This window comes from Echinicola rosea, assembly GCF_005281475.1.
GTDB lineage: Bacteria > Bacteroidota > Bacteroidia > Cytophagales > Cyclobacteriaceae > Echinicola > Echinicola rosea.
On the sequence record NZ_CP040106.1, the window covers coordinates 3,164,539 to 3,222,209 of the forward strand.

Consider the following 57,671-nt stretch of genomic DNA (forward strand, 5'->3'; position numbering starts at 1 on the left):
TGTTATTTGGGGGTTATACAGTATCTAAAGGCATTTTTTTAACCAAAAAGAAGGATTCCTTTTACTTTTTTGAAGGATAAGTGATAGCTCATAAGCTTATTTGCTTTTTACCTTTGACACAAGGATGCCAAACTTCCAAAGGAATCGTGGCTCCAAAAGTGGCAAATAAGCCCAATACTATCTAACCTCAATAATGTAAACAAAATGCTTAAAAAAAGACTTTTAGGAGTGGTTGCTATGTTTTGGCTGGTAATAACAGCCAGTGCTCAACAATGGACTCCCAAGCAAGCTCCTCTAATGACCAAATTTGCAAAGGATGTGGATCCAGACAACGTACTTCCTGAGTATCCCCGTCCACAAATGGTAAGAAAAGATTGGAAAAACCTCAACGGTCTCTGGCAGTTTCAGCCCGGTACTTGGGAAAATGAACCCTATCCAAAGGGAAAGCTTTCCAGGAATATTTTGGTGCCTTTTGCTGTGGAGTCTGCTTTGTCAGGTGTTCAGGAAGTGCACGAACGGATTTGGTACAGACGAGAATTTACAGTGCCCGCTGACTGGAAAGACCAGCAGGTCCTGCTTCATTTTGGTGCGGTGGACTATGAAGCGGTCGTATTTATCAATGACCAGCCCGTGGGAAAACATGAAGGAGGTTACGATCCTTTTACGTTTGATATCACTGATCACTTGACCACTGGCAGGCAGACGATTACCGTCAAAGTGTGGGATCCCACTGCTCGGGAGGGATTTCCCCGCGGAAAGCAAGCCCTCAACCGTATAGACATTATGTACACATCCGTTACAGGTATTTGGCAGACCGTTTGGCTGGAGCCAGTGCCCAAAAAACGGATAGTGGATTTTGAGATGGTGCCGGATATCGACCGGGGGGAACTTAACCTGTCCGTAGAATCTACCGGAGGAAGGTTTTTAAACTATACTGCCGAAATCAAGGATGGAGAAAAGGTAGTGGCCACTGTGGACAGCAAGCCGATGTATCCAACAGCTATTCCTATCAAAGACCCAAAATTATGGTCACCGGATTCCCCGTTTCTTTACGACATGACCATTACCCTGAAGGATGGGGATGAAGTGGTGGATGTGGTAGAGACGTATTTTGGCATGCGAAAAATATCTGTAGAAAAAGAAGGGGAATTTCAACGCCTTTACCTGAATAATGAATTTGTGTTTCAGATGGGGCCCTTGGACCAAGGGTATTGGCCGGATGGCTTGTACACTGCACCTACTGATGAAGCTTTGCGATATGACCTGGAAAAGACCAAAGAATTGGGCTTTAACATGACGCGTAAGCATATTAAAGTGGAGCCACAGCGTTGGTATTATTGGGCGGACAAGCTGGGACTCATGGTTTGGCAGGACATGCCCTCTCCAAATAGTTATACCGCTGCCACCCCTAAGCCAAACAAAGAAGCCTTTACACGGGAACTGATGCGCATGGTAGAAACGCACAAAAATTCTCCAAGTATCGTAATGTGGGTCATTTTTAACGAATCGCAAGGCCAACACGATACGGAGCATTATGCTGCCTTGGTGAAAGGGCTTGATCCCTCCAGGGTAGTCAATGAAGCAAGTGGAGGTACTAATCACGGTGCTGCCGATGTGGCGGATGTGCACAGCTACCCGCCTCCTGCCTATGCCCACAGCCCATATCAGGCCACCGTTTGCGGAGAGTATGGAGGAATCGGATATCAGTTGGATGACCACATCTGGAATCCTGATGACTTAAAAGAATATATCTCCATCAATAATGAGGAAGAATACATGGACATGTATGGAGATTTTGCAGATATGCTGGTGCAGTTCAAGACCAATCAAGGATTGAGTGCAGCAGTCTATACGGAGATCACGGATGTGGAAATCGAACTGAACGGGATCATGACCTATGATCGTGTCATGAAGGTGGACCCCCAAAAGATCGCCCGTATCAACCAAAAAATCATCGAAGATAAAAGCCACGTTTATACCCTTGTGCCCACAGCCAAAGAGCAAAATACCGATTGGCAATATACCTTGGCCAAGCCAATGGACGGTTGGGAAGAGATGGATTTTGAGGCTACTGGCTGGAAGACAGGCAAAGGTGGTTTTGGTACCAAAGGTACGCCTGGTGCTATCAATGGAACCACTTGGCAAAGTGATGACATTTGGCTGAGAAGGAGCTTTGAATTAGGCAACATCAGAAAAATCAACATGGATGACATTCAACTGCGAATTCACCATGATGATGAATGTGTCGTATATATCAATGGTGTCAAAGCAGCGGAATTGGAAAATTGGACTTCCAGTTACACCACGACCACCATATCTGATGAGGCTAAAAGAGCCCTGGTGGCCAACGGAACCAATGTGATTGCCATTCACTGTAAGCAGAATACCGGCGGACAGTACATCGATGCCGGCCTATCCATAGTGACGGGAAATGAGGCACTTTCATCCAAAATATTGGAAAGCATAATGAAATAGAGACACTAGGAATTTAACCCGCATTATGCACTAGCCTATCTATTGCGACCTGATCCGCCGCGGCGGACAAAATCAGTCGCTTCGCTGCTGTTTTCAATTTCACCTGGCGGTAGACAGGTTCACCATCCGCCGCGGCGGATGATTCAATCTCCAAACAGCCTGATTTTCTTGTAGTTTCAGCTCTCATTACGATTCCTAATGCATAAAGCGGGCAATTTCGTTTAGTTAGTGTGAATTTGGAAATATTGATTCTATTATTTTCTGCTAAATTCCAAGATGGTCTTCACCCCTTTACCTTTGTTACTTTTTTGACCTGAAGCAAAAAAATAACCAAAAAACCCCGCCGCTACGCCACGGCGCACAGGTGTGCAGCTATTGGGAAATCTTCTTAACTAAACGACATTGATAAAGCGTGTTTAAGCTGAATAGTAAAAGGCTATCGTTTGCCTCGTTGCTGCATGATAATTACAGAAATGGGACTTGGGATAGCCTTTTTTGTCCATTATTCAGTAGAGAACGTGTAACTGCCTGAGCCAAGTGTGACAACCATACCTTTTTCATTTGTCTTTAATACTTTGATGTCATTTGATTTTTCAAGGGGATGGCCACTTTCTTTAACTTTTTCAGTAGGAAGATGGATTTCTGCGGAAGTGTTGACAGGAATGGTGATGGTGTAGGTATAGTGACCCTCGGGATCTTTTTGCCAATGGGAAACGATCGTTCCATAGTAGGTTTTTAAACTGGCCTTTACTTCGGAAATAAGTTGCCCCTTATTTTGTTTGCTGACTTTTTCAGATTGATATTCAAGGTCCCAATGCGGCTCAAGTATTATCTTTTTGTAGCCAACCTGTCCTGGTTTTTCAGAAGAGTTGATGCCGGCCAATTCTCGGTACATCCAATCTCCAATAGCCCCGTAAGCATAATGGTTAAAGGAATTCATGCCAGGGTTTTGGAAGGATCCATCGGGTTTCTGGCCATCCCAACGTTCCCAGATCGTGGTGGCCCCTTGTGTCACAGGATACAGCCAAGAAGGATAGGTTTGTTGCATGAGCAGGGTGAAAGCCAAGTCTTTATGGCCATAGCGTGAAAGAACATGGCACAGGTACGGCGTACCCAGAAAGCCGGTGGTCAGGTGATCATCGTAATTGCGAACATTGTCTGCCAAGCGATCAGCAGCTTGCTGCCTCAGCGATTCAGGTAACATGTCAAAGTGCAAGGCCAGTACGTAAGCCGTTTGGGATCCAGAAACCAAACGGCCATTGGGTGTCATGTATTCCTTGATAAATGCTGCTTTGATATCGCTAAGCAGTTTGCTGTACAACTGTTGGTCAGCGGGTTTTTCCAGAACTTCCGCGGCATTGACCAACAACTGCGTAGAGTGGGCGTAAAAGCACTGGGCAATAAGGTACTTGTCCGTGATGGCTGACCTGCCATCAGTGTCATCATCAGGTCGGTAAAAGAGCCAGTCTCCAAAGTGAAAACCGGTATTCCAAAGGTCGTTTTTGCTTTTGGCCTTTATGAAATCCACCCAGGCTCTCATGCTTTCATATTGTTGGTCCAGGATTTTGGTGTCGCCATATAGCAGGTACATATCCCAAGGGATGATGGTCGCTGCATCAGCCCATCCTGCTGATCCGGCGGCATTTTCTCCCAGGACATTTGGAATTACATGCGGTACAGCACCATTGTCCAACTGGTCTGCGGCGAGGTCTTTCATCCATTTTGTGAAGAAGCTATTGACGTTCATATTAAATGCGGCTGTACGGAAAAATACCTGTGCATCGCCAGTCCACCCCAATCGCTCATCGCGCTGGGGACAGTCGGTTGGGATATCCAGAAAGTTGCCTTTTTGTCCCCATTGGATATTGTGCTGCAGCTGGTTTATCAGCGTGTCCGAAGTGTAGAAATCCCCCGTTTGGCCCATGTCAGAATAGAGTGCGATGGCTTTAAAGTTGTCCAATGAATACCCAGTGACGTTGCCACGAATGCGTACATACCGAAAACCTTGCCAGGTGAAATGCGGTTCAAAATGGTCTTGGTTTCCCGAAAGAATGTATTGGTTTCGTTGCTTGGCCGCTCGTAGGTTGGTGGTGTAAAAATTACCATCCCTGTCCAATACTTCCGAATGCTCCAAAATTAGGCTGTCCCCGCTGTTCCCTGAGATGTCAACAGTGACAAAACCCACCATATTTTGACCAAAGTCCAGTACTTTATCACCCTCGGGCGTAGTAATGATGTTATCAGGCCGAATCACTTCCTGTTTTCTTACAGGTTCGTTATCGGTAGCCACCAGATGATCATAGCCGTAGTCACGGGTTTCTACGCCATCCCAGTTGCTGTCATCAAAATTAGGTGTTAACCAATCTGGGTTTTGCTTCCTAGCATCCACGGTTTCTCCATGGTAGATTTCCGAACTCAGGATAGCACTTTTCGTTGATTTCCATGTTTCATCTGTTCCTATGATGTCGGTGGTGCCATCTTCAAACTCCACCACCACTTGTAGCAACAAGGCCAATTCATTACCAAAAAAGTTATTTCGCCCTTGCCATACCAAATTACCACGAAACCAGCCATTGCCCAAAGTAGCGGCTAAGGTGTTTGGGCCTTTATGTAACTGCCCGGTAACGTCGTACACTTGGTATTGCAAGCGTTTTTGATAGCTGGTCCATCCTGGTGTAAGGTAATCATTGCCAATCTTGGCACCATTTAAAAAGGCATGGTAAAGCCCTTGGGAAGTGATGATGGCAGTAGCTTTTTTGACGGGCTTTGAAAGGGAAAAGGTATGGCGCATATTGGCCGCAGGACGAGATGATGGCTCTTCATAGCCAATGGTAATCCATTGGGCTTTCCAGGCATCATCTTCCAGCATTCCATTTTGCCAGAAAGCTGGTTGGCTCCACGGGGATACGGTGCCATTTTCATCCCAAACACGAACTTTCCAGTGATATCTTTCCAGTGTTTGTAAGGCTGGGCCTTGATAGGGGATATGGACGGATTGTTGGGAGACGATTTTCCCACTTTCCCACAAAAGGTGGTCACCAGAAAAATCCTTCGATTTACTCACTTGGATTTCATAAGCGGATTGGGATTGGTTTCTGCCTTCCCCAGCCAGGATCCATGTGAACCTGGGATGAAGGTTTTCGATCCCTACGGGGTTGGACCTGTTTTCACAGAGTAAATTGGCTACTGTGAGCTGGGCAAATGATGAAGCGGGCATTACGCAAACAAGAAAAATCAAAAGGTAACTAAAAAACGGGACTTTTAGCATTTTGGCTTATTTTAGGGTTAATCAATAGAACGATAGGAAAAGTATTAATTTTACTTATGAAATTCAATTTGGATTCCAAATAAAAAGCCGCCTTCCTTCAACGTGACCATCGAAGGAAGGCGGCTCAATAAGGATCTAGCCGTTTGATTTTTATGGTTACGGCAGCGCTTCTTCTTCTTTGGAGGCTTTGTCTTTCTGGAAAAGTTCTCCATTTCTCAGTTTTTTGAGGTAATTGTTCATGTCATTGCGGACTTCACCGCTCATGATATAAAGACCGATGATGTTAGGAAACGACATGGACAAGATCATCATATCCGAAAAGTCCAGCACGGCACCAAGGCTGATAGAAGCCCCGATCACCACGAAAACCACAAATACCAATTTATAAGCCAGTTCGGATCTTTTGCTTTTTCCAAACAAATAGGTCCAAGAACGCAGTCCGTAATAAGACCAAGATACCATGGATGAGAAAGCAAAGAGCAAGACCGCAATGGCCAATAGGTATGGGAACCAAGAGATCACGCTGGCAAAAGCCTCGGAAGTCAGTTCTACACCTCCCATGCCTTGTGCTTCATGTTTTCCGGTAAATATAATGACCAATGCCGTCAAGGTACATACGACGATGGTGTCCACAAAAGGCTCGAGAAGGCCGACAAATCCTTCGGAAGGGGGATGGTTGGTCTTCACGGCACTGTGGGCAATGGCTGCCGATCCGGTACCTGCCTCATTGGAAAATACCCCTCGCTGAAATCCTACCACCAGTACACCAATGAATCCGCCTTTCATGGCCGTGGCATTGAAAGCACCGTCCCAAATGGCCGTGAAGGCTTGGCCGATATTACCGATGTTTACAAAAATCACGACCAATGCTCCGAAAATATAAAGCCCCGCCATGAACGGAACGATTTTTTCGGTCACTTTGGCGATACTTTCAATACCTCCGATGATCACTACACCGACCAATATGGCAAGAATGACACCTACCCAAAAACCAAATCCTTCCAATACCGGGAATTGTGTGGCAAGGATCTTATAGGATTGGTTGGCTTGGAACATATTGCCACCTCCAAAAGAGAAGGCTACACAGAAAATGGCAAATACGGCAGCGAGTACCTTGCCCAAATTCTTCATATTCCTTCTTTCCAGTCCATACTTCAGGTAGTTCATGGGACCGCCAAAAATCTTCCCGTTTTTTGCGATATGTCTGTATTTCAGTCCTAGGGTACATTCTGTAAACTTAGAGGACATGCCCAAAAATCCAGCAATGATAATCCAGAAGGTAGCACCCGGTCCGCCAAGCGAAATGGCGATGGCTACCCCGGCGATATTTCCCAAGCCCACCGTGGCAGAGGTAGCAGTGGCAAAGGCCTGGAAATGGGAGATTTTACCTGGAGCATCGTCTTCATCAAATTTCCCCCTGGCCAATCCCAGGGCATGCTTGAAGCCTCGGATATTGATAAAGCCCATCTTAAAGGTAAAGAATGCAGCGCCTACCACTAGCCAAATGACGATAAATGGAATCGGATGTGTTTGGGGAGCTCCATTGGGATGGGTGAGGATGACGGGTTCGTCGTATTTTATTTGTCCAAAAACATGGGCATTTGTCTCTATGAGATCTTCCGGGTTTTGTGCATCGAAAATAACCGCCCCTTCTTTTAGGGAATGCTTGATGGTGCCGTTTTCAGGTGCGACCACAGCAATAGCGCCCCTGTTTTGTGACTGGACAGTGGCGAGCGTGTCCCCTTTGTTGACATGTTGCCTGTCTCCGGTTTTCCATTCCTGAAGGGTGAATTTGTCTTTCACGTCTGCTTTCCATCCAGGAATTTCGACATTTTTGCTTTTATTATAGACGACAGGATCATAGATGCCTATGGCAGCAAAGGGATCCCAGAAGAGGAAGTCAGTCAGCCCTTCCACGAGCGGAGTAAAAGCCCCGTTAAAAGTCTCTGTGACCGATTGGGATTTTACTTTGGCCTTTGTGGTGGCAGTTTTTCCATTACTGTCTTCCACGGTAAGTGTGTAGTTAATTCCTTCTACCAGCCCTTCTGCTTTGTTGGCATCCAAAGGGGTGGAAGGGTTGCTCCAACGATAAGTATATGGAGGAGTGCCGCCTTTTACCTCAGCTTCGATATAACCGTCATTGATTAACGTTGAGGGATTTCCCGGTTTGGTTATGATTTCCAAATCTTGGGCTTGGAGATTGACTAAATGTAAGGTGAGGATGATGGTAAATAAATATTTACACATGGATATAAACATGTTTAATGGTTTAAAATCGCAATAATGTTTACTTATTGCTTATTAACATTCCTAAACTGCTATTGTTTTTATAATGGGTTTATCTCAAATGCGGTAAAGAAAAATTGGTTCGGCTCCAAGATTGATTCCCTGGACAATTTTTCGATCGGATTGAGGTAAACCTGCTTTGGCTGAAAGTAAGTGGAAGAATGACCTCTACTTGAATGAATCTCACAATAGAGGACTAAAGGCTTAGAAAATAGTAGTATTGTGAATTCCCGAATGGAAATTTAGAATGTAATTCATGGATACTGCTTTCTTTTTTATTTCCGATGAGCCTTTAAGCAAACAGGCAAACCAGTCAATGATAAGTAACATTACGCACACTTTCGTGACAAATGTAGTCAATAATAATGAAAATATGGCGATAACTCGTCTTAAATAACACCTTATATAACTGGTTTTTAGGTTAAATAATTTCTTAAAGCCAAATTTTATACCGTTTTAGGACTTTTTGATATGGTGATTCCGATTAATTCGTTGTTCTATGTTGCGGTGGCCAAGTGCCACTTGATCCGCTTATAAGACCCATGTCATACGGATTTGGGATGGGATGCTGTGTTATTTTATCGCAAAGGCTGTGAAAATGGTATCACATCAGGCTAATTATGTGAAATAGTGATGGCGGTAAATTATGTAATTTTGATATACCATATTTAAACAATGCTGATCTATGTCCAAGAACGTATCCATTCATTTCGCTGTAGCACTGTCCATATTTTTGAGTTTTTCACTAGATGCCCAGACCATTTGGGAGCAGATGGAAAAACAGCCCCAAACCTTAGGGGTTGCCAATGGCTTGGAATACTATGAGACAGCTGCGTTTAAGCTTGGGCTTGTCAAGGACTCGCAGACATTGGCCAGCCTTAAAGCGAAACAAGATTCCACCTTTGATTTTACTCCTTTTGAACATTTAGAGAAAAGGGGAGGGGACCATTTCTATCAGCTGGGCGACCTTAATATCAGGCTTAGAAAGTCAGGACAGGAACCTTGGCTAAGTTATGCCAGTGCTGCTGAGAGGAAGCCCGTAGAAGCACTGGAAGAGTCCGGAGAGGTATTGGCAGCGGCGGATATGTCCACTACTTTTCCCGAGGATATGCCTTTGGAGGTTCATAGATTTTGGGACAGTAAGGACGGGGCTTTGGTATTGCGGTTTACACTTGAAAACACCTCCCCTGACGAAGTGGAAGTAGGGGGATTGGGCATACCGATGATCTTCGATAATATCTTGCACCAAAAAAGCTTGGAAGAAGCTCACCATCAGAAAGTGTTTTTTGACCCCTATATTGGGATGGATGCAGGTTATTTGCAAGTGAACCGGCTGGATGGAAAAGGTCCGGTACTTTTGGTGATGCCATTTGGTGAGACACCATTCGAGGCATACAGTCCGCTCTTGGATGATCCCACGCCGAAGGGGGTGACCTTTGAGGGGTTTCATGAGTGGCAGGTCTTTACGAAGGCATTGGCGGAAGAGGACTGGCAAGGAGCAGATCAGTGGAACCAGCCCCGTTCCAAAATGCTGAGGCCAGGTGAATCGATGGATATAGGATTGAAATTTGTATTGACCGATGAGGTCAGGACGATTGAGGAAAAGCTCATCGAAGAACAGCGTCCAGTGGCGGTGGGCATCCCGGGCTATGTTTTGCCTATGGATGTTGAAGGGAAGCTCTTTCTGAAGTATCCCAATGAAATAGCTTCTATTGACGTTTTTCCAGAAGGTGCAATGAGTCTGGAAAAGCACTTGGCCAAAGATGGTAGCTGGGATGCTTTTAAGGTAAAGGGCAAAAAATGGGGCAGGGCACGACTCACCGTAGCTTATAAGGATGGCACCATCCAGACCATCCATTATAAAGTGATCAAACCGGAATCAGAAGTATTGGATGATATGGGGAGTTTTTTGACCCATCAGCAATGGTACGATAAAGAAGACTTATTTGACAGGAGCCCATCGGTTATTTCTTATGATTACGAAGATCAGAAAAAAGTCCTGCAGGATAGCAGGGCGTGGATAGCGGGCTTGAGTGATGAAGGTGGTGCAGGTTCGTGGCTGGCAGCCATCATGAAACAGCTTGTTGCACCCAATCCCCAAGAAATTGCCCAATTGGAGGAATTCGTTCATCAGACCCTGTGGGGTGGGATCCAATATGCTTCCGGAGACCGAAAATATGGTGTAAAGAAAAGTTTGTTTTATTATGAGCCGGATAGTATGCCCGCAGGAACTTACCGGGATGACATCAATTATAATACGTGGGCAGCTTGGAGTAAAAAGGATGCCTATACGACAGGACGATCCTACAATTACCCTCATGTGACAGCCGCATATTGGGTGATGTTTCGTTTGGCCAAGGAATACGAAGGCTTGGTGGATGAAGCCAAATGGGATTGGTACCTGGACCAAGCTTTCGAGACTGCATTGGCCATGGTGGAGCAGGCGCCCCATTATGCCCAATTTGGCCAAATGGAAGGTAGTGTGTTTGTTTACCTGCTCAGAGATCTTCAAGAGGAAGGTTGGAGCGCAAAGGCATCGACTTTGGAAGAGACCATGAGAAAACGTGCCGATATCTGGGAATCCTTGGCTTACCCATTTGGAAGTGAGATGCCCTGGGATTCTACAGGACAGGAAGAGGTGTACATGTGGTCAGATTACTTTGGCTTTGATCGTAAGGCCAAGGTAACACTAAATGCAATTTTAGCATATTTGCCAACCGTGCCACATTGGGGTTACAATGGCTCGGCGAGAAGGTATTGGGACTTTCTATATGGTGGAAAAATCAGCCGTATCGAACGGCAGCTCCACCACTATGGGTCAGCCCTAAATGCGATACCAGTACTCAAGGCCTACCGTGACAGCCCCGATGACCTTTACCTGCTTCGAGTAGGACATGCCGGCATGATGGGGGCGCTGTCCAATATCACCGAAGATGGATTTGGTCCGGCAGCCTTCCATTCTTTTCCCAGTACCTTGAAAATTGATCCATTGTCGGGTGATTATGGAAGCGGGTTTTATGGCTATGCGGTAAATACCAGCGCTTACCTGTACCATGACAAGCGATTTGGCTGGTTAGGATTTGGGGGGAATGTGGAGGAAGACCGTAAATTGATAACGCTTAACCTTACCACAGGGGCAAGAAATGCGGTGTTCATCGCTCCTGTGAAGGCTTGGGTTACCACCAAATCAGGGGAAATTACCAAGGTCAGTTATGATCAGGAAACGAAGTCGATCACTGTCAGTGTTATCGGAAACCAATTTACCCCAGCAGCCAACATCCACATAGAAGCGGCTGGATACCAATTGGCGGACGGGCAGGTGCCGACAGATGGGGTGATCACACTGCCCTTGGAAGGGAAATCTACTAAGCAATTCAGGCTAGTAGTTGAATAAGAATTGATTATTAATTAGGGGTTTATTATACTTAAAAGGGAGAGAAGCTGTTTCTTTCCTTTTTTTTGTATATCCGCCATGATACCAGAATTCACATCGGTGTAAAATAGGTCCTCACTGAAACCACTGGAGTCTCAGAAAAGCCGGATTTCATTCTGGGGATGCAGTGAGGATTAGCATTTAATGACAAGAAAGCGGATAATCAGACTTTTTTTTCATTCCGTGTGAGTATTTGTCTTTGCTCAGCGGTATATCCTTTTGTAACACCGAACAAATGGATAGAGAAAAACAACTTAAAGCATTTTATAAAGGGACATTGCCTCAAGAGGAAGTTGAGGAGTTTTTGCAATGGTATTGCTCCAAGGAAGGGGAGGTTTTTATAGCAGCGAGGTTGGAAACACACTGGAAAGAAGGCATTTCTGAAAAGGATAAGGAAGAAACCTTTGACAAAGAAGCGATCTTCAGTAAGATATTGAAGAAGCGGGAAAAGCATGCCTTGCCCGCCAGGAGTGAGGCTGAAAAGCCCTCAGGCCATAGAGGATTGATTTTTAAAATTGCCGCAGGACTGGTGATGTTTTTGTCATTAAGCCTTTTTGGGTATGAGTATTTCTGGCATAACGCCGGAGCAAAGCTGAACCAGGAGGCCTTGGCCATGGACATCAAATCCAATCCCGCTGGACAAAAATCCAAGATAAAACTCCCGGATGGTACTATCGTGTACCTCAATTCAGCGAGTTCACTGGAATTTCCTGTGGATTTTGCTACCAACCGTCAGGTGAAATTACAGGGCGAGGCATTTTTTGAGGTCTTTCCTGATAAGGAGCATCCCTTTTCAGTGGAGAGCAGGGGGATTAAGACCACAGCCTTGGGGACTGCCTTTAACATCAAGGCCTATGGAGATATGGCCGAGACCGAAGTGGCACTGGCCCATGGAAAGGTACGGGTAGAAGCAGGCAATGATGACCAACTGGAGCTGATCCCCGGCGAAGCGGCGGTAAGCAATGTGCAAAATAACGCATTCGATAAGAAAAATGTAAACATCGAAAAGATCCTTTTCTGGAAAGAGGGGATTCTTCATTTCGATGGGGCTTCATTCGATGAAGTAGTCAACACCTTGGAACGGTGGTACAATGTTTCCATTCAGATAGATGGGAAGTACGACAGTAAATTCCAATGTTCTGGAACTTTTGATAAGAACGAATACCTCGATAATGTCCTCGATATCTTGGGGCACTCGATCGGGTTTGACTTCCAGATAAACAAGAAAAAAGTAACCCTGATCTTTCACCAAAACTGAGCTTGCCTATGGGAAAATAAAGTTGACAAAAAATGTCCGGAAATGTACGGCAATACACTCCCGGACAAACATCAATCTCATCATGATTCTGGCAGCCAATGGACTGGAACTCCCGCTGCCAAAAAACTTATGTTCAATTGATATACCCAAAATATGAAACAAAATTTAACCCAGAAAATAATTATGGTCTCAAAATATGCAGGCTATTGTTTTATGATCCTGACCTTGACCATGAACTCCTTACTGGCAAGCAATTCATCCGCCCAGGTAAAGGGTATCGATGAAGTCTATATACAGCTGTCCAGTGGCCAAAAGGCACTGGGGCAGGCATTGGATGATATCGAGAAGAATACTGCTTTCCATTTCTTTTATACGGACAGGAATCTCGACAAATCACAGCTGGTGAACATTTCCAATAAAAAGGCGACAGTAGCATCCCACTTAGAGGAAATGGCGCTGAGCCTGGGACTGGAATTCAGACAGGTCAACAATAGCATTAGTGTCAAGAAAGTGAAGGACAAGGGGGGAGTACTGCCCAGTCCACCTATTGAGCTATTTAAAGAAGTTACCGGTGTCGTTACCGACGAAGAAGGTGAGCCCCTTCCGGGTGCATCCGTACTGATAGAAGGAGAACCAAACAGGGGAACCGTAACCGATATCGATGGAACCTATTCCATTGATGTATCAGAAGGAACGACCTTGATATTCAGCTATATCGGTTTTGAATCTTATAAGGTGAAAGTTGGTTCGCAGTCAAAAATCGATGTAGTGCTGATGGTCAATGCGGAATCACTCGATGAGGTTGTCGTTGTCGGTTTTGGTGAGCAGAAGAAGATTTCCCTTACCGGTGCAGTGTCCACTGTGAATGTGGACGATATGAAATCAAATCCTACTTCTAGTCTGTCAAACGCCCTGGCGGGAAATGTCCCCGGAGTAATGGGAATGATGCAGTCTGGACAGCCAGGAAAGAATATATCTGAATTCTGGATCCGTGGGATATCCACATTTGGTGGAGGTACCAACCCCCTTGTGCTGGTAGATAATATCGAACGGGATTTGAATGAACTTAACATAGAGGATATCCAGTCGATTACGGTGCTGAAGGATGCAGCCGAAACAGCCATGTATGGTTCTAGAGGGGCCAATGGTGTGATCCTGATCACCACCAAAAGAGGAAGCGCCGGTAAAATAGATGTGAACTTCAAAGACGAATTTATCTATAATACCCGCACCATTACGCCTGAGTTTGAAGATGGTGTAACCTATGCGAGGCTTTTGAATGAATCGCGGATCACCCGAAACGAAGGGCCGATTTACCAACCTGAGGAGCTAGAGATTTTAAGGCTGGGATTGGATCCAGATCTGTATCCGAATGTAGATTGGAAAAACCTGCTGCTGAGAGATGGAGCAATGACCTACCGTGCCAATATCAACATGAGTGGTGGGGGGCCTACTTCCCGGTATTATGCTTCGGGAAGCTATATCAATGAAGGAGGTATGTATGAAATCGATCAATCTCTGAAGGACGATTATAATACCAATGCAGATTATAAGCGCTGGAATTACCGTCTAAATGCTGACTTTAACCTTACTGAAACCACGGAAGTGAAAATTGGCGTTGCCGGTTCGCTCAGCAAAAGAAACAGCCCGGGACTGGGAGATGTGGATTTTTGGGGGTCGCTATTTGGCTATTCTCCCATCCGCACGCCAGTACTCTATTCCAATGGCTATGTGCCCTCTATTGGAACAGGCAATCAAACCAATCCATGGGTAATGGCCACCCAAACGGGCTTCAACGAAAATTGGGTCAACAAGGTACAGACCAATATTACGGTCGAGCAGGATTTGGGTTTCCTCACGGAAGGCCTTCGCGTCAGGGGGATCGTAGGCTATGATATCCTAAATACCAACAACATCCAACGCCGAAAATGGCCAGAGCAATGGCGGGCTGCCCGTGCACGTGATGTAAACGGAGATTTGGTGTTTACGCATATTTCCGATCCCAGTGAGATGTTTCAGTCCAGTACTTCTACTGGAAATAGGCTTGAATTCTACGACTTGATGATCAATTACAACCGAGATATAGGTGATCACCACGTTGGAGGAGCAGCCCGATTTACACGCGATTCATACGTGCAGACGGTTAACCTCGGGGGGGATATCAAAAATGGCATTGCCAGGCGAAATCAAGCCTTGGCCGGCCGCTTGATTTATAACTGGAAATACCGCTATTTTGTCAACTTTAATTTTGGCTATACAGGGTCGGAAAACTTTGCCCCGGGAGAGCAATACGGTTTTTTCCCTGCCGTCTCATTCGCTTGGAATCTTGCAGAAGAGGACTTCGTGAAAGATAATATTGGCTGGCTGAATTTGTTCAAAATTCGCTATTCCTACGGAAAAGCGGGTAATGATCAGTTAATGGGTGGAGAGCGGTTCCCTTATCTCTATACGATTTCACCCATTACCAATGATGATGGCGATCCGACCGGAGGTTATCAATGGGCAGATTATGGTTCTGACAGGTATTTTGGAGGGATGATGTATTCGCAGGTAGCCTCTCCCTATGTGACTTGGGAAGTGGCCACGAAGCAAAACTTGGGTTTTGATATAGAGACCAATCACATTACCGCTAATATCGATTTCTTTGACGAAGAGCGTACAGGGATTTACATGGCACGGGAGTTTTTGCCTGACATGGTGGGCTTGGAAAGTACGCCACGGGCCAATGTGGGCATCGTAAAGTCCCGTGGACTGGATGGCCGTCTGAAATACATACAGCAAATCGGTCAAGTGACACTGACGGCTAGAAGTAATATCACTTATAGTAAAAACGAGATCGTCGAAAAAGACGAAGAGAACAACGTTTACCCTTACCAGAATGAGGAAGGTTTCCGTGTCGGCCAGTCCAAAGGCTTAATAGCCCTCGGCTTGTTTGAGGACTACGATGACATTAGGAATAGTCCTACCCAGACGTTTGGGGAATACCAACCTGGCGATATCAAATATAAAGATGTCAATGGTGACGGGGTCATAAACGATGGTGATCGCGTGGCTATCGGTGCCACCAGAAGGCCAAACTTGATTTATGGATTAGGGGCTTCTGCCAATTGGCGCGGATTCAGTCTTGGCGTGCACTTCCAAGGTGCCGGAAAGTCAACTTTTTCTACCTACGGCAAAACCGTTCATGCCTTTAGTGAAGGAGAGTGGGGACAGGTCATGAAAGGAGTGATGGGGGACAACCGCTGGATCTCTGCAGATATATCCGAGGATCCTTCTACCGAAAACCCCAATGCGTCCTATCCACGCTTAAGCTATGGTGAAAATCCCAATAATTTCAGGGAATCTACCTTTTGGCTACGGGACGGACGCTACCTAAGGCTTAAGACGGTAAATATAAGCTATAATTTACCAAAGAGCATTACTCGATTGATACGGGCAGACAATATCCGGCTTTACGTGATCGGGACGAATATGTTCACGTGGTCCAAGTTTAAACTTTGGGATCCAGAGTTGGCTACGCCAAGAGGGGAAGATTATCCTCCTGCCAAATCCATTACACTTGGAATTAATATAAACCTGTAAACTGAAAAGCGATGCAAAAGAAAATATTATATACTGTTCTATTGCTTGTGTGCGGCACAGGCCTGATTTCTTCTTGTAACGACGATTACTTGGATTCCAGCCAATACTTCAAGGATCGCCTCACAGAAGAAAAGGTATTTCAGAGCAAGGTCTATTCAGAAGAATGGTTGGCCAATGTGTTTGAGGAACTGGGTGGAATCAATGCGGATGTGGCCAGTAAGGGAATTACGCCCCATAATTTTGCCGACGGGATGTACTATGGGGACAGGGACAGTGATTATGACCCATCCAAAGATGAACTATCCTACAACATGTTCAAGATGGGAGAATATACCGAAAATGACAAGCAGGGCACTTGGACGAGGTGTTATCGCGGTATCCGGAATGCATCGACTTTCATTCATAATATTTACATGAATACCGAGATGTCGGCCAAAGAGAAAGAAGACTACAGAGGGCAAGCGCGGTTTGCAAGGGCATACCTGTATTGGTTATTGCTGCGCAAATATGGTCCCATTCCCTTATTGCCAGATGAGGGGTTGGATTATACCAAAAGCTACGATGAACTGGCCATTCCGCGAAGTACTTATGAGGAGTGCGCTGAGTTTATTAGCAATGAAATGCTGCTCGCAGCCCAAGAGATGGCCACCCTTGGAATGGTAAGGGGGCAAGAGAGTTCTGCTCGTCCTGCACCCGGTGCGGCACTGGCGGCACGTGCCAAAGTGCTAATCTATGCTGCCAGTCCATTAGCCAATGGAAATACGTCAAGCTATGCAGCACGATTGGTAGATGACGAAGGAAACCGACTCCTTTCTTCGGACTATCAAGAAGAAAAATGGGCAAAGGCTGCTGCTGCTGCCAGGGACGTGATCGAACTTGGGGTCTACGAATTGTACACGGTGCCTCTTCAGGAAACAGGGGACAATGCGACAGTAATACCCCCGGATGATCACAATTTTTCTGATAAAACATGGCCAGATGGCTGGGCGAATATCGATCCGGCCAAATCATACGCTCAGGTGTTTGACGGTACCTTGCCACCTTCAGGAAATCCAGAATTGATTTTTACCCGCGGCAACAACCAGGGTGGAGAAAGTATCAGGGCGATGGTTGCCCATCAATTGCCCCGATCTGCCACTGGTTGGAACACCCATGGGCTTACCCAAAAAGTGGTGGATGCCTACTATATGAACGATGGCACGGATGTACCAGGCAAGGATATGGAAATCGGCCGTGGGGACGGTTCCGAGCGTGTAAGTGGCTACGTAAGCCAAGAGGACTATGAAGCGGGAAAGTATCGACCGCTCATGCCAGGTGTGTCCCTGCAATATGCCAATCGTGAACCACGGTTTTATGCTTCGGTGGCTTTCAATGGCAGTTTCTGGTCATTGCTAAATGAATCACAAGAAAGAAACCGTAACCAACAGGTCTTTTACTACAGGGACAATCCAAGAGGGAATGGTTTTAATTCATCCAATGCATACTGGCTACGAACAGGTTTTGGCATAAAGAAATATGTCCATCCCAATGACACTTATGAAGGAGGCGATATCGAAAATATCGTGTACAAACCTGAACCTGCCATTCGGTATGCCGATATTCTGCTTATGTATGCTGAAGCGCTGAACGAACTTGACGGTTCGCATACCATTCCATCTTGGGATGGAGGTAATTATACCATTTCGCGAAATATCAATGAGATTCAAAGAGGCGTTCATCCTGTGCGCATCCGAGCGGGTGTACCAGACTATCCCGACGCCGTGTACAGTAACAAGGAGGAATTGAGGAAAAGGCTGAAGCGGGAGCGTTTCATTGAGCTTTTGGCAGAAGGACAACGGTACTATGACCTCCGTCGATGGATGGATGCTCCTGAGGAGGAGTCCTTACCGATGTATGGTTGTAATGTCCTGATGAATGAAGAGGAGCGAGATCTCTTCCACCAGCCGGTAGCCGTATGGGCGCTAGAGACCACCTTTGCAGATAAAATGTGGTTTTGGCCGATTAGCCATACCGAACTCAAAAGGAACAACCGCCTTACACAAAATCCAGGATGGACTTATAACGACTAAACAGAAATCATCATGAATAAATCATATATACCGTTTCTTCTGTTATCGTTGCTTATCATTTGCAGCTCGTGTAACGATGAGTGGACGGAAGAACAATTCGAGAATTTCGTTTCATTTAAAGCACCCGTGACGAGCGAAGGGGTTTGCGATATCTATATTCGATATAGGGAGGATGAAGAAACGGTCTTCCAGCAACCCTTGATTGTCAGTGGCTCCCGAACCAACGCACTAGATAGAACTGTGCATGTCGCGGTAGATTCCGATACCCTAGAGGTGCTGAATTATGAGCACTTTCAAAACCGGCAGGATTTTTATTACCGGGAATTGGACAGTAAGTATTACGAAATTCCTTCTACAGTGGACATCAAGGCTGGGGAAAATACCTCATTAATGACCATTGATTTTAGGTTAAAGGACATCGATATGGTGGATAAGTGGGTGCTCCCACTGACGATCAAAGATGATCCATCTTACAATTATGTCGCCAACCCCAGAAAGCACTACCGTAAAGCGCTCCTGCGAATCCATCCGTTTAATGACTATTCCGGTACTTACAGCGGAACTGCCTTGAAAACCACCATGGAGGGTTATGAAGACGAAACCCCAATTGTGAAAGAGGAAATTCGTGCTTATGTGGTGGATGAAAATACGGTGTTTTTCTATGCTGGGAACATTGATGAGGACCGTCAGGACCGTAGGAAATACAAGGTTTATGCAGATTTTGACCAGAATGGTGCAGTCACCTTTTATTCGGACAATCCCGATATGAAATTTCAAGTAAACAAGGATGCCAGCTACACCATCAATGAACAAATGGATGAAATACGTCCGTACCTCCTGCACCGATACCTCACCATTAACAACATCGATTATCAATTTTCGGATTATACCATGGTACCCAATGTGGATATCAACTACAAGGTGTCAGGTTCGCTGATTCTAGAACGCCAATTGAATACCCAGATTCCTGATGAAGATCAGGCAATAGAATGGTGAAAAAGAGCGTAACGATTTAATTAAAATGCGGGGGATATAACCCCAGTAGTATGGCGAATTAAAAATCTAAAAATTATGCGTTTAAATATAATAATCAATAACAAGGGGCTGCATATACTTTATGGGCTATTGGCTATGGCATGTGTGCTCTTTTACGGTTGTCAGATCGACAACCAAGAGGAAATGGAATATTCACCCTTTGATCCATCCCAGCCAGTTGTGGTATCCGGTTTTACACCGAGCTCCGGGGGCGCGGGCCAGCGTCTTGTGATTTACGGCCAGAACTTCGGCATTGACCCTGATATTGTTTCCGTATCGATCGGGGGAAAAGAGGCAAAGGTAATCAATGTAAACGGCGAGTCACTTTATTGTCTGGTGCCCAAGCAGGCATTTGATGGGGATATTCAAGTGCGCGTGGGGACGGACGAAATGCAGGTCGTTTCTGATGCTGACAAGTATTTCGACTATCAGCGTAAGATGGTCGTGTCCACGCTGGTCGGATACAAAAATGACCGAGGTGATGAGCCATGGAAGGATGGGAAGTTTAAAGCAGATAACCCAAATGATATGGCGAGTGGTTTTTGGGAACCTTCCTTCATGAAATTTGACCCATTAAATCCCAAGCACCTTTGGGTGACATTTGATTTTAACAATGGGCTTTACCTGATCGATTTGGAGGACAGCACAGTGACCAAGAAGCGTTCGGATTTTGATCGGCCCAGGAGTATTGATTTTACCAATGATGGCCAATACATGATCATCGCCGAGGACCGAGGTGGAGAAAATGACCGTGCTACGTACCGGCTGTCACGCGATAAGGATTGGCAAGACCGGGAGATCCTGACCCGTTACAGGCAGTGTAACGGCGCATCAGTCCATCCGGTAAATGGTGAGCTGTACTTCAATAGCTATGAAAAAGGACAGTTTTTTCGCTTTGATTTGAATAAATACTTCAGCGATGGCCTAGGAAACAAAGATTATGAAACCTTGTTCGTCGTGCATGATCCACAGTGGGAATATAAGGTCTTTATCCATCCATCTGGGAATTATGCTTATATTCTGGTGATTAACCAGCATTATATCCTACGGGTGGATTATAATTGGGACAAGGAACAGTTTAATCAACCTTATCTGGTGTGTGGGCAGCTTCGAAGTCCGGGTTATCAAGATGGTGTTGGCTCGGATGTGCGGATGAGAAATCCCTATCAGGGTGTATTTGTGAAAAATGAGGAATATGCGGCAGAAGGTAAACCTGATGAATATGATTTCTATTTTACGGACCAATATAACCATGCCATTAGAAAGCTTACACCTCAAGGCAGTGTGACGACCTTTGCAGGCAGGGGAAGCTCAAGTATTAATCCAGACCCATACGGTTATGTAGATGGAGACCTGAGGGAGGAAGCGCGTTTTGACAGGCCTTCAGGAATTGCCTATAGTGATGGGGCATTTTACATTGGCGACCAGATGAATCACCGGATCCGAAAAATAGCCCTGGAGGAAATGGATTCGGATGGTGAGGAAGAAGAAATGGACGAATGACAGCAATTATTTAGAACTATAATAACAAATTATTGTCGTCCGGTTAAAGATTTTAAGATTGAAAAAAATTCGTCTAAATCTGCCCTTAAATTCCCTAGAGGGGACTTTCTTATCATCCGCTCAAAGAACGGGCAGTTTGACGAAATCGAGTAAATCTTATCTATTTTCATTTGAAGCTACGTTTTTAGCGCAAGTGAAATTCCTCTTACCTACTCGACTAACAAATAATATATCAATAGGGATAAAATCTAATCCTTACAATACGACAGCATGAGAAGTATAAAAAGAGTATTTGCATTGATCACTTTGGGTTTTGGATTACACTTCGGTCAAGATGCCCTGGCGCAGGATGCGCTCAGGGCTCCTGCCTACCCGTTGATCACCCACAATCCTAATTTTAGTATCTGGTCCATGGGCGATGAGCTGAACAATAGCTCTCCCAAGCATTGGACTACTGCAGACCAAGGGATGCTGGGCCTTATAAAAGTGGATGGGGAAATCTACCGCTTTTTGGGAAAGGAGAAAAAACAGTATTCCAGTATTTTGCCCACCAGTGATGAAGCAGATTATCAACTGAGCTATACGGAAACCCAGCCAGGTAATGGTTGGTTTTTGTCGGATTTTGATGATCAAGGCTGGAAGTCAGGAAAAGCTCCCTTTACGGATCAGCGAAAAGAGGGAGGTACCTTTTGGAACACCGATGAGCTCTGGCTGAGGAGGGAGTTTGATCTGGATGACGTGTCGGCATTAAGCAAACTTAACCTGAAAATCCGGCACGATGATAATATTATGGTTTACCTAAATGGAGAGCAGATTTATGAGTTGGAAGGCTGGATCCATCGATTTTCATATGTGGCGATACCCAAAGAGGTACAGCAAAGGCTCCAAGAAGAGGATAATGTCTTGGCTGTACACATAAAAAATACGGCAGGAGGCCGGTGGTTGGATGTAGGCTTGGCAGAGGAGAAAGAAATTCCTGCCGTCAAGGATATTCAGACTGCTCCACAGAAGTCTGTAAGTCTATCTGCTACCCAAACGAAATATTCCTTCGATTGTGGAGGGATCGGTTTGGACGTGACCTTCACTTCCCCACTGCTAATGGACGATCTGGACTTGATGGCCAGGCCTATTTCATATATCACGACCGCTACCAAATCTACCGATGGCAACTCCCATGAAGTGGAGGTTTACCTAGGTGTGTCCAGTGATATTGCCGTCCATCAGCCGTACCAGGAAGTGGCCGCGGATCAGTATTCGTTTGGAAGCCTTGATATCATGAAAGTAGGCACTACCGAGCAGAATGTTTTGGGTCGAAAAGGAGATGATGTCCGCATTGATTGGGGGCATGCCTATGTGGCGGTAAGTGATCATCCCCAAGCCAAACAATGGATCAGTACTGCGCAAAGTGCCTTGGAATCTATTGCCAACGCGACTTTTCGAGACAAAAAACTGAAAGGCAAAAGCTTGGTGCTAAACAGTCTGGTAAACCTTGGTATGGTAGGCGATGAAAAACAGGAACAAGTGTTTTTGGTCGGATACGATGAAGAGACCGCGATACAGCTTTTTGGCGAAAACCTATTGCCATGGTGGAAAACGGCTGCTGGCGGTAAGTTTGAATCCCAGCTGGTACTGGCTTCTGAGGATTACCCAGAAGTGATGGGCCGATGTGAAGCCTTTGACCAACAGCTTCATAGTGAAGCGCTAAAGGCAGGTGGACAAAAGTACGCGGATATGTGCGTATTGGCTTATAGACAAGCGATTGCCGCGCATACATTGGTGGAGGGACCTCGCGGGGAACTGCTCTTCCTGTCAAAAGAAAACAACAGCAATGGTTCCATCAATACTGTGGACGTGACTTATCCCTCTGCTCCGTTGTTTTTACGGTATAATCCCGATTTGATGGAAGGAATGCTCAATGGAATCTTTTTCTATTCGGAAAGTGGACGTTGGAAGAAGCCTTTCCCGGCCCATGACTTGGGGACATACCCGATAGCCAATGGCCAGACCTATGGAGAGGATATGCCCGTGGAGGAAGCAGGTAACATGCTTCTGCTGACAGCGGCCATTGTCCATCAGGAAAATGATGCTGCTTATGCCAAAGCGCATTGGGAAGTATTGACCCTCTGGGCGGAATACTTGCGCAAAAGTGGTTTTGATCCTGCAAATCAGCTATCGACAGATGACTTTGCAGGGCACTTGGCCAGAAATGCCAACCTCTCGGTGAAAGCTATTTTGGCCTTGGCTGCTTATGGGAAAATGGCGGGCATGCAAGGTATGAAGGAGGTCGAAGAAGATTATATCACCGAAGCGCGGGGAATGGCTAAGCAATGGATGAAACTGGCGGCTGATGGAGATCATTATTCATTGGCTTTTGAGCGGCCAGGAACCTGGAGTCAAAAATATAACTTGGTTTGGGATGAGATTCTGGACTTAGGTGTCTTTCCTGAAGAAGTGGCGGACAAGGAAGTCGCTTATTACCTGACCAAGCAAGAAAAATATGGCCTGCCGCTGGATAGCAGAAAAACATATACCAAGTCCGATTGGGTGTTTTGGAGTGCATCATTGGCTGATAGCCATGCCGACTTTGAGGCCTTGATCGACCCGATGTGGAAGTATGCCAATGAAACGGCCAACCGGGTACCCATTAGCGATTGGCATGAAACTAAAGATGCCCATGTGATGAATTTCCGTGCACGGTCTGTAGTGGGCGGCTATTTTATTCAATTGCTCTATTTAAGGGGAGCATATTAATTGGATAGCGAGTATGCTGTTCGGAATTTATTATTTCTAACGTTGAATTTTGGGAATTTGGAATCCTTGTGGTAAATATAGGGATTCCAAATTCTATGTAGTATTATACCTAATAACGAATAACTAAAGCGCATGATGAAGCAATTAACCCTACTGTTTTTACTCATCCTGACAGCAGGAAGTGGACTTCAGGCCAAAACAGGAGAAGAAGTAATTACCAAAGGCAAATACACCTTGACTTTTGTGAATCAAGATCCAGAACTGGATGAAGAGGTAAAAGAGGGCTTGATCAGCACATTCTTTAGGGTTTACCCAAAGATGTCAAAGGCCTTCAACAAGGAGGCGACCAAAAATGTGACCGTGACCATCGATACTGCTTATAATGGTGTAGCATATGCCCATGATGGCAAGATCACCATCGCTTCCAAATGGCTCGATAAAAAACCTGGTGACCTGGATGTGATCACCCATGAAGGGATGCATTTGGTGCAGGCATATCCCGGTGGATCAGGGCCAGGCTGGTTAACAGAAGGAATCGCAGATTATGTGCGCTATGCCTATGGAGTGGACAATGATGGAGCAGGCTGGTCATTGCCCGATTTCGATCCGAAACATTCCTATGAGAACAGCTATCGTATCACAGCGCGCTTTTTGCTTTGGGTCACCCAAACGTACGACAGGCACTTTGTCAAAGAATTGGACAAGCATATGCGGAGCAAAACCTATTCGGAAAACCTTTGGAAGGAATATACAGGCTTGACACTGGACGAGCTTTGGGAAACGTATGCGAATAACCCTACCGTAAAAATTTAGCAAGTGTCTTATCATACAATAAGGCTGTCCGATATATGAAATCCATGTTCACTGTTGCTGTTAAGCCGTGAAGGGTAGCAAAAAACTTCTTCATTTCCACAGTGATGCCTACAAACGGTCCTATATTGGACAGTTTACTAAAATAAAAAGCTGCAAAAATATTTTTTTATAAATATTTTAATAACTTTTGTAGCAGAATCATTTTTTACCACGTCTAGTCGTTATAATATAGAGACAATACACTGGACCAACGAACTAAACTACTTGCTGTATGAGAATTGGGTTTGATGCGAAGAGGGCTTTTAAAAACTTTACAGGCTTGGGAAATTATAGCCGTTTTATCCTGAAATCCCTCAGTGATAATTTTCCTGCAAACAATTACTACCTCTTTACCCCCGTCAATGGGCATAAAAGTGAAGAAGTGGCGATAGCCTGCAAAAACCCTAATCAGGAAATTGTACTGCCTACGAATATGTGGAAGCTTCCCGTGATGTCAAGTGCTTGGAGGAGTGTTTATCAAGGGGTAAAACATTATGATAGTGAATTGGAGATCTTTCACGGCCTGAGCAATGAAATTCCCTATATCAAAAATAAATCTACCAAATATGTGGTGACGGTACATGATCTGTTGTTTTGTCGGTATCCAGAACTTTTCAATCCCATCGATGTACAGATATATAAAATTAAAATGCAGCGATCATGCAGGGATGCCGATCAGGTTATTGCCATTAGCCAGCAGACCAAAAAAGATCTTATCAATTTTTTAGGGATAGATGAGGACAAGATCAGAGTGGTGTACCAAGGGTATCACGAAAATTATAAAAAGGAAGTCTCCTCGGAAGAGGTTCATCGTGTCAAAGCAAAGTATAATCTTCCGGACCGGTACTTGTTCTTTGTGAGCACCATCGAAAAAAGAAAAAATGTACAGTTGATCCTAAAGGCCATGAAAGCCCGGCAAGACTGGAGCATTCCCCTGGTGGTAGTGGGAAGGGCGACGTCCTATATCAATGATTTGAAAGCGATGGTAGCAGAATATGGACTTCAGAAAAGGGTGCATTTTCTTCATCATGTGGCTTTTGATGATCTTCCTGCGATGTACAAAATGGCCCATGTTTTTATTTATCCGTCTTATTTTGAGGGTTTTGGCATTCCGATTATCGAGGCGCAGAGTATGGGGACACCAGTGATCACTTCTACCGGTTCTTGTTTTCATGAAGCGGGAGGGGAAGCAGCACTTTATGGAGATCCCGATTGTCCCGATACATTGGTCCATCACCTCGAAAAAATGTCCCAAGAGGATGTCAGGTCTGAGTTTATCTCCAAAGGATTTCAAAATATCAAGCGATTTGATGAAACGATCATTTCCAACGACCTGATGAATATCTATGAAGAAGTGTTGGAGTCATACTCTGCCAAACCGATTTTGGTCACTTAAGGCCTTTCCCTTACTTAAGATGCATAACCAAAAACGTTAAGGATTATACCTTTTTTGAGCCAATTATAAAGTCATAGCGGATCACGCTGAAAAGCTTGTAGAAACATGTTTACCTGATTTTGGCCATAAAATCGATCACGATTTATCTTTGTACGAGTCCTGTAGGAATGGATGATGTGCAGGGAAAGGCCGATGCAATTCGCCGCGGCTCCTTCCCAAAAATCACATCCTGTCCCTTGCAGGGACGCTTTTATAATCGCGTCAGGTTAATGACCAATGACTAATTCATCCTTACCGCTTTGGCCTTTTTGTTCCCGGCAATTTGCTTTGCGATAAGCATAAAATACAGTGGGCCTTCGGAGAAGTATCTTTTTCCCAATCTTGCAGGTTGGTCCAAGAGGCGGTAAAGCCAGCCAAACCCAGTCTTCTTGATCCACTCAGGAGCCATTTTCTGTACCCCTGCCGCATAATCAATGGACGAGCCCAAACCAAGGCTGACAGGGATGTCATAGGCCTTTAGATACTTGCTGATAAAACGCTCTTGTTTTGGGGCTCCCAGTCCAACGACGAGTACATCCGAAGCGCTTTTTTGCAATAGTTTTACGATTTTATCCAGTTCATCAGGATCATTTTCGAATCCAAAAGGTGGACTATAGGTCCCGCTAATGGTCAGGCCAGGATATTGTTTTTCTAGTTTTTGCTTGGCAATATCTCCCACACCAGGTGCCGCACCGAGGAGAAATACCCGCATGTTTTTCTGTGCGGACACTTCACACAACTTGAAGAAAAGGGATGAGCCACTTACTTTTTCTGTAAGGGGCTGGTTCAACCATTTGGATGTCCAGACCAGAGGTTTGCCATCGGGTACAAGCAGACCTGAGGTATTGAGCACATCTTTGTACTGTTTGTCTTTGTGTGCCGCGATCAACAGGTTGATGTTTGGCGTGAAGATGGAAGTTTTTTCTTTGTTTTTGACCGCATCTACAATGTAGTCAATGGTATCTTCGAATGAAACGTCGGCCACTTGGACTCCAAGGATATCGACTTTGTTAAACTTTTTCATAAATAGGCTCTTTGATGGACGTTTTCAACAAATTGTTCCAGGAGAGAGTAGCGTATTCATGAGAGTGGTAGTTTACAATCAGGTCCCTAGCAGATTGGGACAGTTTGTGGTATTCTTCATCAGTGAGAGTCATCGCCTTTTCGATGGCTTCACTGATAAGGGTAGAATCAGGCTTATCGATCAAGAAACCTGTTTCGTGGTTTACTATATCAGCAATATCTGCAACATCCGTGCCGAGTGCCGGCAGTCCGCAAGCCATGGATTCCATCATGGCACAAGGGATGCCTTCTACCTTAGAAGTAAGGATAAAGAATCTTGACTGATGGATAAACTTCACAACATGGGGACTATGTCCCGCAAAGTGAACTTGGTCTTCCAGCTCCAGTTGTTTTACTTGCGCTTGGAGGGGTTCCATCATGGGGCCTTTACCCACCACGAGGAAGCGTGGTTTTAATCCTTTCTGCTTCAACATCCCAAGTGCCTCAATGATCAAGTTGACGTTCTTTCTTTCTTCGAGCACACCGATATAGATAAAGTCAAATTCCTTGGGTGTCCGGGGTGAGGGGAGAAAGTCCTCTTTCGTATTGATCGTACTGTGCAAAATGGAAATTTTTTCTGCAGGAATACCCTGATCAAGCCAATAGTTTTTGGTGTTGTTGCCAGGCACATTAAGGTGCTTGGCCTCATGCATGGCGTTGGAGATGACGTTGCCTACAGGCCAGATTTTCATATAATCCTGTGTAAGGTTATCGATCTCGCTGAAAATAAATGGTGTAGAGGTGACTTTTGATAAGATGTAAGCAAAGAAACCGTGCGGCTTGAAATTGTAGCTAAGGATAAGGTCAGGCTTGATCTTCCGTATTTTTGAAAACATAAAAAATGGTGAGAGCATCAGGTAAAATGGCCTGATCCTCAATAGTTTTGGTAAGATGATATACTTTAACTTATCAAATTGAGGCCCATTTTCCTTTCTGATCAAAAATATCTCATCCACCATGTCCACCTTGGCCAATGGCTTTAATTTATAAATCACTTGACTGGGCTTCAGGCCTGCTATGACAACAATTTTCATTACTACAAAAATTTTGTGGTTAGTTCACTTACTAGCAAAAGGTTCTTTTGGGGAGGGTGTCTTAATTGACTTGTTGTAAATATAGTAAAAATTGAAATTTAAATAAATAAAAATGTATTTAAATATTTTCCATGGCCAGATAGGCCTGATTGACTTCAGGCGTGATTTCGGTATCGGTTGTAGCATTAGAAATTTAGATTGCCACTATTTTTTTCTAAAGCGTGTCGAATTTCTTCTCAGGTTTGCGTATTGGGATAATATCCATGAATGGCAATTAAAGTTAGGCGATAATTGCATATTTTTGGGCTTCGCAATTTATAATATAAAATTTCAGAGGTTTATGCGCAAGTTTTTTGTTTTAAGTGTACTGGTATTGGGGATGTTTTCATGTCAGGAGGATGAAGAGGTGAATCCTGTTGGGGAGGAAAAAGATGATGAAAAGGAACAGAAAATCATTTACAAAAATCGAGGTTTATCTTCGGAATACAGTGATATTATTGCTTTTGACTTTTCGGAAACATCAATTTATCCAGGCTCAATTTTAAAATTAAGCGCTATTAGAGAGGGAAAAGCGATCGAAATAAGTGATTATTCTAAAGTGAAGGTTCCCGTTGTGGGTGATTTATTTATAAAGGGCATTAGTACAGTCACTGAGATTATTCCTTCTTATTATAATTTTTTTGAGTTTCATACAGGTCTTGTGGAAGGAAAGAGGCCAATTGATGATAATTTTTCAACATTTTATTATCAGGCAATACCCATTTATTCCAAGGGGCATTTTAAATACATTTTGGATAATTATAAAGGAGACCGCTTTGATGAAGCACTGGAAACAATCAATTTTGATAAGAAAGACCTAAAATCGAGAGGAGTGCTTTATGCGAAAAGGGATAATTATAATTACGCTATGTCTGTCCCGGAAGATGGAATATACGTTGAAGAAGACCTTCATAGCGATGAATTAAGTGGTTTGGATGCTGCGGTGATTAGCTCGGTAGATTTTGGCCGATTAGATATCATACTGTATGAATCAGAATATCCCCATTATTTGATACATGATATCATGGGTACGGCCATGACCGGAGAGGAGCTTTCAGATGAAGAAATTAACGTATTAGCCGGAATTAAAATTATATGTTATTCTATTCGAAATGAACCGGGAGTAAAAAAATATTATGAAGGTATGGGGGATGCTGATTTTTTGGAGGATTTTTATTTAGGAAAAGGTGATTATATGGAGGACGGTGATGGAACAATTTTAGGGTTCTCTGTAAGAGACTTGAAAGATCATACTTCCATAATCTTTGAAAAAGAAGTAACCTACGAGGAGCCTGTTGCTTTGGAAGATTGAAGTAGTGTATATCCGAGATTACCAATCATTTACTTTTTTAGCTAGTGCCTGTAAGAAAACGTCCAGTGTCTCATCAGAAGGCCTCTTATGGAATGAAGGGTTGCTGGAAGAGATGGAACCACAGACCACTTCCTGAAGTATAAAAGGTTTTCTAAATAATAATATCAACCCACGCAATTAGTTTCTTCACTAGAAAATCAAAAACAGCGTTTTGCTATAACTTGGGGATATTACAAGTATAGTGGAAAATATTTTTACAAATATTAGTTATTTAAATTTCATTTTAATTTGGTTCTATATGATTTAGTGTGGGTAAGTATTAACCTGAGCTCGACTTAATTTTAGTATTAAAAGCGTCATACCCTTTTTAAGAGGATGTGGGTTGGAAAAGGGTGTGGCAATCCCGAAATACTGAGACTGCCACGGCTTCCACCCGCTCAGGCCTCCCTCTAAGCCTCGCAGTGACGGTTTTATAATCGAACTGAGGTTTCTAGCTAAATCCCTAGGTGGTTTTCATCCCTTTACCTTTGTCACTTTTTTGCTTCAGGTCAAAAAAGTAACCAAAAAACCCCGCCGCTGTGCATCTATTGGGCTAAAATCAAACCTCGCCCACATGCAGGCAAACTCCTCGTGTTTAGCTTCCAACAACCATTTTTTCCACCATTTCGTCAAACAAGCCTGCCTTCTTGCCTACCCGCTTTTTAATTTCTTAACGCCCAATACCTGCAAGGCGGATCCATTTTATACAAGTTTAAAAAGACCATGGACTAAAACCATAATTTTCTCAATGGACGATCCGTATTGGAAAATCCCTTTAACTAAACGACATTGATAAAACGGGTTTAATTACTTCACGTCCAATAGCGGCTAGGTGGATGATGTCCTTGGGGCTATTTTACGAGGTGATGATTAATCATCAGGATTTTTGATAAAATAATCTACCCACTGAAATCCATATAGAGCCTTTAATTTAAATAAAATTATCAATTATTATGAAGAAGAAATTATTATTGATCGTCTTTATGGCGATGGCACTCTACTCATGTCAATAGGAAGAAGAGTTGGATCCGCAAACGACCCAAGATCGTTCCTTTGACAATTCAGAAAACCCTTTTAGATCGATGCCTACCATCTCCCAGACGGCTGAAGGTCTGGTGGTAAAGGAAAAGAAGGGAATGGAAGGGGAGAATGCCAGTACGAATTGTTCTGAGCAAACCATTACGGTTACTAAATGTTTTTCAAGTTTGACATTACTTGAGAAGGGAACTGATGGGCTAATCTACCCTGGGTCATTGTTGACCGCTGAAAGTGTACTGTCCGGCGATTACAAGGAAATTTTAGGAGTTACGAAAAGACCTCTTAATATCGTTTTCGATATTAGAGGAATGACTGGTGCTAAGAATAAATGGATTGAGCCTACTTACAGTAATTATGTGAATGCTTTGGGCGAAATGGAAGCTAAACCCATAAGCGGCTCTCAGCCAGCCTACGTCAATTTCACAACTTCAGAGGTGAAGTCAGAAGAACATCTAAAAGTGGCTGTAGGAGCTAATTTTGGCGTTTGGAAGTTTTCTAACATTTCAACGGATTTTAAGCTGGATCAAGAAAGGACCAAGACTGTAACCGTTGGTAAGTTTGTTCAGGAATACTTTACTGTAACTGCTGATCGTCCTTCTGATGGTGTTTATATAGAAGAATATCCCGACCCAAGTATCTTTGGTAGCTATTCTCCTATGTACGTATCCGAGCTTACTTATGGAAGGGTCGCGTTGTTTTTTGCTGAATCTACTCATTCTTCCGATTCTGTGGGAGCTGCTCTTGAAGCCAGTTTTAACTTCCTGGCAAATGGAAGCGGAAATGTCAGTACTGCCCAGAAGAATATTCTAAATACTTCCAGAATTAAAACACTTATTCATGGCGGATCCTCAGGAGATGCTGCTTATGTTTTTGTGAATGGCTACGAGGGGCTAAAGGATTATGTTAGTCAAGGAGGAGAAATGACCAATGATTCAAGGGGTGCCATTATTTCCTACAAATTGAGGAATTTAAGTACCCATTACACTGGGACGATTAATATTTCTGCTGATTATGAGGAAAGGGAGTGTAAAGTAGAAGTTTTTAGTTATTGGAGCGATGGAGCAAAAGACCACTTTTATAGAACAAGTTATTCTCCAACAGCAGGAGGAGGAAATTGGAGTGTAGAAGGAAGGGTCTTTTATGGTGTTCCTGCAGATCGTGAAGATGCAAAACCTGTTTATCAATATTGGAATGGAACGGGGCAAGATCATCTTTATACCTTTGATAATCAGCCTTCAATTGGTGCTTGGCAAAGAGAATATATAGCATTTTATGCTTTCGATACTAAAGTTCCAGGAACTCAGCCAGTTTATTCATATTATAATAGTGATGCAGCGGACCATTATTATAATTTCGATGTTGGTTCTACAGCTGGTGGGGGTGGAAAATGGAAAAGAGAGCATGTAGCTTTTTATGCATACCCTTGATAATTTAAAACTAGTATAAAGAAAAGAATCCCTCTGAAAATTAGTCAAGAGGGATTCTTTTTGAATGCTGCTTTCTCTTAAAATTTAGGCCTTTAAAAAAGTACTTTGTAAAAGTGATGATATCCGTATTCTTGAAAAGCGATGCGAGTGTTTCGAAACTGGAGAGGGAACTATGATAAAAATGGTTCTTTAATAGGAGTGTTTTTCGAAGGTTGTTTTCATTAACCAACGCTTGTCTTTCTTCTTTACCTAATTTTGCTTTAACCAGTTTTTCGTGAATAAGAGTTCTTGCATGGATTTCTCCAAATTTTGAGACATTGCTCTTTACAGTGATGCTTTGATCATGTCTTCGTATGAGGGTGATTGCCTCAGGGTTATCCAAATATTCCAAGGAAGCCCCTGACAGGACACATTCAATCCAAAATATCCAGTCCACCTTACTTCCGAGATTTTCTGGAAACTTTATTTTATTCTCTTTTAAGAAAACATGACTGATGAGAGGACTACTGATCACTGCAAAATTATTATTCATTAAGGTGTTCAATACTTTATGTCCTTGACCGGAAATTTTGGGAATCCATTCGAATCCCTGCATATTAAAATCCGGATAGTGGTTATCTGGTTTGCCATCCTTGAAGTAAACATTATTGGTATAGGAAATCACGTTTTCCTTTTTATGATTCAACTCTTTTAATTGAAATTCCAACTTTCGCTGACTAAGAAAATCGTCGGCATCTAAAAATTGAATATAATCTCCTTTGGCCAAGTCCAATCCAATATTTCTGGCGCCAGCATTTCCTTTGTTCTTTATTCGTTCGTATTTAAAACGTTCGTCGCCGGCAATAGAGCGTAAAGCTACCTCTTCCGTATTATCTGTTGATCCATCATCTATAATAATCGCTTCCCAGTTTGGATAGGATTGTTCTTTTAGATTACTAATTGTTTGGGGTAAAAATCTACCGTAGTTGTAGGATGGGATGATAATGGAAATTAATTTATTTTTAAACATTAGTTATCATTTTGACGCTTTTAGAGATAGTTTTTTTTGGATGTTCTTGATGAATAATTTTCTTTGATAGTTTAAATACTTTATATAGAATCTGTAAAATGTTGATCGGGGGGTGATTTGTTTTATTTTATTAAGCAAGTCCTTATTTCCTAAAGGGATTTTATACATTAACTCTTTTATCAGATTATTCCTCTTCTTGGTGTTTACCTTTAAAATATCATTATACTCTAATTTGGACAATGTGGCATTTTTCAAATACTGTGTAATTTTTTTTCGGAAAGAAATATCTCTCAATTGCATTTCATTGATTTCATAACTTGCACTTTTAGAATGTACCCTGATTAAAGTTGTTGCTTTTGGGTTAGGAAAAAACTGGTAATGTGCATTTTTTAAAGCTAATTCCAGCCAAAACTCCCAGTCTTCCAGGTGCTTAACTCCCGTAGGGAATCCACTCGAGAGAGACAATGCGGAAGCTCTCATAAGAGGGCTGCTTATTACAGCAATATTTCTGTCCACAAGAGATTTAATAGCTTCAAAACCATTAGCATCAATTTTCAGCACCCATTCAGTTCCAGTTAGTTCTTTATCAGGAAATAGTTTATCCGGATAATTATCTGCAAAATACTGATTGCTCACGTAGCTGATGTCAATATTTGGGTTTAAAAGCATATGCTGCACTTGAAGGTAAAGTTTGTCCTTGCTTAGTAAGTCATCGGCGTCCAAAAATTGAATAAATTGACCGGTTGCAGCCTTAATTCCCGTATTCCTTGCAACAGAAACGCCTTGGTTTTCTTGTTTTATATATTTGAACCTTTTGTCCTCCAAGCATGCTTCATTTATTATTTCTTCAGTTTTATCTGTAGATCCATCGTCAACAATAATAGCTTCCCAATGTGGGTAGGATTGTGTTTTTAGATTACTAATTGTTTGGGGTAAAAACCTACCGTAGTTGTAGGTTGGGATAATAATGGATACTAATTTATTAGCGGATTCCATAATGCTATTTAAATTTTCTTAATCTATTGAGATAGGAAAATAAACTTCTGCCTTCCCATTTATATTCGTAATAAAACCGCTCCCTTGCAGTGAGTTTTCTCTTTTCCTTTTCGCTTTTGGTATTAAGTGTCTGGCTTTCTAAATGGTCAACAACTGATGAGGTAACCAATGCGTGTTTTAATCCATGCTTTTGAAGGGTCATGCTATAGTCATTATCTGCAAACCAAAATTTGAATTTTGGATCAAGCTTACCTGTGATATTTAGCATTTCTCTTTTAAAAAACAAACACCAGCCTATCAATTCTTTTCGCACCTCATACCCGTAAAGCAAGCCATTATTGATTTTTATTCCATGATCGGGATGATGAATGGAACATGCGGGAGAGGCACTGCTTAGATGAGGATCATTTTCAAATGCTCTTACGATTTCCGAAGCCCAGGTTTTATGGAAAATTAGGTCGTTGTTACAAATACAAACATAGGGACTAGTGCCCATTTTAATTCCAATGTTCATGAATTTATGATAACCAAATTTTTTGTTGGGATATATTGTTACGGTATTTGGAAAATTATATCTCGGTTGAGATTTGACAGACTCAATTACAAATACATTGAATTTTACTGCAGAATCTGATTCAGATGACATTAAAGACTCCAATGCGTTTTCTGTTGTTTTGCGCAAAGACTCGTCCTTAGCATAACTTAATATGACAATATCTATTTCAATGCTGTGATTCATGTTAAAATAATTCCTTCCTATAATGATTAATTGCTTTGATATAGTTCTTGAAAAAAGTGAGTGGTGATGTATGTTTTTTCTGGAGCTTTACCAGCTCATTTATGTTTAAGAGCCCAATTTCACAAATCAACCTTTTTAATTCCGAATTTCTACATTTCATATTTAGTTTAACCAAGAAATCTTTTTGGCTTTCTTCAAAATCTGAATAGGCGATTAGTTGAATGATTTTCTTTCTTAGTATTAGATGAGACTCCTTCATTTTAATATTATAACGACTGCTCACACTTTTTGTATGTAATCGTATTTTAGTGAAGGCTTTGGGATGGTGGAAAAATTCAAATGAATTTTTGAAAAATGATAATTTCAGCCAGAATTCCCAATCTTCTAAATAAGCAGTACCCTCAGTGAATACCACTCCTGAATCTAAGATATCTTTCTTAAGTAATGGACTACTAATAACGCAAAGGTTTTGCGTTATTAGTGAGTGAACTATATTGAATCCTTTTCCACTTAATTTATGCATCCAATCTACATTTTTACCTCCATTATCTAAGAATAACTCCCCTGGATTTTTATCCAAGAAATAAAAGGATTTAGTATAACTTATATCCAACGCTGGATTTAGTTCTAAATGTTCGACTTGGAGAGATATCTTGTGTTTACTTAAGAGGTCATCACCATCTAAAAATTGTATGTAGTCGCCTGACGAATGTTTTAAACCTAAGTTTCTTGCTGAAGATACTCCCTTATTTTTTTGATTCAGATATATAAACCTCTTATCCTGCTGTTTGAATTTTTCAACTATTAGGCGGGTTTCATCTATTGATCCATCATCAATAATAATCGCTTCCCAATTATAATATGATTGATCAGTTAAATTTTTCAATGTTTCTTCTACCAAATGACCATAATTGTAAACTGGTATTATAATTGAAACTTTTTTCATTTTATAAAGCTCAAAGATTAAGAGGGGTTATTTTTCGGCTTGTTTGTATTTGATGGAATATGGCTTTTTTACTTTTATAAGTTTATAATATTGCTTGAAAAGGAATATGAAAAATGGTTTATTTAAAATATAAGTCTTCCATGTTGAGGAGTTTAAATAAAGTCGGGTTACAGTCGTTGATAGAAACCGTGACCTGAATGCTCGTTTATATTTTTTAATAAATTCTTTTTTCCCGTCGTAAAAGGTTTTGTTAATGTTTCCATCACTTTTATGGATTATGTTGAAGGGGATAACATAACAGGTGAATCCTAGCACATCAGCAATTGTACAAATATCTGCTCCATACATGTGGAACCCGGACAAATCTCTGGATAATGCTAAATTCGCACTTTTTTTGAGTAGCATAAAGTTTTCGTCAACCGACATTACTTGTATTGGAGCGTGTTTCTCCGTTAGCTTTTCTCCGTTACCTCTCGTAAGGTTTACTACTTGATACTTGAGATTTACACCACCAGCATTCCCCAAAACTCCCCATTTAGGATCCTTTTGGTTGATTTCATTTATTTTATCTTCTAAGACCGGTCTCCTATCATCATGCATAATGATGTCTTGGTGGCAGATGATGATATACCTTCCTTGCGCCTGTTGAAGAAATAAGTTGAGCCCTTTATAGGCATCTATAGCATTACCGGTAGAATTATCAATGATAAGGTATTCACAATCATCTTCACCAAAGCCTGCTTCAATGCATGAACCTTTCATTTCACTGTATTCTTGGTGATCAGTGACAAGGGTACAGATTGAAAACTGAAACGGGTATTCTGCTTTTTCCGAAATTACTTTTGATGGCCGCATTGGATTTTCCATAATTACTCTTCTACTTCACTAAACTGTTGCATATTCACTAATTTGCTGTATAGCCCTTCTTGGGCGATCAGCTGCTGGTGGTTGCCTTGCTCGATGATGCGGCCTTCTTCGAGGACGACGATGATGTCCGCATTTTGGATGGTGCTCAGCCGGTGGGCGATCACCAGGGACGTACGGTTTTTCATCAGTTTGTTCAGGGCGTCCTGTACCAGTTTTTCGGACTCCGTGTCCAAGGCGGAAGTAGCCTCGTCCAAGAGCATGATCGGTGGATTTTTCAGCACTGCCCGGGCGATGCAGATGCGTTGCTTTTGCCCTCCTGAGAGCTTCAGCCCTCTATCGCCCATGTTGGATTGGTAGCCTTCCTCACTTTGCATGATGAATTCGTGCGCATTGGCGATTCTGGCAGCGGCTTCCACTTCCTCGGCGGTAGCTTTGGGCGTACCGAAAGCGATGTTGTTAAAGATGGTGTCGTTAAAGAGGATGGACTCTTGGTTGACCATGCCCATCATGTTGCGCAGGGAATCCATGGTGACATGGGCGATGTCCGTGCCATCGATCAGCACCTGACCACTGTCCGGTTCGATAAAGCGGGGGATAAGGTCCATCATGGTGGATTTTCCGCCTCCAGAAGGGCCTACCAAAGCCACCATCTTCCCTTTTGGAATGGTAAGGTTGATATCCTTCAGTACCGGACGTCCCGGATAGGAAAAGGATAGGTCTTGGATGTCAATTTTATCGTTGAAATTAGTTATTTCGGTTGCATCCTTTTTGTCCGAAATGGCCGGCTTTTCATCGATCAGGTCCAGCACCCTTTCTCCGGCAGCAAGGCCTGAATGGATGGAGCTGAAGGCATTGGTCAGGGCTTTGGCTGGGCGCATTACTTGGCTGAATAAAGCAATGTAAGCGATAAAGTCCGAGGCGCTGAGTTCGGACTGGTTGTTGATGATCAACGAGCCACCATAAAGCACGATCCCGGAAACCATGGCCACACCGAGGGTTTCGGAGACGGGCGAACTAAGCTGCTGCCTTTTGGCCATCTTTTTGCCCAGTGAAGAATACTTGACATTCTCATCATGGAATTTGTCCTTGATCATTTCGGTGGCGTTAAAGGCCTTGATGATCTTGATCCCGGAAAGGGCCTCGTCCAGGTAACTGATCATGACACCGTACAAGTGCTGTGCCTGGCTGGCCTGGGCTTTAAGGCGCTTGACGATCTGTGCAATGACAAACGCCGAAACGGGAATCACCAACAGGGAGAAAATGGTCAGCTTGTAGGATATGGCAAAAAGCATAAAGATATAGGCCAGCAATTGGAGCGGCTCTTTAAAGATCACCTGTAAGGTGCCTGTCACCGAAAACTGTACCACCTGTACATCAGAGGATATCTTCGAGATGATGTCTCCCTTTCGTTGGTTGCTGAAGTAACCCACATGCAGGTTCATGACATTGTCAAAGACCTTTTTGCGGAGGTTGAGCAAGGTGTGGATCCGGAGGTTTTCCATCACCAGCTGGCTGAAATACCGAAACAGGTTGCCCAGTATCACTGATGCGATGATCACCGCACAGACCATCTGCAATGCTCCGAGGGCGCCATATTCTATTTTTACCTCATTGGCATAGAAGTTCAGATAGCCAAAGACATCGGTCCAACTTTCAGGTTTCGCCACTGCTGCATCACCGTTGGTGTTGAAGAGCGTGCTCAGCAAGGGAGCCAACAGTGCCAGGTTCAGCGTATTGAAGATGACTCCCAACAAGGTGAAAATCAAGTAGGGAATGGCAAACTTCTCAATCGGTTTGGCAAACGCCAATAATCTTAAATAGGTTTTCACGTGTATTTATTCTACGTTTTTTTCGGCTTTTCGCCGGATTCATACAGCTGTACTTTCCTGCAAAGGTACATAATTCTAGACTAGTCATGAGTATGACTACGCAACCCCGAGTCTTCCCGTCACTGCGAGGAGGAACGACGCGGCAGTCCCCTGTCCAGAAGACGAGATTGCTTCACTCCGCTGCTCTCCGTTCGCAATGACGTTTTCCTATTTCGTCACTGCGAGGAGGAACGACGTGGCAGTCCCCTGTTTCGAAGACGAGATTGCTTCATTCCGCTGTCGCTGCGTTCGTATGACGGGTTCCCATTCCAACCTACTAACTCTTTACCGTATCAAAAACCTCTTTCTTGATGTCAAACAGGCTTTTTTGTCCTTGATGTTTTTGCATGAGCTTTTTCAATTTGGTTTTGGAGTGTGCGATCTCAGGTTGTTTTTTCCTGTAGGCCAAATAGGCCTTGATGATCCACCATTTTCCGAGCAGTACCCGTGGCATTATTTCCACGAGGATCAGCTGAAAACGCCACTTCCATAGGTCCATTCCATCCAAATGGATGGCTTGTAGGATAAACTTGTTTCTATAAAGAACGGGATAGAGCTTCTTTTTGGTATGGTGTTTTTTGGTGGTGGAGGAGACTTCGTGATGGCAGATGGATTGGTGGTCATAATAGCACTTCCAGCCCATTCGCCAAGCCCTGAAGCTGAGATCCACGTCTTCCACGTAAAAGGGGGAATAGATTTCATCAAAACCTTCCAGTTCGAGCAGTTTTTTACGATCGATCAGGGCATTGGCACCGGAAAGGTAGGCGGTGGGCAGCCACTTTTCCGGATCCTTGGAATGGTAGAAATGCGTGGCCTTAAACTTCATTCCCTGGAAGGCCATCATCCTGGCGGCATCTTCTGTTTTGCCTTGGCTATTGATGATCTGCCCCATCACACCAAAAGTGTCCGAATGGTCAAAATACCTCCATAACCGGTCAAAGTAGTCTTTCTCCAAGGCCACATCAGAATTGAGCAACATGACCAGGTCATATTGGGCAGCCTTGATGCCTTGATTGCAGGTATAGGAGAATCCCCTGTTTTTGGGATTGACCAGTACTTGCACACTGGGAAAATGATTGTCCACAAAGGCTACTGAATCATCATCGGAGGCATCATCCACTACGATTACCTCAGCAGAAACTCCTGCTTGCTCAATAGCTTCCAGTGTGGCAGGAAGGTATCTTTCCAGCAGATGCTTTCCGTTATAGTTTGGGATGATGACCGAAATGCTCCTTTTTTCTGGCATTGTTTTCTGCTTAAATAAGCCGCTAGTGGTAACAGTACGTAAAGGTCAGACAAAATGAGACATCACTTTTCGTTTTTTTACAACCTTTATTCACAAAAAGCCAAAGTTAATATTAATTAGAGGAAGAATGGTTAGAGTCAAGGGAAAAGACAGGGCAAACGTATTTTAAAAAAGTGTTCCTATTTGCATTTATATCTGCCGTTCCTCAGGAACTTCCCTTTTTTGTGTAGTCATTTTTGGAGCAGGTGGTCACTTGCACCTTCTATATGACCCTCTGCCAAAGGCGGATGAGGCGGGATGCTCAGTTGGTTACGTATATTCAGGGTTTGACCTCAACCACGGCAAACGCTTTATATGAGCAGATGGTTGCGAAGGCGTGTACGAGCCAAATCAACTCATCATTCTTTCAGCCTATCCAGCCATTCGGGAAGATAGGCTACTGCGGTTTCCAATGTATAAATCGGGAAAAAAAGTGCCAGCGGCACGATGAATTTAGTAACCTGCGGATTCATCCGCAGGAGCTCAAGCGCTCCTCAACCTCCCGAAGGAGTGCCATCGGCACGGATGATAACTATGCCTACACCAAAATTGTCTCCATTGTTATAATCCATTAAACACGTTACCGTAAGATGATTTTTAACGGTTGCTCAATGCATTTATATAAAAGAATGGCCGACAGTTGTAGGATTATAAACTGCAATCCCAAGTTGGGTATGTGTAGGGACAAATAGTTTTTGAATATTCCCATGTGAATCAAATAGAAAGCAAAGCTACTATTGCCCATTAAGATGAAAATAGGGGAAGATAACGCATCTCTTAGCCATGTCTTTTCCTGAATAAGCCCCCATAATAGGGGGCATATACCAAATATTGGTAACATAATATTGTTGGTTATTATGCCAAGCCAAGAGTTATCACCTGTGGAGTCACCTTTGGACAAAATCGCTAGGCATACCAAGGATAGCAGAATAAACCCAGTTCCAAATTGGGTGAAATACATAAATGAAGTCCTTGTTTTATTTACAAAGCATTTGGCCAATAACATACCTGCGACAAATTCAGTGATGCGTCCAAAAAAAGTAAAATGGAACATGAATTTTACATTCGGTAAAGGCTCAAATGGAAAATCGTATGACAAAATCGTTAATAGTATTCCTGTAAACGTTATGGAACTAATAATCAAAAATACCGAGTAATTGATAGGCTTTTTGAAGAGAAAATGAGCTATAAAAGGGGCGGAAAGGTAGAATGACTCCTCGACTGTCAATGTCCACGATTGAGCAATTCCTGTAAAGATAAAGTCATTGAACAGGCCTTTTAGCATTGTTATATTCATGCCTAAAGCCCACCATTGAAAGGTTTTGAGCTCTCCATAATAGGTAAATATTATGGCATAGGTACCAAGGGTAAGTAAAAAGTATAATGGATATATCCGAGTGAAGCGTCTCCACAGATAAGTTCGGAAATTGATTTGAGGAGGTGATAAATAATTATAAGTTATGATAAACCTACTAAGAACAAAGAAAATCGTTACTCCTATGTGTAGTTCATTTATCGTCTTGATGAGAATGGAGGGATAATTAGTGCCAAAGAGAGGATTGAAATGGTGAAGAAATACCATCCAAGCCGAAATGGCACGTAGTCCTGTAAGTGCTGGTAAATATGGTTTTGTAGTGCTATCCAAAATTAAAAAAGACCGTGCAAGATAGTAATTTATGGTCAGGTAAATAATATATAGTATTCATAACTATCAGCAATAAACAGCGACAGTGAACGCTAAGAAGGATTTTTACTAATTACTGACGTTTTTATACTAATTAATTTTAGTGGTTTGAGGTAAATTTGATCATTGGAAATCCCAAGATGGTTTTCCCGGTAAAATTTCATTGGCCCAAAATAATTACAATGTTGGACAGTTGTTTTGTGGCATCGATCCAAAGGCGATGTCTGTATAAAAATATTTTCCCCCATCTTTTTTTGCTGATTGGCCTGATGGTCTTTGGTCAGGAAACCCTGGCGCAGCAGGACGTTGGACAATGGCGTGAAGCTCCTGCGCCCCTGTACCAAGACCCGATTTATGATGGAGCAGCCGATTCAGTAATGATCTGGAACAGACAGGAAGGAGCTTGGTGGATGCTTTATACTGCCCGTCGTGCCAATATACCCACTTCAGGTGTTTCGGCCTATTATGGTACCAAAATTGGAATTGCCGAGACCAGAGATCATGGCCAAACTTGGGTGTTCAGGGGCTACCTTGACTTGGAATTTGAGCGAGGTTGGAATACCTTTTGGGCTCCCGAAGTAATATTTCATGAGGGACAATATCATATGTTTGTCTCCTATATTCAAGGAGCCCGGAACGAATGGGGAGGCGCCAGTCATATCCATCATTTTACTAGCGAAAACCTTTGGGACTGGGATCATAATGGCCCTTTGACACTTTCTTCTGATAAAATCATCGATGCGACCATCTTTCGAATGGACAGTGGGAAGTTTAGAATATGGTATAAGGATGATAGCCGTGGCGGGATCACCATGGTCTCAGAGTCCGATGATTTGGTGAGTTGGGAAACCAAGGATATGCCTGCTATCAGTGGGGATGCTCATGAAGGCCCGAAGGTTTTTCAGTTCCAAGGATATTATTGGATGTTGACCGATGAATGGCAGGGGATGCGTGTGTACCGGTCAAATGATTTGAAAAATTGGACCAAACAAGGGCTTGTATTGGATAAGCCATCAGATAGAAAGGATGATACGCCCAGTGGTGCGCATGGGGATGTGTTGGTGTTCGGAGACACTGCTTATGTGTTTTATTTCACACATCCTGGCAGGTCCAGCCACCTGAAAGCAAAGCCCGGTAATTCTTTCCATCAGAATCATCGCACAACCATTCAGGTGGCTCCACTGATCTTTGACGGTGAAACCCTAAAGGATGATAGAAGCAGACCGTTTGACTTTTACTTGGAGGATGGTGAGTGAGAAGAAAGTATCAAGTATCAGGATTTGGGATGGGGCTTAGTAACCGTGGGTTCCTTTCGGCTCCGCTCAAGGATACCCTTCTGCTCTGGTGAGAAATCCATGGGAGATTTTAAAAATAATTATATCGCAACTCAGGAGATGAAATGCACATTATAAGCTTGAAATCATTAAACTAAAAACATAAACCTATAAACCTGTTGTGTCCTTTCTTCATGAACCGCTCAAAATGGCGGTTTGTGGAGTAGGGCAAAAAAAATCTCAGATCATGAGTATTAAAAAGATTCTAAAAATTGGTCTTGCCTGCCTGCTGTACAGTTCATCTATAGGGTTATTATGGGCGCAGCAAATGATGTTTGCCGATTCCAGCAGGTTGGGCAGGCCTTTTTCCAAGGATCCTCATGTGGTCAAGTTTGAAGGTCGGTACCTGATGTACTTTTCGGTTCCTCCGGTTCCTGACCAAGCAGGCGGATGGGGAATAGCGATAGCAGAAAGTGATGACTTGATCCATTGGGAGCGAATAGGAGAAATAGCAGCTACAGAGGAGTATGAAAAAAATGGCTTCTGTGCTCCGGGGGCTTTGGTAAAGGATGGAAAAGTACATTTGTTTTACCAAACCTATGGCAATGGTGCCAAGGATGCCATTTGCCATGCCTATTCTACTGACGGGATCCATTTTACCAGAAATGCCACGAACCCGATTTTTGCCCCACATGCCAATGACTGGAGCAATGGCCGGGCCATTGATGCGGAAGTATATTCCTTTAAAGACCATTATTTTCTGTATTTTGCGACAAGGGATCCCAAGGGAGAAATCCAGATGCAAGGTGTGGCCAAAGCTGATGCGAATACGGATTTTAGTCGCGAAGACTGGACCTTGGCCAAAGACGCTTCCATCCTCAAGCCAGAACTGGAGTGGGAAGGAAAGTGTGTGGAAGGTGCTTCCATTATCGAGCGTAAGGGGAAATTGTATATGTTTTATGCCGGCAGTTATAATAATGCTCCCCAGCAGGTAGGTGTTGCAGTCAGCAAGGATGGTGTGAATTGGAAGCGGGTTTTTGACCGGCCATTTTTAGCCAATGGAAAGCCCGGAGAGTGGAACAGCAGTGAATCTGGCCACCCTCATATTTTTGATGATAAAGACATAGGAAAGTCATTCCTTTTTTATCAGGGAAATGATGACCAAGGCCATACATGGTGGCTTTCCAATGTCGAAGTCGGATGGAAAAAAGGAAAACCTTATTTGAAGGAATAGAAAGCGAAATTTATAGTGAAATGAAGAAAATGAGAAGTGCCTGGTTGGTCAGTTTAGCGTTATGGGTGGTAGCTGGTTCTGCTTGTCAATCGGGCAAAGAAGTACGAAATGAGGAATTTGCTGTCGATCCAGTGGCTATTGTCAATCCCGTTTTGCCTGGCGATCACCCTGATCCGACGGTGGTAAAGGTAGGCGAGTTTTATTACGCTTCTGCTACATCCAATGAATGGGCGCCACTCTTTCCGATCTTCAAGTCAGCCGATTTGGTAAATTGGGAAATTGTAAACTATGTCTTTCCAGAAGGCGCCCCAGACTGGGCAAGGAATAATTTCTGGGCCCCAGAATTGGCCTATGATGAAAAGCAAGGGAAGGTTTACGCCTACTACACGGCAAGGGATAAGGAAAGCAACCGGCTTAGCGTGGCGGTGGCCAGTGCGGACTCACCTGAGGGGACATTTACGGACCATGGTCCATTGGTGGCGCAGGAGTTGGGTTCCATTGATGCTTATGAAGTTCGGGATGAAAAAGGTAAGCTCTTTTTGACTTGGAAGGAGGATGGTAATAGCAAAGGACAACCGACTCCCATTTGGGCACAAGAAATCAATGAGGAAAGGACCGAACTACTTGGAGAACCCCATGAGCTTTTCCGCAATGACGAGGAATGGGAAATGCACCTGATCGAAGGCATCAGCATTTTCCGGAAAAATGATTACTTCTACGCGACCTATTCGGCAGGAGCCTGCTGTGACGTCGCCTGTAATTACAGGGCAGGGGTAGCCAGGGCAAAAAACCTCTTAGGCCCCTGGGAAAAGTATGAAAAGAATCCCGTATTGATGGACAATGCCGATTGGAAATGTGCAGGGCATGGAACAGTGGTAAAAAAAGGAGATGATCATTATTTGCTCTACCATGCCTATAGTACAGTTGGAAGTGTCTATGTAGGAAGGGAAGGCGTATTGGAAAAAATCAATTGGACGGAAGATGGTTGGCCTGTTTTCGAAAATAAAGCAACTTATGACCGGGAAAAGTCCTCGCTGACATATACTGATGATTTTAGTGGGAGCCTGAACCCGATCTGGCAATGGCGAGTGACCCAACATATCCAGTACACCACTGGTGATCATGGACTTATTTTGGATGCCTCTGAGGAAAATGAGCAGCTGGGTACCCTGTTGGTGCAGAAATCTACCTCTCCTGATTACACCATCGAAGTGACGATTGATCCCGCTGAAAGTGACGCTATGGGAGGGATCCTTTTGGTGGGCGGTGCCCATAACGGATTTGGTGCACCCGTGGCTGGAATGGGCATAGCGGTCACAGATGGAGAAGTCCAGGTGATCGAAAACCGCGACCAAGCTTTGGAGGTAAAAGCTACAGGGAAATTGGCTGGCCATGCGGTGGTGAAGTTGAAAATGGAGGTGACAGAAGGACATTTGTTGAGCTTTAGCTACCTTCAGGACGGTGCCGAATGGAGCACGGTAGGAGGCCAGTACGATGCGGCTCACTTGGTGCCTTGGGGCATGGGCTATCGCTTGGGAATTTTTGCCAAAGGCAAAACTGACCAACAAGTGAACTACAAGCAGGTAAATATCTCCGCGAATTGATTGGCTGAAGTTTACCCTGCTGTCATTGAAAGCGGTGTTTGCAGTGATGAAAGGGGAGGGCAGATGGACCATGAAGCCATCTCGTTTTCGAGCAAAAGATTGCTTCACTCCGCTGCCGCAGCGTTCGCTATGACGATTTAACCCGGATTATGCGTTAGGAATCGTAGTGAGAGCTGAAATTGCAAGAAAATCAGTTAGTTTGGAGGCATTAGCGTAGCACCGCTACGGTTATGCCGAAAACTAAAGTATAACGGCTGATTTTGAAGCAGTTTAAGGTCGCAACAGATAGGATAATGCATATTCCGGGTTTAAGAAGAACAATATTAAGAAATATCATATAACCCACTTTATAATGAGAACTACGTTAGCATTAACAGCACTGGCACTGGCCGGGACAGTAGCTTGCCAGTCAAAAACCTCAAAAGATAGCACGGCGACTTCAGCAAAAGTCGAAGAGACGAAACGTGCTGGAAACCCGATCGTAGAAGGTTGGTATGCAGATCCGGAAGGAATTATTTATGGGGATACTTATTGGGTTTACCCTACTTATTCGGATGAGTATGAAAAGCAAGTCTTTATGGATGCTTTTTCTTCCAAGGATCTTGTGAACTGGACCAAGCATGAGCGCATCATTGATACTGCAGAGGTGAAATGGGCAGAAAAAGCCATGTGGGCACCAGGTGTCATCAGCAAGGACGATAAGTATTACCTGTTTTTTGCAGCCAATGATGTACATGAAGGAGAAGTTGGCGGCATTGGCGTGGCCGTGGCCGATCAGCCGCAGGGACCGTTTAAGGATTTGCTCGGTGAGCCATTGATCAATGAAATCGTCAACGGAGCACAGCCGATCGATCAATATATTTTTAAGGATCAAGACGGTACCTTCTATATGTATTACGGTGGATGGGGACATTGTAATGTGGTAAAGCTTAATGAGGACTTTACCGGTATCGTGCCATTTGAAGATGGAGAGCTGTACAAGGAGGTGACACCTGAAGGCTATGTGGAAGGGCCATTCATGTTTATTAAAGATGGCAAATATTATTTTATGTGGTCTGAAGGTGGCTGGGGAGGTCCTGATTATTCGGTAGCCTATGCGATTGCAGATAGCCCTTTTGGCCCTTTTGAAAGAGAAGATATCATCCTCCAGCAAGATGCGGAGGTAGCCACAGGCGCTGGACACCACTCTGTGATACATGCTCCGGGAGAGGAAGACTATTATATCGTTTATCACAGAAGACCACTTACGGAAACTCACCATAATCACCGAGTGACCTGCATCGATAAGATGGAGTTTGATAAAAACGGTAAGATCAAACCAGTGAAAATTACCTTTGAAGGTGTGGCTGCTGATCCGTTACAGTAATTTCCTGAGGTAGCGGAAGGAGGTATGACAACTTTACTGTTCGGGATTTACAATTCCGAGCTGGGATAAGGGGGATTTGAAATCCCCCTAGACCATTTGTCAGTAGCACAAACATCAAAAAGGATATTTTAGATCTCCGGTGACTTACGTGCATTAGCCTGACGAATAAGTTTGTCCCAGATAGAGAAGTATGACGAAGTTATGTTGGTTTCACTATGTGGGACAGCTGCATTTGTAAGGACGCTACGATTTAAAAACAATTATTATCGTCCGACTAAATTTTACATAGACTGAAAAAGTAGGTTTAAACGATAATCGGAAAGATTTTTTCGATTTTCTAAAACTAGCCCGTACGCAGAAGAGGTGATCAAAAAGTCCCCTTTAGGAGGGTAGGGATGAATTTTAACGAAATTCCTTCCAAAGCAAAGGCTTTGCTCGGACGTCACTAAAAAAGCATTATGATAAAGAAACCTATAAACCTAATCGCTTCGTTGAGCTTGGCAGCCATGCTGTTGAGTTGTGGAGGCCAACAGCAGACACAAGAAAAAACCCAAAGCACCGCAGTTGCTACAGCGGCCAAAGGAGAAAGATGGAGCAAGGAAAAAGCCAAGGCTTGGTATGCAGCCCAAGATTGGCTAGTCGGGGCTAATTTTAATCCCAGCAATTCCATTAATCAATTGGAGATGTGGCAGGAGGATACTTTTTCGCCAGAATTGATCGATAAAGAACTGGGCTGGGCAGAAGATATCGGCATGAACACCATGCGAGTGTACCTGCATGATCTGGCATATCAGCAAGATCCTGAGGGCTTTTTGGATCGAATGGACCAGATGCTGGTGCTGATGGAAAAGCACCATATGAAGCCATTGTTCGTGATATTTGACTCCTGTTGGGACCCGTTTCCAGAAGCCGGAGATCAACGTGCACCCAAACCCCATGTCCATAATTCCGGTTGGGTGCAGAGTCCCGGCTTTTATGCCTTGGAAGATAGTACTCAATATCCAAGGTTGGAAAAATATGTGAAAGCGGTGGTAGGCAGGTTTGCCAATGATGACCGAATTTTGGGATGGGATATATGGAATGAACCAGACAATGATACGGGCGTTTCTTACCGTGACAAGGAACACCCCAATAAGGTAGATTATGTATTGCCGTTGATGAAGGATGCCTTTGCGTGGGCGAGGTCACAACATCCTTCGCAGCCATTGACCTCCGGTGTATGGTTGGGAGATTGGTCTTCGGAGGAGGTGATGACGCCACTCCAATTGGCACAGCTTCATCTTTCTGATATTATTTCCTTTCACAACTACGACTCACCAGAAGAGTTCCAAAAGCGCATCAATTGGCTGAAACGGTATGATCGGCCGATGATGTGTACCGAATACATGGCCCGTCCAAATGGCAGCACCTTTGAAGGCTTTTTGCCTATTGCCAAGGAGGAAAATATAGCGATGTTCAACTGGGGATTGGTAGATGGAAAAACCCAGACCAAGTATCCATGGGACAGTTGGGAAAAGGACTACACTGCTGAGCCTGACCTTTGGTTTCATGAAGTGTTCCATACAGATGGGACGCCGTACAAAAAATCAGAAACAGACTTGATCAAATCCCTCACGGAAAGATGATAGAGGGGATGGACAAGGGGATTTTAGCAATCATCATGTTTATAACTTCTTGCTTTGGGGCAGGAAGTCCCCCTGATCCCAATAACTATACGATTCGCTGGGATAAATCCTCGTTGGAGAAAGTTTCAGCGGATGGATATCGCTATGCAGGCTATGCCAGATGCCGGGAATTGGCAGATGGTAATCTGGGATTGGCGTATGAGGCCAGCGGCAATATTTTGTTTAGAATCAGAACCGAAAAGGGGTGGAAAGCGCCAGTTCTTGTGGCTGCCGAAACACCCGGTATAGGGTTGGCAGTGCCGGATTTTACCGTTTTGGAGAATGGAGATATATTGTTAGGGTATAATCCCCGACCAAGGAGAAACACCCAAGGCAAGCACTTCGGCATTCGGACGGTAAGAAGCACGGACAATGGAAATACATGGAAAGACGACCAGCTGGTGTATGAAGCTGGGACTAGCTTCAGTGATGGCTGCTGGGAACCGGTGTTTCTCCAACTTCCAGATGGGGACATTCAGCTTTACTTTGCCGACGAAAGCATCTTTACCCAGTCCAATGAGCAGCGAATAGCCATGGTTTCCTCCGCGGATGGTGGTGCTACTTGGAGTACGGAACCTAAAACAGTGAGTTTTAGTGAAGGATCCAGAGATGGAATGCCAGTTCCCATTTGGCTGGAAAAGCAGAAGCGTATTGCCTTGGCGATAGAGGACAATGGGTTTGGTCCTTTCAAACCCTATATTCTTTATAGTGAAGGCAAAGAATGGGAAGAGGGAGTAAGCCGAGATTCCCCCAAACGATTATACGCCATGGCTGATAGTTTGCCCCAGAATGATTATGCAGGGGCTCCCTACTTGGCCCAAGCATCAAATGGATTGACCTTGCTATCTTTTCAGTGGGGTGATAAGCTTGAAAATGCACAAATGGCAGTGGCGATTGGAGATGATCAGGTCCAAAACTTCACCAATACAACATGGCCTTTTCCTTTAGCAAAAGGCAAAATTGGTCATTGGAATAGCTTGATGGTATTGTCTGATGGAAAAATTATTGCGCTAACTAGCACTAATGGTTTTAGCAGTAATGGCCAGACGGAAGTTTGGATGATTATGGGAGAATTGAGTATGAAATAGTTTTTTAAACAGTGGGATGAATTTTATTTGCCAATCACGAAGCCTATGCTTACCAGGTTGCGGTTGATTTCTAACGATTTCAATAATTCAATAAAACTGTTGTTTTGATACTGAATAAAAAATAATTTAATTATTTTGTTGAATAATTTGCAAAATAAAGAAGGTGTTATTACCTTTACATCATAAGGAAAAGACAAAAGGTCTTTTAGATACTGTAGAGTGATGAAATTGGCAGACATGCCCCCCTGTCTCGGGGGTGGGGAGTTTGGGATAAAGCAAACATGGAGCTCGTGTTTTGCCTAACTGCCCCGTGGAGGTTCGAGTCCTTCTCCTACAGCAGGTTATTTTGGGTTTATTGTTAATTGACTAAAGCTATGAGATTGTTTTCATAGCTTTTTTTCATTTAAGGCAATTTTACTTGTTTTCGGCTTATTTCGTCTAGTCCTCATTTGGGATGCGGACTTCCGAGTAAGGCATTTGTAATGCCACCCGTATAGTAAAAACTTGATCTCGTTTTAAACCACCATCACTGTTTAAAAGAAACCATATATGATGGTATATATATTTCGTGCCGCTGGCACTTCCTAGAGCGGTGGAGAACACCTCTCCATCCTGCGGCTGAATCCGCAGGTTACTGTATAGGCCATGCCGCTGGCATTATAACCATGAATATCAATGTCGTTTATGAAGGAAAAAAGCTGGGGAGAGGTTAAGGGCATGTTACGATGTACAATTGTAGGTCAAAGCCCAATCGTGGGGCTACTGTCCAACAGCTCTACGATTCCACAGTTCTACAATTAACTCAAAACCCTTTTTAAGCAATGGTGAGAAAATTGAATTTCAAAAAATCCATGTAGAAATTCTTCGCACCTCACTGGTCCTCATTTGGGATGTGGAGTGATGAGAAGGGCATTTATGTGCAATGATAAACCGAGGTCAAATTGTGGGACTACAGTCCAACAATTCTACAATTCCACAGTTCTACAAATAACGCTAAATCCATTATCATCATAAATCACCTATTCGTCTAGTCCTCATTTGGGATGCGGACTTCCGAGTAAGGCATTTGTAATGCCACCCGTATAGTAAAAACTTGATCTCGTTTTAAACCACCATCACTGTTTAAAAGAAACCATATATGATGGTATATATATTTCGTGCCGCTGGCACTTCCCAGAGCGGTGGAGAACACCTCTCCATCCTGCGGCTGAATCCGCAGGTTACTGTATAGGCCATGCCGCTGGCATTATAACCATGAACATCAATGTCGTTTATGAAGGAAAAAGCTGGGGAGAGGTTAAGGGCATGTTACGATGTACAACTGTAGGTCAAAGCCCAATCGTGGGACTACTGTCCAACAGCTCTACGATTCCACAGTTCTACAATTAACGCTAAACCCATTACCTTTCATAAATCACCTAAAAAAATACCCATAAATTAGAAATTAGGCTTGATTCCAATATGACAAGATAAAAGTGAACGGAAATGGTAAATGCCCGGTCGATTGAGGTCGAATTTTGCGAATAACTGAATTTTTGCACACCTTTAGGGAGATTATCACCCTCACTCTACCGCATTTATGTCCTTTTCAAACCTTAATCAAAGTGAAAACATAACCGTTGAGCAGCTTGTCAGTGGCAATGAACAAGCTTTCTCCGCACTATTCGAGGAATATTCCCCCCAAGTGTATTATATCGGACTTAAATACTTGAAATCACAAGATTTGGCCAATGACGTGGTGCAGGAAACTTTCCTAAAGCTCTGGAACTACAGGTCACACATTGATACCACCAAACCGATCAAGCCACTGATCGTAACCTTTGCCAAACGGATTATTCTTAATTTGATACGCGATGAAAAGCGTAAAATTCTCAAGCACCTGGAAATCTATGCCATCTCCAGTCCGTTCTCCAATAAAACCGAGGAACAGGTGATTTTTAATGAGACGCACCAAGTGTACCAAGAGGCCATAAAGTCCCTTCCTGAACGGAGAAGAAAGGTTTTTTTACTTAAATCTGCTGAAGGGAAAAGCAATGAAGAAGTGGCTGAGGAGCTGGGCCTATCTGTCAATACCGTCAAATCCCAATACACCAAAGCCCTTCATACCATCCGCGAATTCGTCTCCAAGTATTACATAATCCTGGCCATTGCGGTAGCAGCGACCGAGAGGTTGTAGTCTTGAAGTGAGCGTGATAATAGTGCATTATGGAAACTTGGAGCCTTCGAGCCTTTGTGGCCGACGAGATAGGTGGTATTGAGTTAAAAAACTCCATGCATGTGGTTCCGCAGCACAGCGCGGTTGGAACAACAGGTGATACCTTTACCTCCAAACTTTTCAACCTTACCACCTCCAAACTTTCTAACCTATTTCGCCGATTGTTAAACTTTTTTTAATACTAGCGTAATACTTTTCCTTGGATTGGGTGTATTCCTACCAAACACCCCAAGTCAATGAACCGACCTACAGAAGAGCAGTTATCAGATTATGTGAACAATCACCTGAGTCCGAAGGATGCCAAGAAGGTGCTGGAATGGCTTTCTACGTCTGATGGGCAGGCCTATTTAAATCAGCGACTGGAAGCGGATTTTGAGGCATTGGACCAGCGACAGAAGCCATTGCTTAAGTCCAAAGTGACAGCAGATGATATTCTGAGAAGGGCCGAATCCCAGCAAAAACAACCTGCGATGATCAAGCAACGCCCTAAATGGGGAATGGTCAGGTTAGCGGCATCTGTCGCTCTCATAGTGGCCGTGCTAGGTGGACTGATCTATTTCCTGACTGGATGGACCACCTATGAGGAATACCAGACGGCTTTTGCGGAGTCGGCTGATATCCGGCTGCCTGATGGATCGATGGTGCATATGAGCGGAAATAGTAAGCTGAAGTTTGCCAAAGAGTGGGAGTCGGATATGCCACGAGAGATTTGGTTTGAAGGAGAAGGGTACTTTGACATCGTAAAGAAGCAAGCCGCCAATAAGTTTACCGTGAAGACTCCACGAAACTTCGACGTCCAGGTATTGGGCACCACCTTTACCGTCACTGCTCGGAAGTCCGCATCACGCGTTGTGCTGGAGACGGGAGCCATTGCACTACATGTCACCAATGACAGCGGTGCTGACCAAATCATGATGGAGCCAGGAGACTTGGTGGAAATGGACCAAGCCAATGACCTTCTGATCAAAAAGGAAGTACGACCGGAAATTTATACCAGTAGAAAAGACGACAAACTGGTTTTTGATAAAACTCCCCTAAAAGAAATTACCAGGATTCTCAAAGATGACTATGGCTTTACCGTGGTGGTCAACGATTCTAAAATACTCGATGAGAAATTTACAGGCGTAGTGCCTTCTAAGGATGTGGAAACCCTGCTGGAGGGACTGCGGAGTTTGTTGGATGTCAAAATCATCCGCGATGAAAATATCATAAAATTGATTCACTAACCATTTACCCCATAAACTTATGAAAGTAAAGTTTTTACCGATTATGGGCTGTCTTTTGATAGGGAACATGGGTTGGGCCAATGTGCAACAGCAAAAGGCACTTTCCTATAACTACCAAATCGAAAATACCAGTTCTACAGCCATAAAGAGGGTCAGTTTGACAAGCCTTCTTAAGATGGTAGAGAAAAAATATAACGTGTCCTTTCTCTATAAAGATGAAATCAGCCATGAAGCCATTTTTGGTGATGCGGCGTTGTTGGAAGGCCTGTCCTTTGGTGAGGCCCTCAAAATGATCAACAGCAAAAATCCCGGATTGGAATTTGATCGCATAAAAGCTGATTTTTATACCGTTAAGCTGAAGGAGGCTGATGCGGGGTTGCCGGCGGCAACTGAGCGAAACCCTGAAAATTCAGCGTTCAAGTCTGCTAGAACCATTGCCAGGAATATTTCCGGTACAGTCAGTACCAGTGATGGAGAAACCTTGCCCGGAGTCAGCATTATGATCAAAGGCACGACCAAGGGAACGGTTACCGATCTGGATGGTGGTTTTACGATTAGTGCACCGGATGGACAAGTTACCTTAGTGATTTCTTTCGTTGGGTATAAAAAGAAGGAAGTCATCGTGCCGGCAGGAGAATCCACCGTGGATGTCGTCATGGACAATGATGTCCAGTCACTGGATGAAGTGGTGGTGGTCGCCTATGGAGAGCAGACAAAAGCCTCCTTTACCGGTGCAGCGGTGGACGTGAAAATGGACAAAGTACAGGGTGCTCCCCGGGCATCATTTCAGGAGAGTTTGCAGGGAAATATAGCGGGTGTACAGTCTGCAGCGGCTTCAGGCCAGCCGGGCTATGCGCCTAACATCCGGATCCGGGGCGTAGGCTCCATCAATGCGAGCTCGGATCCCTTGTATGTGGTCGATGGAATTCCTGTGGTGGCGGGAAATATTTCCCAGATCGCTACCAGCTCCAATACCATTGCAGGTCTAAATCCCAATGATATTGCTTCTATGACGGTGCTGAAGGATGCTTCTGCTACTTCGATCTATGGATCTAGAGGGGCAAATGGCGTCATTCTAATCACTACCAAACAAGGGAAATCAGGAAAGACAAAGTTTGACGTGAGCATGCAACGCGGTACCAGTCAAGTGCTGCTGGATGATCGCAACAAGCCATTGTCCACACCTGAGCTGGCGGAACTGTTAGTGGAATCCAGGGTAAACAATGGAGATACGCCGCAAGAAGCAGAAGACTATATCTACAGCCGAATTGATGAAAGTATCAATACCAATTGGTTTGATGTCATTTCACGGGATGGAACCTACCAGCAATATTACATCAGTGCTTCCGGAGGGAATGAGAAGACCAATTTTTACTCTTCCATTGGCTATTACGATCAGGAAGCACCTATTATTGGGATTGATTATGAAAAACTCAATGCAAAAGTAAATGTGCGTCATGCCGCTACTGAAAAACTGACAATGGACTTTGGGTTGGCCGCTAACACCCAGCTGATGCATACCAATAGTGAAGCGGGAAGTGCCAATAATCCAGTGAGAAGTATGTTCAGGGAGGTTCCTTGGGAGCCCGTTTACAATGAAGATGGTAGCTATAATACCGATATTTTATTGACCTACAATCCAGTAGGATTGGTCAATGAAAATATCAGGGAAACCAGGTTGTACAATGCACTGGGAAATGTAGGCTTGAAGTATGATATCATGGATAACTTTTCCTTCGAAACAAAAGCCAATTTGGACTTTAACCTGGCTGACGAATTCCAGTATGACAACCCTTATTTTGGTGCCGGAAGGAATGATGGGGGTCGAGGCCGCGCCTATACCAATATAGTGGTGAACTGGAATGTGACCAACCTCCTGAAATACCGTTGGGTAATGGATGATCATAACAGCATCGCCTTTACGCTAGGACAAGAAGCGCAGAAAATCTCCGCTAATTCGGTATATGCTTATGCAAGTAATTACGGCGCTCCTGGGCTCACCACACTTGCTAATGCTTCTGTTTACAGAAACGCCTCTTCGGAGAAAACAGCATCTTCCATTACTTCTTTTTTTCTGAGTGCAAACTATTCGTTTTCAGATAAGTATTACTTTAACGTGACGGGCAGAAGAGATGGTTCATCCCGCTTTGGCTCCTCAGTGCGTTATGCCAATTTTGGCTCCGTGGGATTGGGCTGGAACATCCACAAGGAAGAATTCTTCAATGTCAGCTTTGTGGATGAACTTAAGCTGCGCGGTAGTTATGGGGTGAACGGTAACCAGGGAATTGGTGATTTTGAGTCCCGAGGATTGTATAATACAGGCAATGATTATAATGGCTTGCCTGGCTATGCCTATTCCCAGCAGTCCAATCCATACCTGACGTGGGAGAAAAACAAGCCCCTGAACATCGGGTTGGATTTCAGGATCTTTGAGCGGCTTAGTGGTACGGTCGAATATTACAACAGGATGACTTCTGACTTGCTGTTGAATGTGCCGATTTCCGGAACCAATGGGATTACAAGTTACATGGCAAATATCGGCGAGATGCAAAACAGGGGTTTGGAGTTTAGTCTGAGTTCTGTGAATATCCAACAGCCGGACGGTTTACAGTGGACGACTGATTTTAACCTGACCACCAATAAAAATGAAGTGGTAACGCTAAAGGATGGAGAGGATATTGTGGATGGGCAATACATCCGGAGAGAAGGAGCTGATTTTTATACTTTTTACATGCCGGGCTATGCTGGCGTGGATCCAGCAAATGGTGATGCGCTCTGGTACACCGATGCATCCGAAAGTGAAACGACCAATGACTATGGAAATGCGGATCCATATGAGCATGGAAATGCTTCACCTAAGTTCTTCGCCGGTCTGAACAATACCTTTAATTACAAGGGGTTTGGCCTGTCTTTCCTCTTTTACCTGAATTATGGCAACAAAGTCTATGACTATTGGGGCAGGTACCTGGCCAGTGATGGAAGCGCCCAGCTCAATGACCGAGGTAACATGAGCCGAAAGATCTATGAGCGGAGGTGGCAAGAGCCTGGTGATGTGACAGATGTGCCTAAAGTGGTGTGGGGAAATACCCAGTCAGGTAGCTCCAGTCAGCACTCCACCCGCTTTCTCTATGATGGTACCTATCTGCGGTTGAGGGATGTGACCCTTTCCTATAACCTTCCCAATTCATTGCTAAGCAAATTAAAAATAAGCAATGCAAGGATCTATCTTCGAGGCAATAACGTCTGGACTTGGGTAAAGGATAAAAATCTTGAGTCTGACCCAGAAGTGGGGATAGCAGGGATGACGGACTTGAGAATCCCTACATCCAGACAATATCTGTTGGGCATTGACTTCTCATTCTAAACCACTGAAACCATGAAAAAACTACATTTATACATGATTATAGGAGCGCTCACGGTAGGAAGTATGTCTTCTTGCAGCGAGTCCTTCCTAGAGATTGATCCAGAACAAAGCGTGTCCACCGATAAGGTGGTGACTGATGTGAATACCCTGCATACCGCCCTTAACGGGGTGTATAGCAAATTGCAGGATGATGGCTATTACGGCAGGTCAGTATATGTGATCCCGGAATTAATGGCGGATAATCTTTACCTAAGCCTTAGGAATACGGGAAGGTACTTGGATTACCATAATTTCATTGTTCGCGAGCAGGATTCATATGCTGAGGATCTCTGGAATACTTCCTATGAAGTAGTCATCAATGCCACCCGTGCCATTCAAGGCGGAGAGGCTTTGGAGGTGGCCGGTGATCAGCAGACCACTACCAATCAGCTAATCGGAGAAGCTTATGCTTTGAGGGCTTTGGGGCATTTTGACCTGACCAGGTTCTTTGCGCAGCCGTACAATTTTACAAATGATGCCAGCCATCTTGGTGTCCCGGTAATTGCCAGCATTGGAGATGATCCTATTTCACCAGCCAGAAACACCGTGAAAGAGGATTTTGACCTGATCATTGCCGACCTGAACCAAGCCATCAGCCTGATGAGCAGTGAAAGTGCCAATGGGACATTTTCTGTCAATGCTGCCAAGGCATTGCTTTCTAGGGTGTACCTTTATACAGGACAATACGATCTGGCTGCCCAAAATGCCACTGAGGTGATCGAAAGTGGGGATTATGAGCTGCTGTCTGCGGACAATTATAGTACGGTGTGGGCACCGGACTATAATTCGGAAATCATCTTTGAAATCGTCAATACCTTGGCCGATAATGCAGGGACCAACGGCTTGGGGCACTTCTTTGCTGAGGAAGGTTATGCAGATGCTTTGGCTACAGAAGAGCTGTTTGCACTATATGCTGATTCCGATGCACGGAAAACTGCCATCGTCAGAAAACCTAAAAATGGGGCAGAAGATGATGCCTTATTTGTGATGAAATTCCCCCAGGGAGCCTTGCAGGATGACAATGTAAAGGTCCTTCGGTTGGCGGAGTTGTACCTGATCAGAGCGGAGGCTTATGCCAAAACCAACCAGCCTTCCCTCGCACTGGAAGACCTCAATACCATCCGTCAGACCAGGGATCCTGAAGCGGCTCCAGTAGCTGCCAGTGGGGATGAATTGCTTGAGAGCATCTTGGAAGAACGCAGAAAGGAACTGGCTTTTGAAGGACATCGCTTGTTTGACCTCAATCGCAATAAGATGGATGTCACGATCGATCAGGGAGAAGAAGTAATCGAAGCTTCCTACCCG

General features: G+C 43.8%; 35 protein-coding genes (1 of these 35 running past the window's edge). 23 read left to right on the forward strand and 12 right to left on the reverse strand.

Annotated elements, in window-relative coordinates; genetic code table 11:
- Positions 1–204 precede the first annotated feature (204 nt).
- Entirely contained in the window at positions 205–2,475 is a 2,271-nt protein-coding gene (locus FDP09_RS12730; RefSeq protein ID WP_137403024.1) for a glycoside hydrolase family 2 protein, read from the forward strand.
- Positions 2,476–2,977: 502 nt separating this feature from the next.
- Here the strand turns inward: FDP09_RS12730 and FDP09_RS12735 are convergent.
- A complete protein-coding gene (locus FDP09_RS12735) occupies positions 2,978–5,692 on the reverse strand; it encodes an alpha-L-rhamnosidase (RefSeq protein ID WP_222840285.1) in 2,715 nt (904 codons plus the stop codon).
- A gap of 207 nt (positions 5,693–5,899) precedes the next feature.
- On the reverse strand, positions 5,900–7,990 hold the full coding sequence (locus tag FDP09_RS12740; protein ID WP_137403026.1) for an amino acid carrier protein: 2,091 nt from the start codon (positions 7,988–7,990) through the stop codon (positions 5,900–5,902).
- A gap of 724 nt (positions 7,991–8,714) precedes the next feature.
- Here FDP09_RS12740 and FDP09_RS12745 point away from each other — a divergent pair.
- The 9 genes from FDP09_RS12745 to FDP09_RS12785 all read left to right on the forward strand — a co-directional run bounded on the left by FDP09_RS12745 (position 8,715) and on the right by FDP09_RS12785 (position 25,908).
- Complete coding sequence (locus tag FDP09_RS12745; RefSeq protein WP_137403027.1) at positions 8,715–11,423, forward strand: DUF5695 domain-containing protein; 2,709 nt, start codon at positions 8,715–8,717, stop codon at positions 11,421–11,423.
- Between the two features lie 274 nt (positions 11,424–11,697).
- Positions 11,698–12,720, forward strand: coding sequence for a FecR family protein (locus FDP09_RS12750; protein WP_137403028.1), 1,023 nt, complete (start codon positions 11,698–11,700; stop codon positions 12,718–12,720).
- A gap of 153 nt (positions 12,721–12,873) precedes the next feature.
- On the forward strand, positions 12,874–16,302 hold the full coding sequence (locus FDP09_RS12755; protein WP_229683440.1) for a SusC/RagA family TonB-linked outer membrane protein: 3,429 nt from the start codon (positions 12,874–12,876) through the stop codon (positions 16,300–16,302).
- An 11-nt stretch (positions 16,303–16,313) separates the two neighbouring features.
- The gene (locus FDP09_RS12760) at positions 16,314–18,371 is read left to right on the forward strand and encodes a RagB/SusD family nutrient uptake outer membrane protein (protein ID WP_137403029.1); all 2,058 of its coding nucleotides are present in this window, start codon (positions 16,314–16,316) and stop codon (positions 18,369–18,371) included.
- 12 nt (positions 18,372–18,383) lie between these two features.
- Entirely contained in the window at positions 18,384–19,367 is a 984-nt protein-coding gene (locus FDP09_RS12765; RefSeq protein ID WP_137403030.1) for a DUF4973 domain-containing protein, read from the forward strand.
- A 75-nt stretch (positions 19,368–19,442) separates the two neighbouring features.
- Positions 19,443–20,909 carry an IPT/TIG domain-containing protein gene (locus FDP09_RS12770; protein WP_137403031.1) on the forward strand — a complete coding sequence of 489 codons (1,467 nt, stop codon included), beginning with the start codon at positions 19,443–19,445 and terminating at the stop codon, positions 20,907–20,909.
- 270 nt (positions 20,910–21,179) lie between these two features.
- Positions 21,180–23,660, forward strand: a complete 2,481-nt coding sequence (locus FDP09_RS12775; protein ID WP_137403032.1) for a glutaminase family protein — start codon at positions 21,180–21,182, stop codon at positions 23,658–23,660.
- Between the two features lie 132 nt (positions 23,661–23,792).
- A complete protein-coding gene (locus FDP09_RS12780) occupies positions 23,793–24,473 on the forward strand; it encodes a basic secretory protein-like protein (RefSeq protein WP_137403033.1) in 681 nt (226 codons plus the stop codon).
- Positions 24,474–24,744: 271 nt separating this feature from the next.
- Positions 24,745–25,908, forward strand: a complete 1,164-nt coding sequence (locus FDP09_RS12785) for a glycosyltransferase family 4 protein (protein ID WP_137403034.1) — start codon at positions 24,745–24,747, stop codon at positions 25,906–25,908.
- Between the two features lie 280 nt (positions 25,909–26,188).
- Here the strand turns inward: FDP09_RS12785 and FDP09_RS12790 are convergent, their stop codons facing one another.
- A complete protein-coding gene (locus FDP09_RS12790; protein ID WP_137403035.1) occupies positions 26,189–26,971 on the reverse strand; it encodes a WecB/TagA/CpsF family glycosyltransferase in 783 nt (260 codons plus the stop codon).
- Positions 26,958–28,043 carry a glycosyltransferase gene (locus tag FDP09_RS12795; protein WP_137403036.1) on the reverse strand — a complete coding sequence of 362 codons (1,086 nt, stop codon included), beginning with the start codon at positions 28,041–28,043 and terminating at the stop codon, positions 26,958–26,960. Before FDP09_RS12795 ends, FDP09_RS12790 begins: the two co-directional genes overlap by 14 nt.
- A gap of 340 nt (positions 28,044–28,383) precedes the next feature.
- On the opposite strand from FDP09_RS12795, the gene FDP09_RS12800 reads away from it, so the two are divergent.
- Both FDP09_RS12800 and FDP09_RS12805 read left to right on the forward strand, forming a co-directional pair.
- Positions 28,384–29,394: a hypothetical protein gene (locus tag FDP09_RS12800; protein ID WP_137403037.1), complete on the forward strand. Its 1,011-nt coding sequence runs from the start codon at positions 28,384–28,386 to the stop codon at positions 29,392–29,394.
- 1,121 nt (positions 29,395–30,515) lie between these two features.
- The gene (locus FDP09_RS12805) at positions 30,516–31,898 is read left to right on the forward strand and encodes a thiol-activated cytolysin family protein (RefSeq protein ID WP_137403038.1); all 1,383 of its coding nucleotides are present in this window, start codon (positions 30,516–30,518) and stop codon (positions 31,896–31,898) included.
- Positions 31,899–31,938: 40 nt separating this feature from the next.
- Here FDP09_RS12805 and FDP09_RS12810 read toward each other — a convergent pair whose 3' ends face one another.
- From FDP09_RS12810 to FDP09_RS24295, 8 genes are all read right to left on the reverse strand, one after another.
- Entirely contained in the window at positions 31,939–32,907 is a 969-nt protein-coding gene (locus tag FDP09_RS12810; protein WP_137403039.1) for a glycosyltransferase family 2 protein, read from the reverse strand.
- Between the two features lie 6 nt (positions 32,908–32,913).
- The gene (locus FDP09_RS12815) at positions 32,914–33,903 is read right to left on the reverse strand and encodes a glycosyltransferase family 2 protein (RefSeq protein WP_137403040.1); all 990 of its coding nucleotides are present in this window, start codon (positions 33,901–33,903) and stop codon (positions 32,914–32,916) included.
- A gap of 4 nt (positions 33,904–33,907) precedes the next feature.
- Positions 33,908–34,642 (reverse strand): glycosyltransferase family 2 protein, encoded by a 735-nt coding sequence (locus FDP09_RS12820; protein WP_137403041.1) that lies wholly within the window; start codon positions 34,640–34,642, stop codon positions 33,908–33,910.
- Position 34,643: 1 nt separating this feature from the next.
- A complete protein-coding gene (locus FDP09_RS12825; protein WP_137403042.1) occupies positions 34,644–35,588 on the reverse strand; it encodes a glycosyltransferase family 2 protein in 945 nt (314 codons plus the stop codon).
- Positions 35,589–35,615: 27 nt separating this feature from the next.
- Positions 35,616–36,455 carry a hypothetical protein gene (locus tag FDP09_RS12830; RefSeq protein WP_137403043.1) on the reverse strand — a complete coding sequence of 280 codons (840 nt, stop codon included), beginning with the start codon at positions 36,453–36,455 and terminating at the stop codon, positions 35,616–35,618.
- 2 nt (positions 36,456–36,457) lie between these two features.
- Positions 36,458–38,284, reverse strand: coding sequence for an ABC transporter ATP-binding protein (locus FDP09_RS12835; protein WP_137403044.1), 1,827 nt, complete (start codon positions 38,282–38,284; stop codon positions 36,458–36,460).
- A 316-nt stretch (positions 38,285–38,600) separates the two neighbouring features.
- Positions 38,601–39,569, reverse strand: coding sequence for a glycosyltransferase family 2 protein (locus FDP09_RS12840; protein ID WP_137403045.1), 969 nt, complete (start codon positions 39,567–39,569; stop codon positions 38,601–38,603).
- A 619-nt stretch (positions 39,570–40,188) separates the two neighbouring features.
- Positions 40,189–41,253 (reverse strand): acyltransferase family protein, encoded by a 1,065-nt coding sequence (locus tag FDP09_RS24295; RefSeq protein ID WP_137403046.1) that lies wholly within the window; start codon positions 41,251–41,253, stop codon positions 40,189–40,191.
- A 221-nt stretch (positions 41,254–41,474) separates the two neighbouring features.
- Between FDP09_RS24295 and FDP09_RS12850 the strand changes: the two genes are divergently transcribed.
- The 11 genes from FDP09_RS12850 to FDP09_RS12895 all read left to right on the forward strand — a co-directional run.
- The gene (locus tag FDP09_RS12850; protein ID WP_137403047.1) at positions 41,475–42,548 is read left to right on the forward strand and encodes a family 43 glycosylhydrolase; all 1,074 of its coding nucleotides are present in this window, start codon (positions 41,475–41,477) and stop codon (positions 42,546–42,548) included.
- Positions 42,549–42,813: 265 nt separating this feature from the next.
- Positions 42,814–43,800 (forward strand): family 43 glycosylhydrolase, encoded by a 987-nt coding sequence (locus tag FDP09_RS12855; RefSeq protein WP_137403048.1) that lies wholly within the window; start codon positions 42,814–42,816, stop codon positions 43,798–43,800.
- Entirely contained in the window at positions 43,767–45,404 is a 1,638-nt protein-coding gene (locus FDP09_RS12860; RefSeq protein ID WP_229683438.1) for a family 43 glycosylhydrolase, read from the forward strand. The genes FDP09_RS12855 and FDP09_RS12860 overlap by 34 nt, the downstream gene beginning before the upstream one ends.
- A 352-nt stretch (positions 45,405–45,756) precedes the next feature.
- Positions 45,757–46,770, forward strand: a complete 1,014-nt coding sequence (locus FDP09_RS12865; RefSeq protein ID WP_137403049.1) for a glycoside hydrolase family 43 protein — start codon at positions 45,757–45,759, stop codon at positions 46,768–46,770.
- Between the two features lie 458 nt (positions 46,771–47,228).
- Positions 47,229–48,395, forward strand: coding sequence for a cellulase family glycosylhydrolase (locus FDP09_RS12870; RefSeq protein WP_137403050.1), 1,167 nt, complete (start codon positions 47,229–47,231; stop codon positions 48,393–48,395).
- Positions 48,392–49,522, forward strand: a complete 1,131-nt coding sequence (locus FDP09_RS12875; RefSeq protein WP_137403051.1) for a sialidase family protein — start codon at positions 48,392–48,394, stop codon at positions 49,520–49,522. Before FDP09_RS12870 ends, FDP09_RS12875 begins: the two co-directional genes overlap by 4 nt.
- Before the next feature lie 1,254 nt (positions 49,523–50,776).
- Positions 50,777–50,911 carry a hypothetical protein gene (locus FDP09_RS24200; protein ID WP_262710621.1) on the forward strand — a complete coding sequence of 45 codons (135 nt, stop codon included), beginning with the start codon at positions 50,777–50,779 and terminating at the stop codon, positions 50,909–50,911.
- Between the two features lie 190 nt (positions 50,912–51,101).
- Positions 51,102–51,698 carry an RNA polymerase sigma factor gene (locus FDP09_RS12880; protein ID WP_137403052.1) on the forward strand — a complete coding sequence of 199 codons (597 nt, stop codon included), beginning with the start codon at positions 51,102–51,104 and terminating at the stop codon, positions 51,696–51,698.
- 275 nt (positions 51,699–51,973) lie between these two features.
- The gene (locus tag FDP09_RS12885) at positions 51,974–52,963 is read left to right on the forward strand and encodes a FecR domain-containing protein (RefSeq protein WP_137403053.1); all 990 of its coding nucleotides are present in this window, start codon (positions 51,974–51,976) and stop codon (positions 52,961–52,963) included.
- 19 nt (positions 52,964–52,982) lie between these two features.
- A complete protein-coding gene (locus FDP09_RS12890; protein ID WP_137403054.1) occupies positions 52,983–56,327 on the forward strand; it encodes a SusC/RagA family TonB-linked outer membrane protein in 3,345 nt (1,114 codons plus the stop codon).
- Between the two features lie 12 nt (positions 56,328–56,339).
- A protein-coding gene (locus tag FDP09_RS12895; RefSeq protein WP_137403055.1) for a RagB/SusD family nutrient uptake outer membrane protein crosses the window boundary here: on the forward strand, positions 56,340–57,671 show its 5' portion. Its footprint extends 81 nt past the window's final position; only the first 1,332 of its 1,413 coding nucleotides appear in the window; the start codon lies at positions 56,340–56,342; its stop codon lies off the right edge, out of view.

Excerpts from the sequence above, each read along its gene's own strand:
- FDP09_RS12745 (WP_137403027.1), top strand. The coding sequence starts at position 8,715 with ATGTCCAAGAACGTATCCATTCATTTCGCTGTAGCACTGTCCATATTT.
- FDP09_RS12815 (WP_137403040.1), bottom strand. The coding sequence starts at position 33,903 with ATGGAATCCGCTAATAAATTAGTATCCATTATTATCCCAACCTACAAC.
- FDP09_RS12840 (WP_137403045.1), bottom strand. The coding sequence starts at position 39,569 with ATGCCAGAAAAAAGGAGCATTTCGGTCATCATCCCAAACTATAACGGA.
- FDP09_RS24200 (WP_262710621.1), top strand. The coding sequence starts at position 50,777 with ATGAACATCAATGTCGTTTATGAAGGAAAAAGCTGGGGAGAGGTTAAG.
- FDP09_RS12880 (WP_137403052.1), top strand. The coding sequence starts at position 51,102 with ATGTCCTTTTCAAACCTTAATCAAAGTGAAAACATAACCGTTGAGCAG.
- FDP09_RS12810 (WP_137403039.1), bottom strand. The coding sequence starts at position 32,907 with ATGTTTAAAAATAAATTAATTTCCATTATCATCCCATCCTACAACTAC.
- FDP09_RS12805 (WP_137403038.1), top strand. The coding sequence starts at position 30,516 with ATGCCTACCATCTCCCAGACGGCTGAAGGTCTGGTGGTAAAGGAAAAG.
- FDP09_RS12800 (WP_137403037.1), top strand. The coding sequence starts at position 28,384 with ATGCGCAAGTTTTTTGTTTTAAGTGTACTGGTATTGGGGATGTTTTCA.
- FDP09_RS12850 (WP_137403047.1), top strand. The coding sequence starts at position 41,475 with ATGTTGGACAGTTGTTTTGTGGCATCGATCCAAAGGCGATGTCTGTAT.
- FDP09_RS12735 (WP_222840285.1), bottom strand. The coding sequence starts at position 5,692 with ATGCCCGCTTCATCATTTGCCCAGCTCACAGTAGCCAATTTACTCTGT.
- FDP09_RS12820 (WP_137403041.1), bottom strand. The coding sequence starts at position 34,642 with ATGAATCACAGCATTGAAATAGATATTGTCATATTAAGTTATGCTAAG.
- FDP09_RS12770 (WP_137403031.1), top strand. The coding sequence starts at position 19,443 with ATGCGTTTAAATATAATAATCAATAACAAGGGGCTGCATATACTTTAT.
- FDP09_RS12830 (WP_137403043.1), bottom strand. The coding sequence starts at position 36,455 with ATGGAAAATCCAATGCGGCCATCAAAAGTAATTTCGGAAAAAGCAGAA.
- FDP09_RS12755 (WP_229683440.1), top strand. The coding sequence starts at position 12,874 with ATGAAACAAAATTTAACCCAGAAAATAATTATGGTCTCAAAATATGCA.
- FDP09_RS12750 (WP_137403028.1), top strand. The coding sequence starts at position 11,698 with ATGGATAGAGAAAAACAACTTAAAGCATTTTATAAAGGGACATTGCCT.
- FDP09_RS12795 (WP_137403036.1), bottom strand. The coding sequence starts at position 28,043 with ATGAAAATTGTTGTCATAGCAGGCCTGAAGCCCAGTCAAGTGATTTAT.
- FDP09_RS12740 (WP_137403026.1), bottom strand. The coding sequence starts at position 7,990 with ATGTGTAAATATTTATTTACCATCATCCTCACCTTACATTTAGTCAAT.
- FDP09_RS12775 (WP_137403032.1), top strand. The coding sequence starts at position 21,180 with ATGAGAAGTATAAAAAGAGTATTTGCATTGATCACTTTGGGTTTTGGA.
- FDP09_RS12730 (WP_137403024.1), top strand. The coding sequence starts at position 205 with ATGCTTAAAAAAAGACTTTTAGGAGTGGTTGCTATGTTTTGGCTGGTA.
- FDP09_RS12785 (WP_137403034.1), top strand. The coding sequence starts at position 24,745 with ATGAGAATTGGGTTTGATGCGAAGAGGGCTTTTAAAAACTTTACAGGC.
- FDP09_RS12855 (WP_137403048.1), top strand. The coding sequence starts at position 42,814 with ATGAGTATTAAAAAGATTCTAAAAATTGGTCTTGCCTGCCTGCTGTAC.
- FDP09_RS12765 (WP_137403030.1), top strand. The coding sequence starts at position 18,384 with ATGAATAAATCATATATACCGTTTCTTCTGTTATCGTTGCTTATCATT.
- FDP09_RS12890 (WP_137403054.1), top strand. The coding sequence starts at position 52,983 with ATGAAAGTAAAGTTTTTACCGATTATGGGCTGTCTTTTGATAGGGAAC.
- FDP09_RS12885 (WP_137403053.1), top strand. The coding sequence starts at position 51,974 with ATGAACCGACCTACAGAAGAGCAGTTATCAGATTATGTGAACAATCAC.
- FDP09_RS12875 (WP_137403051.1), top strand. The coding sequence starts at position 48,392 with ATGATAGAGGGGATGGACAAGGGGATTTTAGCAATCATCATGTTTATA.
- FDP09_RS12825 (WP_137403042.1), bottom strand. The coding sequence starts at position 35,588 with ATGAAAAAAGTTTCAATTATAATACCAGTTTACAATTATGGTCATTTG.
- FDP09_RS12760 (WP_137403029.1), top strand. The coding sequence starts at position 16,314 with ATGCAAAAGAAAATATTATATACTGTTCTATTGCTTGTGTGCGGCACA.
- FDP09_RS12790 (WP_137403035.1), bottom strand. The coding sequence starts at position 26,971 with ATGAAAAAGTTTAACAAAGTCGATATCCTTGGAGTCCAAGTGGCCGAC.
- FDP09_RS12865 (WP_137403049.1), top strand. The coding sequence starts at position 45,757 with ATGAGAACTACGTTAGCATTAACAGCACTGGCACTGGCCGGGACAGTA.
- FDP09_RS12870 (WP_137403050.1), top strand. The coding sequence starts at position 47,229 with ATGATAAAGAAACCTATAAACCTAATCGCTTCGTTGAGCTTGGCAGCC.
- FDP09_RS12860 (WP_229683438.1), top strand. The coding sequence starts at position 43,767 with ATGGAAAAAAGGAAAACCTTATTTGAAGGAATAGAAAGCGAAATTTAT.
- FDP09_RS12780 (WP_137403033.1), top strand. The coding sequence starts at position 23,793 with ATGATGAAGCAATTAACCCTACTGTTTTTACTCATCCTGACAGCAGGA.